Genomic DNA, 57,671 nt, shown 5'->3' with positions numbered 1-57,671 from the left:
ATTCAAGAAGTTGAAATTTTAATTAACAGCCAGCCTACCGACTTTTTTCAACTGCTCTCTCCCGCCAAACCCGACCCACACATTGGGGTTGGTTTAGATAACGAAATGTATGTTTTTACCAAAGCCGACGGAAAACTTTATCAAGTAGTAGGTTTTTCGCGAAAGGCCAAATAAGAAGAAAGGGGTGTTGCTGCAAAAAACTGCTCACAACACCCCTTCTGTATTTTATCAGACGCTATTTTTTGGTCGCAAATGGAAACGTGACAGGATATAAAATAGCTCCGTCAAATTCTCGAATATAGGTCGAAAACTGCTTTTTACCTTCTTTTAATTCAATGATGCGAGCGCCATTTTTGGTACGCAAATAGGTATTTTCACTTCCTGAGAAACAACCGTACGTCAAGGCGATACCGTAATACTCTACTAAATAGTCGTTTACGTGGTCGTGCCCTACAAACGTACCCAACACGTCTCCCGATTGTACCATCGCGGCAAACATCCCTGAATTGATACTTGGCGGACACTCATTTTCGTAACGGACGCCACGGCGACGATTTTTGATGTTATCAAACGCCATTCGGTATTCAGGCAACGGAATATGAAAAAAGGCCAAGGCAGGCAGGGTGTCTTTTTGGGTTTCTTTGAACTTGGCACTGGTTTTTTGAAACCAATCAACTTGATTATGATTAAACCAGCCGTAGCCATCGACTTTCTTTATTTTTGAATAAGCGTGCGAATCCATCGCGTAAAGAATCGCCGCGTTGGCTCCCGATTTTCCCTTGACAGTAATCGCTGCATTCAAGTAACCATCTACCCCTGGAATCGACGGTATTTTGTTCAAAAGATAAGGTTTCGTGGCTACATAAGCAGCTACTTCGGCCCGCTTCATTTCGCTTTCGTCGTCGTGATTTCCCAGCGTAACGATGTATGGAATCTTGCGCGAAATCACAACTTCCAACACTTCGTCCCAGCCTTGTTTTGTAGGAGCACTGACGACCACATCGCCCGTAAAAACCACCAAATCAGGTTTTTGTTCGTCGAGTGTGGTGCGCATCATCGAAATGGATTTTTTGGATGGTTCTGCCCCTGCTTTGTAGTGTAAATCGGTAAACTGAACAATGCGGAAAGTGCTGTCGGAGCGGAATTTTAATTCTTGGGCCTGAACGGCAGAGAGGATAAATAAAAGAACGACAGAGAGAGAAATAAATCTGTTTTTCATATAAATGGTTAAGTTAGACAAAAAATTACGGTTGTGGATTTAATACGTTTTAATGGTGAAAGTGTCCTATTGAACACGTTTTTATTTGTGCCAAAAATAAAACAAGGGAAATTAAGGGAATGTTATCAATTAGCCGTACTATCTTTACTCTCATTAACGAAGTTGTTTCATCAAACCGTCATTCCTCTTGAATTTCACCGACGAGATTATAGACGCCCTGTCTATTGATTGCCTTATTTTTGGATTTAAGGATGCCCAGCTTTCTATTCTTTTGGTCAAACACGGAATCGGGCCTACTTTGGGTCAATGGGCTTTGCCAGGAAGTTGGATAAAATACAATGAAAGTATCGACGAAGCCGCAGGCCGAATTTTGTCGTCGCAGACTTCCGTGGAGAATATCTATTTAGAGCAGTTTAAAACCTTTGGTGAAGTTCGTCGATTTTCTCCTCGGAGGGTCATCACGATTGCCTATTATGCTTTGGTCAATATCGAAAAATTTGAGTTGCATCCAGGACCCACCGAAGCCGACGTATCTTGGTTTAACATCCAAGAAGTTCCGACCATGCCTTTTGACCACAACAAAATCTTTGAGGATTGCCTCGATTTTTTGAAACATAAAATCCAGCATGAACCCATCGGATTCAACCTGCTCCCTGCCAAATTCACGCTTTTACAATTGCTCGAACTCTACGAGGCGATTCTGGGACAAAAACTCGACAAATCGAATTTTAGAAAGAAGTTTTTGAAAATGAACCTATTGGTGGACACCCAAGAACGCCAACAAGACGTATCGCACCGCGCCGCCACCTTGTATCGGTTCGATGAAAATGTGTATAATAAACTCCTAGAAAAAGGATTTACGTTTGAAGTGTAGCCCTCGGTTTGACTATCGTCTGACCAAGGGCTACAGTATAGTTTTCGGTCAGACGATAGTCAGACCGAAAGCCTTGCGGGTATATCGTCTGACTATCGTCTGACTATCGTCTGACTTAGTACACGGTCAGACGATAGTCAGACCGAAAACCAAACTCTTGAGCACCAACGTGCCTGACTGTTGAGTCATCGTCAGACGATAGTCAGACGATGTAGGGCTTAATCGGTTGAATTTTTCCCTCGGCATCGTAAAAAATCTCCGTCATTTTGATGCTTCGGAGGTGCGTAACGCCTTCTGATAAGCTCGAATCATGGTAAAAAAGATACCATTTACCAGCTACTTCACAAATCGAGTGGTGCGTTGTCCATCCCACCACGGGTTGAAGAATTTGGCCTTGGTACGTAAAAGGCCCGTAAGGCGAATCACCCGTGGCGTAGCAAATGTAGTGCGAATCGCCCGTCGAATACGAAAAATAATACTTGCCATTGTAGCGATGGAGCCAAGGCGCTTCAAAAAAACGACGCTCATTGTCCCCAGCCAACAACAAATTTCCTGCTTCATCCAGAATTTCTACGTCCAGCGGGCTTTCGGCTAACTCCAACAAATCATCGGTTAGCTTGGCAATTTTTGGACAAAGTGCCGTTTCGTGAGCCAATGGTTCTTGATTTTCAGCGTCATAGACGTTGTCGCGGTACTTTTGTAATTGTCCACCCCAAATGCCACCAAAGTACAAATAATAACTTCCGTCAGTGTCTTCAAATACCGCAGGGTCAATGCTGTAACTACCTTTTATTGGTGATTTTTCGGCGACAAACGGCCCTGTTGGTGATGTTGAAACGGCCACCCCAATTTGAAAAATTCCTTCGTGATTTTTGGCAGGGAAATAAAGGTAATATTTACCGTCTTTGTGCGCGGCATCGGGCGCCCACAACTGCCGTTCGGCCCACGGAACATCGTTTACGTGCAGCGCCACTCCGTGGTCAACGACTTCACTATTCACTGATTCCATCGAAAAAACGTGGTAGTCTTCCATACCAAAATGGTCGCCGTTGTCATTAAACGGAATGCCTGCGTCAATGTCGTGGGAAGGATAAATGTAAATTTTCCCGTCAAAAACGTGTGCCGATGGGTCGGCCGTAAACAAATGCGAAACCAACGGTTGCGAAATGGCTCGTTCGTTAAGTTTTTCAAAATCAATGTGCTCGATGCTATCTTCTGGCATTTTATTATTTTTTATTAATTGCTGTAATTAACCTTTGTCACTTCGACGAAATCTTTGTCACTTCGACGAAGGAGAAGTCTATTTTCGGAGAAGCCTAAACCTCATCGCTGACGTTTTTCCTTCAAATCAGCCTCAATTTGTACTTCCATCGTTTTGTTGATTTCGTACCAAAACAACAAAGCGACGCTTACGAGAAAAATCAATCCAGGGTAAATACTCACGGCCATTTTAATGCCATTGACAGCACCTGCCGTTTGTTCGGTTTGTTCGGCTACATATCCATAATTTGATAAAATTCCTGCGCCAAGCGATCCTCCAATACTGAGTCCCGCTTTCAGACCAAAAATCATGGCAGAAAAAATAATAGCAGTAGCGCGTCGGTTGTTTTTCCACTCCGAATAGTCAGCCACGTCGGCAATCATGGCCCAAAGCAACGGAATCGTCACGCCATAGGTAAAGCCGTGGAGAATTTGAGTAAAAAAAACGAGGCCAATACTGTCTTTGGAATAAAAATTAAACATCAATAAACACAGCGCCGACAGCGCCAAGAAAATTCCAAAGATGTTTCTTTTTCCAAAACGGTCGGCCAGTGGTTTAGAGAACATGATTCCGACAATCATAAAAATAATTCCTCCCGCATTAAAAACGCTGTTGGCTGAAGTGGGGGCGTCTTCGGGCCACTCAAACTTCCCTAAGCCTAAACCCGTAATGGTGGCGTTTAAGCCCCGAATAAAATCGTTAAAACCAATGGAATCGAGGTAAGCTGCTTGGGCGGCGTGGTCGAGGTAGTAGTTAAAATAATAAATGTACATACCGCCTTTGAGGGCTAAGGTGACAAAAATGAGAATGGTCACCAACAGCATAATAACCCAAGGCTTGTTCTTAATAAGGTCAGTTAAATCTTGCTTAATGGAATTTTTCTCTTCAAAGGGCGGTACTATACGCTCTTTGGTGGTTAAAAAAGTTATCCAAAAACAAATCACGCCTACAATGGCAAAAAAGAGCATCACTTTTTCAAACCCAACGGCTTTGTTTCCGTGCCCCAACGATAACGCCAAAGGAAGAAGCAGCGATTGAATGATAAATTGGGCAACCATCACGGCCACAAAACGATAGGACGAAAGGCTATTTCGCTCTTTCATATCACCCGTAATGACGCCACTCAGCGCCGAATAGGGCAGGTTATTGGCCGAATACACAATCACGAGCAATAGATAGGTGGTGAGGGCGTAGATCACTTTGCCCGTGTCGCCAAAATTGGGCGTAGAGAAAGCCAACAAAGAAATGATTCCAAAAGGTAAGGAAGTCCAGATAATCCACGGACGAAATTTCCCCCAGCGCGTGTTGGTGCGGTCGGCAATGAGACCCATCAAGACATTAAAGAAGGCACCCAACAAACCTCCTACAAAAATGATGATACTGGCTGTACCCGCAGGGATTTTGTAAACATCGGTGTAGAAATACGCCAAAAAGGTCATTAAAGTCTGAAAAATGAGGTTGGCAGCCAAATCTCCGAGACTGTAACCGATTTTTTCAATGACCGAAAGTTGCTGATTACTGGAATTCATTGGTAGTGTCCGTTAAAGGTTAATTGGAAGCATAAGCGGACTTATGGTATTTTTTACTATATTGTATTGGTAATTTTTTTAGCCTCAAAAAAATAAATTACATCTTATTGTAAATATTACCATAAGATTACAAAACTTTATTACTTTTGTTAGACTATTCACAAAAAATCTTTGTTTGATTATATTAGCTCGATTTCACTATGGCTTCTTCAGTTCAAGACCATGTTCTATGGAAATCATATCGAGAAGGCGATAAGCAGGCGCTTGGCATGATTGTCGAGCGTTATTATCGTACGTTGCGGCGCTATGGTCTAAAGTTTATGATTGATGAAGCGGCGGTCGAGGATTGTATTCAGGATTTATTTTTGCAACTGTGGCAAAATCGGCTTCAAATCAATGACACCTGTTCGGTCAAACATTATCTGCTGAAATCGTTGCGGAGCCATATTATTCAGTTTTTACGGATTGAAAAACATTTTACCCACCAAGAACCCGATTGGGATACGGCTTTGCCGAAAGAAATAGATGTTGAAACGCTTCTTATTCAGGAAGAAGTGGCTCTGTTTCAAATCAATGAACTCAAACGACAACTAGATACGCTTCCTGCCCGCGAACGCGAAGCGCTATACTTAAAGTATTACGAAAACCTGTCGGTGGCAGAAATTGCCGAAACAATGAATGTCAACCGTCAGTCGGTTTCTAATTTTCTACAAAAAGCACTGACCAAATTGCGTAGCCGTTGGTTGGTTGCTCCCCTTTATTGGCTCATTTGCCTTTTCTTCTAAAAAAAATTAAACTTAATTAGGGTATCTCGTTTAGGTATCTTCATACTATCATTAAAAATAGTAGAAAAGTACCAAATGAAATCATTTCCCAATCTACATTCTGTTACCGAACTGCTCGACAATGAGGTCTTCCAACGATGGATGAAGGAGAGACGTCGGGAAGACCGTTGGTTTTGGGAAGAATGGCTTCAAGTGTATCCCGAAAAAAGAGATTTGTACGAACAGGCCGTTGCGGCTTTCTTACTGATTGAAGGTAAAGAGGATAATCTCACGGACGACGAAGTAGCCCTAAAAACAGACCAAATTTTGGCCTCAATTCCCGATGAACCTTTCAGTAATATCAAACCGCTATTGGGTTGGACATGGGTACGCTGGGTAGCGGCAGCGATTGTTATTGGCCTTGCCACTTGGTACCAATTCTTGCCTAAGCCGCAAGAGGTTACCTTAACGTCCAGAAGTGAAGAAAAGGCATTGGAGGAAGGAAAGTGGACGTTGGTAAATAATACGAGTCAGCAGCCAATGGTGGTTTTATTGCCCGATAATTCTTCAGTCGTATTGTCGCAGGGAAGTAGTGTGCGTTTTCGGAAAGTAATAAGTAAAACCAAACGAGAAGTGTTTTTGCAAGGCGAAGGCTTTTTTGAAGTAGCCAAAGATGCCCAAAAACCATTTTTTGTTTATACCAATAGTCTCACTACCAAAGTGTTAGGGACGAGTTTTCAAGTTCGTTCTTTTGAAAGCGAAACCGTGGCGTTGGTAAAAGTAAAATCGGGTAAAGTGGCGGTTACGTCGGTGGCAGCACCCAATAAACCGACTTTTTTGACCGAACACCAGCAACTGAGTATTGGCACCAAAACCAACGAAGTAATTCAAAAAACGAGCGACAATTTAGCCGAAAACCCCGCTGCCATCGTCAATCAACAGTTTACTTATGAGTTTGCGCCTGTTTCGGAAATTTTTAGCCAATTGCAAGAAGCATATTACCTCCCGATTCAGTACGACCACGAAAAACTACGATCATGTACGTTTACGGGGCAACTTAATGATGTACCATTTCTTGAAAAAATCCGATTAATCTGTCTTACCATTGAAGCAACCTATGAAGTCGTTGATGATAAAGTGATTATTCACAGCCAAGGCTGTAATTAGTTGTTGTTCATTCTTTCTTTAACCTATCTATTAAAAAGTATGAGTTAGATTTTATCGCTTCCCTTTTTCCCAAAAAAAGAAAAGCGATAGTGCTCCCAACACTATCGCTAGTACTACTCTGCAATGTGTTTACCAGACACATTTAGCCATTACGGCGAGCAATTGTTTTTGTCATTTCTACCAAAAAACAACAAAACGAACAAATGTATGGATTCCCATTTATTTAAACACAACGTTTGGATTAAGATTATGAAAATTTCAGGTCTGCAATTCTTGCTTGTGCTCTTATTTGTCAAAATAAGCTTAGCGCACGATAGCAAAGCGCAAGAGTTTTTGAACCGCCGCATTAGTTTTTCAGCCCAGAATCAAGACGCTGAAGTGATTATCAAACGCATTGAGAAACTCGCAAAAGTGCAATTTTTGTTTAGTCGAGAAGTTGTACAATCGAAGCGTAAAATTACGTATCAAGCCAATAATGAAGAACTTTTTGGCGTGTTAGAGCACATTTTGACCCCGCTCAACCTTACTTACGAAGTAGTAGGACAACAAATTTTAATCAAACGGCTGCCTGCACCATCCACACCCGCCCAAGAAAAATCTGCGGAAGCAGCGAGTGTCTCCGACATCAAGCTGATTGACATTGCAGGTCGTGTCACAGGAGATGATGGGCAAGGATTGCCAGGCGTAAGTATTCAGGTAAAAGGGACGGTGAAAGGAACCAGTACCGATGCCAACGGCGACTATAAACTGTCACTTTCTGATGCCAACGGCGTGGTGTTGGTTTTTTCGTACGTCGGCTATGTTAGCAAAGAGGTAGCAGTAGGTGCGCAAAAAATCATCAATATTCGCTTAGAGGCCGACAACAAGACCCTCAACGAAGTGGTGGTGGTAGGTTACGGAACGCAGCGTAAAAGAGACATTACTGGCTCGGTGGTGTCCGTAAACGAAGCAACCTTGAAAGAAGTACCTGCTCCCAACCTTTTGAACCAACTCAAAGGCCGTGCCGCAGGGGTTTCTATTGTGAGCAACGGTTCTACACCTGGTAGTCAAGCGTCCATTCGTATTCGTGGAAACCGCTCGATTACGACAGGTAATGGCGATGGCCTTGACGGCCCGCTGGTGGTGGTTGACGGAATCCCGTTTGGGGGGCTCAATGACATCAACCCTGACGATATTGCCAACCTAGAAATCTTAAAAGATGCTTCGGCCACTGCCATTTTTGGTTCGAGAGGGGCGGGAGGAGTTATTTTGATTACTACCAAAAGAGGAAAAACGGGTAAGCCTGTACTGACTTACGACGGCTACCATGGCGTGACAAGCATCATGGGAAAATATAACGTGATGAACGGAGAGCAGTACGCCAGGTTCAAAGAGCAATCGGCGGCACTGAACACCCAAGGAGCAGGGACAACGGCCTATCCGCTGACGGAAGAAGAAAAGGCAAACCTTGCCGCTGGTGTTTCAACTGACTGGCAGGACTTGTTGTACAAGCCAGGCTTTAACACCAGTCATCAACTTGGGCTACAAGGTGGGGTAGAAAATACGCAATACGGCTTGGGAATTGGGTATTTTAACGAAACGGGTATTATGCCTAACCAAGATTTTCAGCGGATGAATATCCGCGCTACCATTGACCAGAAAATCGGTAAACGCGTAAAAATTGGCCTAAATACTATCAATACCCTCACTTACCGAAACGATCCTGCGGGGGGGGGCGTACCTACAGAATTGGTACGACTGTCTCCGTTGATTAGACCTTATAATGAGGATGGAACGGTCAATTTGAATCCGAAAAAAGGAACAATTGAAGCCCAAGCGGTAAGCCCGTTGACATTGATTTCGCGCGGGAACGACATTCTTTCCAACGAGCGCTCTATCCGTACTTTTAATAGTCTTTATGCCGAAGTAAACATCTTGGATGGCTTGAAATACCGTTTTAATGCGGGGTTGAACTTTAGCCAAGTGCATTTCAATGGCTATGGCCCGCCAAATACGTTTGTGAATACGGGTGTTGACCAAAGCGTATCCAACGCCGATGTTAGAAATACAGAATACTGGGATGTAAACATGCAGCACTTGTTATACTATGACAAGACGTTTGCCCAAAAACACAAAATTGGGTTGACGGCTCTTTATGAAATTACTAAAAACCATAACATCGGTAGTAGTTTTAACGTGAGAGGGGTTCCTGCTGATTATATTAAAACCGCTAATTTTGCACTGGCTTCTGGACAACCAACGGGTAGTGGTAGTTTTGCCCAAACGGGATTGCTATCGTACATGGCGCGGGTAAACTATACCTTCAATGACCGATATACCTTGACCGCTACTTTCCGCCGCGATGGCTCATCTACTTTGTCGCCTGGCAATCAGTATTTCAATTACCCCGCTGTCGGTTTGAGTTGGAATATCATCGACGAGCCATTTATGAAGGACTTGGCTGTTTTCTCTAATTTGAAACTACGAGGTGGATGGGGAATTTCGGGCAACCGAAATGTAGGTGCTTACGCTACCTTAGGAGCGCTTTCAACGGGTTATTACAACTTTGGAACAACAACGGCAGGTCAGGCACTTGCATACACCGTGACGAGCCTTCCTGCAAGCGACTTGGGCTGGCAGTCAACGTCTCAGTCGGACATTGGTTTAGAAATTGGCTTGTTTAATAACCGCATCACTGGTTCGTTTGATGTGTATTATCAAAAAACCAAAGACATCCTGCTTTCGGTGAATTTGCCTCAAAGTAACGGGGCTGGTTCGACCCTGAAAAACTTGGGAAGAACCGAAGGAAAAGGGTTTGAATCATCGTTGACGTTTGATATTTTCAGAAATAAAAGTGGTTTTAACTGGAGTGCTGACCTTACTTACTTCTTGAACCGTGAAAAAATTACGCAGCTCACTACCCCTACTGAGTTGGACAACAAAGGGAATTTCTGGTTTGTAGGACATCCGCTCACGGTTATTTATGATAACAACAAAATCGGTATTTGGCAACAAGCAGATTTAGATAACGGAACGCTCAAAAAACAAACTTCTCCAGTCCAACTTCCTGGCGAAATCCGCGTAGAAGACGTTGATAATAATGGAATTATTGATGCCAATGACCGTAAGATTATCGGGAATTTCCAACCAAAATGGGAGGGAGGTCTGACCAATAGATTCAATTACAAAGGCTTTGATTTGTCGATTGTCACTTTTGCGCGGATGGGCATGAAAGTCGTTGTACCGTACTTGTCAGGTACGTCGGGCGGTGGTTCGGGTTTTGGGTTCTTAAACCAGGGTCGCTCAAATCAGTTGGTAATGGATTATTGGACACCAGAAAACCCAACCAATGCTTTCCCGCGTCCAGATGCAGGCGGCGGTGTGCGCAACTTTACTTCAACAACCTCGTATCAGGATGGTTCCTTTATTAAAATGAGAAGTATCAACTTGGGTTATACCGTTAATGGTAAATTACTATCTAAGTTGGGGGTTTCTTCAGCGCGTATTTACCTAAACGCTACCAATCCGTTTATAATTTATTCTCCGTTGGTAAAAGCTAAGTTAGCAGTTGACCCCGAAGGAAACGGTTACGGTAATACTATTCAAGGAGGGAATTTTAACCGTTTTGTGACGGTCAACCTCAACAACCCTCCAGTGCGTCAATATACCTTAGGTTTGAATCTTAAATTTTAATTCAAGATGAAAAAGATACATAGTTTACTCATCGCATTTACACTACTTTTCTGCCTAAGCTGTGGAAAAATATTGGAAGAGCAACCTCAATCGCAAATTGTTCCTTCTTTTTTCAATAGCTCTTCGGGGGTATTAGGCGGAATTGCGGGGGTTTACAACGAAATTCGCGGCCAATGGGGAACCGAGGGATTTTCGTCCGAAATGCAAGCAGGTACCGATGAGTTTATCCAAGGAGCAAGTAGTGGAGGTGGCCCTGTTCACACCTTCAATGGGCTCAACAGTACGAACTTTGGCTCGGCTTGGGCATCTGCTTTTACCTCTATCAATACCATCAATGGTGTTTTGAAATTTGGTCAAAATATTGATTTGCCAGAAGCTACCAAAAAGCAATATCTAGCGCAAGCTAAGTTTTTGAGAGGGTTTTGGTATTTCTATTTGGTGCAGACTTGGGGGGATGTGCCTTTGCATACAGAGTTTATTACCTTGCCATCGCAAAGTGCCAAAAGAGACCCTGCTTTGGAAGTCTATAAATTGATTATTCAAGATTTTACCGATGCAGCAGCCAATTTGCCTGATAAACCAACTGCGCCATTTTTGGGAAAAGCGGCCACCAAACCTGCTGCTTTGTTTTTCTTAGCCAAAGCTTATTTGACGCGTGGTTGGTTGACAAACTCTCAAGCTGATTTTGCTGAAGCCGCAAAAATCTCCAATGATATTATCAACAATAAAGCTGCTTATGGTTTAGACTTATGGCAAGATTTTGGGGATGCTTTTGTTCCTGCTAATGACTATGGAAAAGAAACCCTATTTGTAAGCGACCACTCCAATGATGCGAAATACGGCTATTATCGACTAGGTGCGGGAGAAAGTGGAGGGTTTGCCAATAATCTTACTCCTTGGTTTACCAACTGGAATTACCCCAACAACAGTGGTATCAATTCGTTCGTAAATGCTTCAGGAGTATTGGTTAACTCTGGAACCTCTACTATGATACGAGATTCTTACTATGGCCGGCCGTATCAGCGTATTCGTCCCAATAGCGTGAAGCAAGCTTCTGGGCCGAATGCAGGTAAGAACTATTTTTTAGATCAAGCTTTTGTAAAAAGAGATATCGACTCACGTTTTGCTAATACCTTTTATACGGTATATATCTCAAACACGACTGTTAGCAACACGCCAACGGCGGCTAATAACAAACGTGGAATCGGATACACGATGCAAATGGGGGTGGACACGGCGGTTTGGATTACCGATTATGAGGTGGTAGGTGCCCCTCAATTTAATGGCACAAGACCGTTTAAAGGAATTATTGCGCCTCCAAGCTTGTGGAAATCAGATCTGTATCCTGCCATTAAGAAACACATGGATCCGAGCCGTGGCACTAATTTCAACGACCCTTCGACTCGCCCAGTGGTTATCACGCGTTTTTCTGAGGTGTATTTGGTGGGAGCTGAGGCGTATTTGATGTCGGGTAACAAAGCAAAAGCGGCTGAATTGCTCAACGTCGTTCGTCAAAGAGCAGCTTATCGAAAGACGAATACCGCAGCACAAAATGCCGCAGCAGCTACTGCCATGACAATCACTGCCGATGACGTAACGGTTGATTTTATTTTGGATGAAAGAAGCCGAGAATTGTTTGGCGAATGGATGCGTTACCAAGACTTAGTGAGAACCAAATCGCTGGTAAGACGGATTCAAGCTTGGAATAACGAGGCAGGGCCTTACGTCAAAGATTTTCACGTACTACGGCCAATCCCTCAATCGCAGATTGATCGTACGGTGGAAGGGCCTAAGTTTCCGCAAAATCCTGGTTATTAAACCAATAGCCGTTATGTTTATAGATAGATAGAGAGAGCGTTAGAGATGTAAGCGGCATTTGCCACTTACATCTTTTAATGTCAATTATTTTCTGTGTTTTTTATTAGAAAAATATAGCATTTTGTCTTTAGTAGTTATGTTGCAGGTTAAACGCATTAAAAAAGTAGCCTCAGCGAGGCTAAATCTTAGTAGAAAAAAAGGGTAAAGGCCATCCAAAAGCCCCATAGGGGTGACATCTTTCACCGAACGTCGGCCGCCCCGATGGGGCTTTGTGGTGGATTTGATTCATTTTTCTACGAAGATTTAGCTCCTCTGGAGCAATAAACAGCCACTCTATATTTTAATGCGTTCAACCTGTTCTGAATAAATAAAATCGGTAGTGGGAACAGCACTATCTTTTTTGTAACTATAAATGTGTCATATTTACACATTCTTTTTGTGTTATCAACTTATTATCAATGAAACAGTTAGTATTGTTTTTCTTATTGGTTTTATCATCATTGGGTTTTGCCCAAACATCCCAAAACTTCAAACTCTGGTACAATAAACCTGCTGGTAGCGTCTGGGAAAATGCCCTGCCGATTGGTAATGGGCGTTTGGGAGGAATGGTCTATGGGAACGTTGGCAAAGAAACGATTCAACTGAATGAACACACCGTTTGGTCGGGAAGCCCCAACCGCAATGATAACCTTGACGCGTGGGCTTCGCTGCCCGAAATCCGTCAGCTGATTTTTGACGGAAAACAAAAAGACGCCGAGAAACTGGCCAATAAAACCATTATTACCAAAAAATCGCACGGGCAGATGTTTCAGCCCGTTGGTAGTTTGCAACTGACCTTTGACGGCCACGATAACTACACCGATTACTACCGTGACCTCGACATTGAGCGGGCCGTCGCAAAAACGAGCTATACCGCCAACGGGGTGACATATACCCGCGAAATCTTTGCGTCGTTGCCAGAGCGTGTATTGGTCGTGCAGCTTACGGCCAGCAAACCAAGTGCGCTTTCGTTCCGCGCTTCCTATACTACCCCGCAGGCCAAACCTGTTATCAGCGCCAATGGCAACGAGCTGACCATCGCGGGAAATACCTCTGACCACGAAGGGGTGAAAGGTTTGGTGAAGTACATGGGGATTGCAAAACTCAAAACCAACGGCGGTACAGTAGCGGCCAACGATACCAGCCTAACCGTAAAAGGTGCTACGTCGGCCACGATTTATATTTCGATTGCGACCAATTTTGTCAACTATAAAGACGTTTCGGGCGATGAAAAAGCCCGTGCGTACAGTTATTTAAACAAAGCCTATCCCAAACCTTACGCTAGTTTGCTGGCACAGCACGTTGCGGCTTATCAGCGTTATTTTAATCGGGTAAAACTTGACCTCAGCACCACGGAAGCCGCAAAGCTACCGACCGATGAACGGCTTAAAAATTTCCGTTCAGTGAATGATCCTCAGTTGGTTACGCTGTATTACCAATATGGTCGCTACCTGTTGATTTCGTCTTCACAGCCATCGGGCAACGGCGAATCGGGGCAGCCCGCCAACTTGCAGGGCATCTGGAACCACCGTATGAAACCGCCGTGGGACAGCAAATATACCATCAACATCAACGCCCAGATGAACTACTGGCCTGCTGAGAAAACCAACCTGTCAGAGCTGCACGAACCGTTCTTAAAAATGGTGACGGAACTTTCGGAAACAGGGCAGCAAACAGCGCGCGAAATGTACCATACCCGTGGCTGGATGGCGCACCACAATACTGACATCTGGCGGGCAACGGGGGCTATCGACGGCGCTTTCTGGGGAATGTGGCTCGGTGGCGGCGGCTGGACAGCGCAGCATTTGTGGGAGCATTATCTGTACAATGGTGACAAAGCATATTTGACAAAAATTTATCCTATTCTAAAAGGAGCAGCGCTTTTTTACGCTGATTTCCTGATTGAGCATCCTAAATACAAATGGCTGGTTATCAACCCTGGAAGTTCCCCTGAAAATGCGCCGAAAGCCCACGATGGTTCGTCGCTGGATGCAAGCACGACGATGGACAACCAGATTGTGTTTGATGCCTTCAGTACGGTTATTCGGGCGTCAGAAATCCTTAAAAAAGATGCCGCCTTTGCCGATACCCTCAAGCAGTTACGGAATAAACTGGCACCGATGCACGTAGGTCAGTACGGTCAGTTGCAGGAGTGGCTTGACGACGTGGACGACCCCAACGACCACCACCGCCACGTATCGCATCTGTACGGTTTGTTTCCGTCCAACCAGATTTCTGCTTACCGCACGCCCGAGTTGTTCAATGCCTCCCGCACAACGCTTATTCACCGTGGCGACGTCTCGACGGGCTGGAGCATGGGCTGGAAAGTAAACTGGTGGGCTAAATTACAAGACGGTAATCATGCCTACGCCCTCATTCAGAATCAGTTAACTCCGCTCGGCGTCACCAAAGACGGTGGAGGGACGTACAACAACTTGTTTGACGCTCACCCGCCGTTTCAGATTGACGGGAATTTTGGCTGCACGTCGGGCATTACCGAAATGTTCATGCAAAGTACTGACGGTGCAGTACACCTGTTGCCTGCCCTGCCTGATGTCTGGCCTGCGGGGAGCGTGGGCGGTTTGCGGGCCATCGGCGGTTTTGAGGTGCAGAACATGGAGTGGAAAAACGGCAAACTGACCAAACTAACCATAAAATCGGTGCTGGGCGGCAACCTGCGCGTTCGTACACCAAACGCCCTCAAACTCACCAATGGGAGCGGGCTCAAACCTGCTGCTGGCGAGAATCCGAATATGTTTTATGTCACCCAAAAAACTGCAACGCCTGTTATTTCGGCCAAAGCCAACGTGGTACCAATTTCGTTGAAAGAAACGGTGCTATATGATTTGCCAACGCAGGTAGGAAAAACGTATGTTTTTGTTGCCCAATAAATTAGCGAACAGAATACTTAAATCATAACCATGTTGAAAACTGCACTCACCACATTTTGTCTTGCTTGCTTAATGGCATTGAGCCCCCTTACACAGGCCCAGAAAGTTACCCTGAATAACCCTATTTTGACAGGCTTTTATCCCGACCCCAGTATCGTCAAAGTAGGGCCTGATTACTACACGGTTCATTCCACGTTTTCTTACTTTCCAGGTCTGCCCATCATGCACAGCCGCGACCTGAAAAACTGGAAACAAATCGGGAACGTCATCAGCCGCCCGTCGCAAATGGACTTTATGGGCGAGCGCATGACGCGCGGGTTGTTTGCTCCCGCCATTAGTTATTACAAAGGCGTCTATTACGTTACCTGTACGGATATTGACCACGATGGCAACTTTGTCGTAACGGCGACCAATCCAGCGGGACCGTACAGCAACCCTGTGAAACTTCCGCAAGTCAGGGGCATCGACCCATCCATTTATTTTGACGAAGCTACCGATAAAGCCTATATCGTTTACAACAGCGATGCTCCTGATAATAAGCCACTTTACCCTGGTCATCGTACCGTGCGAATGTATGAGTTTGATTACAAAAATTTAAAAACCATCGGAGAACAAAAGCAATTGATAAACGGTGGGGTGGACATTACCAAAAAACCCGTTTGGATTGAAGGTCCGCACATTTTGAAACGCAACGATTGGTATATTCTTTACTGTGCCGAGGGAGGAACGTCCGTTAATCACTCCCAAGTAGCCTTGCGTAGCAAAGATATTTGGGGGCCGTATGTGCCGTTTGAAGGCAATCCTGTATTGACGCAACGCGGCTTACCTGCCAACCGTCCGAATCCGATTACGTCGGCAGGGCACGCGCAGTTTATCGAAGGCCCCGACGGAAACTGGTACTCAATCTTTCTCGCGGTTCGTCCCTACGAAGGTGATTTTTACAACACAGGCCGCGAAATGTTCATTGCACCGCTCACGTGGGTGAACGATTGGCCGATGATTGAGCACGGCGAAAAAGCCATTGAATACAAATACGCTACCAACATAAAAGAGGTAAAACAGAAAGGCGCGTTACCCCAAAACGGCAACTTTACCTACACCATGACCTTTGATAAAGGGCTGGATTTGTCGATGCTTTTTTTGAGAACGGTGGACAGCAGTTCGTTCAAAACGTCCAAAGCTAACGGCTTGACGTTCAAACTAAAACCCGAAACCATTTCGGAAGCAGGTAACCCGTCGTTTGTCGGCAAACGCCAGCAACACCTGACGAGTTCTGCTGAAACGGAGGTTTCTTTTTCACCCAAAACCGACAAGGAAAAAGCGGGATTGGTGACGTTTCAGGATGAACGCCATTTTTACTTTTTAGCCAAATCAACAAGCAACGGCAAAGACGTCGTTCAGCTATTCAAGAGCAAAGACAAGACCGTTGAGTTAGTGAATGAACTGCCTTTGGATGCCCCTGCTGCCAAGGTACATTTCAAAATACAGTCTGAAGGCGTGCTTTACAGCTTTCACTACTCGACTGACGGGAAAAACTGGAAACTGGTAAAAGATCAGGTGGATGGTAAGTTCCTGAGTACGAAAGTGGCCAATAGTTTTATTGGCTGTGTGTATGGCTTGTATGCTACGTCGTCGGGCGAAAAATCTGACAACTCAGCATCGTTTAAATTCCTGAAATACAGCGGTAATGATGCCGTATTGAAATAAAGCTTCTGTTTTGAAACCTTTCCTTGCACATATTGCCGCCCTTTTTCTCTACAGCGTTCCAGTGCTGGGGCAGATGCAACCGTTTACCCTTCAGGAGGTAAAGGTGACCAACGGTGCTTTCAAAAACGCGCAGGACGTTGACCTCAGGTACATTCTGTCGCTGAACCCTGACAAACTGCTGGCGCCGTACCTCATTGACGCGGGCTTGCCCTTGAAAGCCGAACGCTACGGCAACTGGGAAAGCTCTGGGCTGGATGGCCACATCGGCGGGCATTACCTGTCGGCGCTGGCCATGATGTATGCCTCGACGGGCAATGCCGAACTGAAAAAGCGGCTCGACTACATGGTTGACCAACTGGCTCAGTGTCAGGTGAAAAACGGGAATGGGTACGTAGGCGGAATTCCGCAGGGAAAAGTATTTTGGGAACGGATTCACAAAGGAGACATCGACGGCAGCAGTTTTGGACTGAACAACACGTGGGTGCCGCTCTACAACATTCATAAGTTGTTTGCAGGCTTGCGGGATGCCTACGAATTTGTAGGTAATCAGCAAGCCAAACAGGTATTGGTTGGTTTAGGGGATTGGTTCATCGAACTCATACAGCCACTTTCCGATGAACAAGTGCAACAGATTCTCCGCACCGAACACGGGGGAATGAACGAGGTTTTTGCTGACTTGTATATCTTGACAAAGGACAAAAAATACCTTGAAACGGCCCAACGCATTTCACACCGCGCAATTCTGAATCCATTATTGCAAAAACAGGATAAATTGACTGGTTTACACGCTAATACGCAGATTCCGAAGGTAATTGGTTTTGAGAAAATTGCGCAGTTGACGGGCAATGCCGATTGGTCGGAAGCGGCGCGTTTTTTCTGGCAAAATGTAGCCCAAACCCGCAGTGTAGCTTTTGGTGGAAACAGCGTGCGTGAACATTTTAATCCGACAAGTGATTTCAGCTCGATGCTAAAATCGAATCAGGGCCCCGAAACCTGCAATTCTTTTAACATGCTGCGGCTGAGTAAAGCCCTGTTTCTGGACAAAAACGACCCGACTTACCTTGACTTTTACGAACGGGTTTTGTACAACCACATCCTGTCGAGTCAGCATCCACAAAAGGGTGGTTTTGTGTATTTTACCCCCATTCGCCCCAATCACTACCGCGTCTATTCGCAGCCCGAAACCAGCATGTGGTGTTGCGTAGGTTCGGGCATCGAAAATCATACAAAATACGGAGAACTGATTTACAGCCATTCGGCCAATGACCTGTTTGTTAACCTGTTTATTCCTTCCACGTTAGACTGGAAAGAAAAGAACATTCAGCTAACCCAAACAACTGAGTTTCCTCACAAAAACCAGACAGAACTGCTGCTCAAAATTGCTAAATCACAGACGTTTACCTTGCAAATCCGTTCTCCGAAATGGGCTGAAAATGTAGAAGTACTGGTCAACGGAAAAACGCAGCCCATTAGCGCGCAGCCTTCACATTACATCGGTATCCAGCGAAAATGGCAATCGGGTGATAAAGTGACGGTGCGTTTTACGACTTCCACGCATCTGGAATACCTGCCCGATCAGTCTAACTGGGCGGCGTTTGTGCATGGTCCGATTGTATTGGCAGCACAAACCGCTAAAACCGATTTGGTGGGATTGTTTGCCGACGACAGCCGCATGGGGCACGAAACCAAGGGAAAATTGTACCCTATCGACAAAGCATATACGTTGATTGGTAATGCCGATTCCTATCTTTCAAAGATAAAACCAGCTGGTAATCTGACCTTTACCCTCGACTCATTGACGCTGCAACCGTTCTACGAAATCCACGATGCGCGTTACCAGATGTATTTCCAGACGTTTACGCAGGCGGCTTTCGACGCCCAAAAAGAAACCCGGCGGCAGCAGGAAGCGGAGGCGCTTTCCCTCGAAGCCCGCACGGTTGACAAGGTGAATTGCGGCGAACAACAACCCGAAGTGGATCATGCGTACAAAGGTGAAAAAAGCGATTCGGGCTACGACGACGACGGTCGTTTCTGGAGAAATACCCGTTCGTACATTTTCTATCAATTACAGAACAAGGGCTTGGCGGCTAAAACGCTCGAAATCTCCTTTTCGGGAAATTTGAAAACGGAGGATGTGGGTATTTTTATCAATGATCGGGCCGCGGAATTGCTCGTAGTAAAAGACAAGGTAATTACAGTAAAAACCGATGATAAAGAGCTTGTTAAGTTAAAAATTACGTCCGAAAACGGCAGGCCGACGCCACGGTTTTTTCAGATTAGATTGGTGAAGTAGAGGTTTGAATTCGTGAGCTTTATTTGACATTTTTTTAACCTCACCCCCTAAATCCCCCTCTCCTTTCTGGAGAGGAGGACTTTTGAAAGCCCTTCTCCAGAAAGGAGAAGGGTTGGGATGAGGTTAAACAAGCGAGTACTTGGTAAAATGATTCTTGTGCAACTCTGTTTTATCATAACCCAAATTGTGTCACATTAACACGGACTATTGTTATAAGCGTATGTTAAAATGTAATTTTTATAGTCTTTTTAAGGTAATTCTCGGGCTTTTGCTGACCACACAGGCATTTGCTCAGAAAGCCCGCAACCCCATCATTTTTGCCGACGTGCCAGATTTGGCCATGATTCGGGTTGGGAATACGTACTACATGAGCAGCACCACCATGCACATGAGTCCAGGGCTGCCCATCATGAAATCGAGCGATTTGGTCAACTGGCAGATGGTTGGCTATGTGTATGACACGCTGGCGAATGTCCCTTCCCTGAACCTGACCGATGGAAAGGGAACGTACGGACGCGGCTCGTGGGCAAGTAGTTTGCGCTATCACAAAGGCACGTACTATGTCACAACCTTTGCCCAGACGACGGGTAAAACCTACATCTGGTCAACAAAAAACATAGAAAAAGGGCCGTGGCAAATGGCTTCGTTTACGCCTTCCTATCACGACCATACGCTGTTTTTTGACGAAAACGATAAGGCGTATTTGATTTACGGCGCGGGAAAACTCAAGCTGGTCGAACTGAACGACGACCTTACGGGAGTTCGGAAAGGTACGACCGAAACGGTAGTGATTGAGAATGCAAGCCTGCCCGCAGGCAGCAACATCATGCTGGGGGCGGAAGGGTCGCAGTTGTTTAAACACAACGGCAAATACTACCTCTTCAATATCTGCTGGCCACGGGGCGGGATGCGGACGGTGATTATCCACCGCGCCGACAAAATCACGGGGCCGTGGGAAGGCCGTGTCGGGTTGCAGGACTTGGGGGTGGCGCAGGGCGGCCTGATTGATACCCCCGACGGCCGTTGGTTTGCGTACCTCTTTCGCGATTTTGGCGGTGTCGGACGGATTCCGTATTGGGTGCCTGTGAAATGGGAAGATGGCTGGCCTGTGTTGGGCGAAAACGGCAAAGTCCCCGAAACACTTGATTTGCCTGCCAATAAGTCATTGATTCCCAATATTGTTGCTTCCGACGACTTTACCCGCAAAAAAGGCGAAGCGGCCTTGCCGTTGGTTTGGCAATGGAACCACAACCCCGATAATGCTCTTTGGTCGGTGACCGAGCGTAAGGGTTTTTTACGCTTGAAAACGGGACGGATTGATACGTCGTTTGTACTCGCCCGCAATACCCTGACGCAGCGCACTTTCGGTCCTGAGTCGGCGGGGTCGGCTGTGCTGGACGTCTCCAACATGAAGGAGGGCGATTTTGCGGGACTGGGTTTGTTACAAAAGAATTTTGGTTTGGTGGGGGTGAAGGTAGCCAATGGCAGCAAATCCATTGTGATGGTCAGTGCCAACACGGGTAAACCCATTGAAATCGAGCGCGTTCCGTTGGCCAAAACGACAGTATATCTCAAGGCCGAATGCGATTTCAAAAACCGCGCCGACATTGCCCATTTCTTTTACAGCCTCGACGGTAAAACGTGGACCAAAATCGGGGAGCCGCTGAAAATGCCTTATACCATTCCGCATTTTATGGGCTACCGTTTCGGACTGTTCAACTACGCCACCCAAACCACGGGCGGTTTTGCCGATTTTGATTATTTCCGAATGGAAGACAAGATTTCTCCGAAATAGCTCCATTCCACCACCAATTCAAACATAGTTTCTATGAAATACACCATTTGGCTTCTACTGTTCAGTGCTTTTTGGGCCAATGCGCAAAACAGCCCGTCCACCATCAGCAGTCCTGACGGAAAACTGGTCGTAAAGGTATCACTCGACAACGGGAAACCTGTGTATAGCCTTTCATTAAACGGAAAAACATTTCTGGAAAAATCGCCGCTTGGCCTGAAAACAAACGTAGGTGATTTTACGGAGGGGCTGGCGCTGGTTGATGCAAAAACAACCACTCAGAAGATTGACAATACGTATGAACTACCCAACATAAAGCAACGAAATGTGCATTATGTGGCCAATGAAGGGGGATTTATCTTTTCAAAAAACAGCGCGGATGCCTTTCAGGTGACGTTCAGGGTGAGCAACAACGACGTGGCATTCCGCTACAAAGTGTATCCCCAGAAACGAGCCCTTTCCTGCGTTGTCAACGAAGAAGCATCGGGTTTTGCCTTTCCGAAAGGAACCACCACCTTTTTGTCGGCCCAAAGTAAAGCCATGGTCGGTTTTGCCCGCACCATGCCAAGCTACGAAATCCCATATACGGTGGACGACACCCTCGGTGAAAACGGCAGAGGCAACGGATACACCTTTCCGTGCCTTTTCAAGGTAAACTCCAACGGTTGGGTGTTGATTTCTGAAACAGGGGTGGACAGTCGCTATTGCGGAAGTCGCCTGATGGGTCATTCAGAAGGTGTTTATACCATCGGTTTTCCGATGCCCGACGAAAATAACGGCAACGGAACCTCTGCGCCGGGTATTCCGCTTCCTACCGAAACACCGTGGCGTACCATTACGGTGGGCGAAACGCTGGCTCCGATTATCGAAACAACCATCCCCTTCGACGTAGTAGAACCCCGTTATGCGGCGTCGCAACCTTACAAATATACCAAAGGCTCATGGAGCTGGATCATCGGTATGGATGGTAAAACGGTGTATGACGAACAAAAACGATACATTGATTTCAGCGCCGCCATGGGCTACGAAACCATTCTGATTGATGCCCTTTGGGACACGCAAATCGGGCGGGATAAAATAGCCGAACTGGCGAAATATGGGGCAAGCAAAGGCATAAGCCTGTATTTGTGGTACAACTCTAACGGTTACTGGAACGACGCTCCCCAAGGCCCGAGAGGCATCATGGACAACACCATTGCCCGCCGCAAAGAAATGGCGTGGATGAAAAGCATTGGTGTGAAAGGCATAAAAGTTGACTTTTTCGGCGGCGACAAGCAGGAGACGATGAAGTTATACGAAGATATTCTGTACGATGCCAACGACTATGGCATCCTGTGCATCTTCCATGGCTGTACTTTGCCGCGCGGATGGGAACGCATGTACCCCAATTATGCTGCCAGTGAGGCCGTTCTGGCCAGCGAAAACCTTGCCTTTTCTCAACGGAGCTGTGATTATGAAGCGTTTAACGCCACGCTCCATCCGTTTATCCGCAACACCGTCGGCAGCATGGATTTTGGCGGGAGCGCCCTGAACAAGTTTTACAATGCCAACAACACTCCCAACCGTGGCTCAAAGCGGGTAACGTCTGATGTGTATGCACTGGCAACGGCGGTGTTGTTTCAAAGTGCTGTGCAGCATTTTGCGCTGGCTCCCAACAACTTAACCGATGCGCCCGAATGGGCCATCAATTTTATGAAAACCGTGCCGACAACGTGGGACGAGGTTCGCTTTATTGACGGCTATCCGGGTAAGTATGTGGTGTTGGCGCGTCGTCATGGTAGCCATTGGTATGTCACAGGGATAAATGCCCAAAAAGAAATCCTGAAGCTGAAAGTCAAACTACCCATGATAACAGCGGGTGCCGAGCTGCGGCAATATACCGATGACGAACAGCTGAACGGGAAGGTCAGCACGACGAAACTCTCGAAAAATCAGGAAGTTGAGCTGACGATTCCGACAAATGGCGGTGTCTTGATTGTGAATTAATTGATTTGCATAACCCCTTAACCAGAAAAGATGAAACATAGTATCTCAATCCTGTTTTTAGCGCTGCTGCTTTCCCTTCTGGGGTTTAGCGCCCATGCCCAAGACCCCAACTTCCACATTTACCTCTGCATCGGGCAGTCGAACATGGAAGGCCCTGCCAAAATTGAGTCGCAGGATACGATTGTTGACAATCGACTGCGCTTACTGGCCGCTGTCGATTGCCCTGAACTGGGTCGAACCAAAGGCAACTGGTACACCGCCAAACCGCCGCTTTGTCGCTGCAATACCCGTCTTTCACCCGCCGATTATTTTGGTAGAACATTGGTGGCCAATCTGCCGCAAAACGTCAAAGTAGGCTTGGTTCACGTCGCTGTGGCGGGGAGTAAAATTGAGATTTTTGATAAAAAAGATTATAAAATGTACCTTGATACCTCGGCCAAAGAAAGGCCGTGGATGATCAATATGGCCAACCAATACGGCGGAAATCCGTACGAACGATTGGTTGAAATGGCGCGTTTGGCGCAAAAAGTGGGCGTTATCAAAGGCATTCTGCTGCATCAGGGCGAATCCAACACGGGTGATAAAGCATGGCCAATGAAGGTCAAAAAAATCTACGATGATTTGTTGACCGACCTGAATTTACCCGCCAATTCTATCCCGTTGCTGGCGGGAGAACTGGTCAATGCCGATCAGGGAGGCAAATGTGCGAGCATGAACCCTATCATCGCTACCTTGCCGCAGGTGATTCCGAAAGCCCTCGTGGTTTCGTCCAAAGGACTACCCGCCGTTCCCGATAAACTACATTTCAGCAGCGAAGGCATCCGCATTTTTGGCAAGCGCTACGCAGCAGCACTGTTAGCCTCACAAGGCAAAAAAATCGACATCGACGAAAGCAGCATTGCGCCACCCGCTCCCGTAAAAGTACAGAAAGGTTTGCTCCAAGGAAGTACTGAAAACGGACTTTCTGTTTATAAAGGCATCCCTTTCGCCGCTCCGCCAGTAGGCAATCTGCGCTGGAAAGCGCCCCAACCCGCCGCCAAGTGGGAAGGCGTTAAACAAGCGACCCAATTTGCCCCAGCCCCCTATCAGGGAGGAAATCCGCCTTCGGGCAAGAGCGAAGATTGTTTGTATTTGAACATCTGGTCACCCGCCAAATCGGCCAATGAAAACCTGCCCGTCATGGTTTATATCTATGGAGGAGGCTTTGCAGGAGGTTCCACATCAGACCCATATACCAATGGAGAAAACATAGCCCAAAAAGGAGTGATTTTAGTAGGAATTGCCTATCGGGTTGGTCAATTAGGCTTTTTGGCTCACCCCGAACTCAGTGCCGAAACTGCCCAGAAAACGTCTGGCAATTATGGGCTTCTTGACATGATTGCTGGCTTGAAATGGGTTAAGGAAAACATAAAACAATTTGGAGGCAATCCCGACAAAGTGACCATTTTCGGCGAGTCGGCAGGGGCAATTGCCGTCAGTATGCTTTGCGCCTCTCCTTTGGCCAAAGGTCTTTTTCATGGTGCGATTTCTCAAAGTGGTGGCTCGTTTGGCCCCCACCGAATCACCACTTATCCTGGTGAAAACATGAAACTGCTTTCTTTTGCCGAAAGCAAAGGTGTAGAATATATGGAAAAGGCAGGGGCAAAATCACTTGCTGAGTTGAGGGCTGTCCCTGCCGAAAAACTACCAACAGGTTTCGGAATGCCAGGGGGCTGGCCAATTGTAGATGGGTATGTAATTCCAGATGACCAACATGTTTTGTACGAAAAAGGCAAATACAACCATGTACCTGTCTTAATCGGTTACAACTCCGACGAAGGGGCGAGTTTCCAGCCGCCCAAAACACCAAAAGACTACATTGAAAGCACGAATAAACGTTACGGGCCGTTTGCCGAAAAACTAATAGAAGCTTATCCCGTTGCCGAAAACAGCGTTCCTAAAACAGCGCGGGATTTGGCGCGTGATGCGGCCTTTGGCTGGCAAACCTGGGCATGGGCTAACCTCCAAGCAAAAACATCGAAACAGAAAGTATTTTACTATTATTTCGACCAGCATAAGGATTTTCCAAGTGATTCGCCAAAATATGGGTATGGCTCACCTCATGCACAAGATGTAGCTTTTGTGTTCGGTACCTTCAGAACGACCGACCAATTTGCGTCTTCAACTGACCCCCAAATATCCGAAACCATTATGACGTACTGGACAAATTTTGCCAAAAACGGTAATCCCAACGGCGGAAATTTGCCGCAATGGGAATCATTTTCTGCCAAAAAACCTGCGGTCATGTATTTTCAGCAAAAGGCGTTTATGGGGCCTGTTCCGAGCGAAGATGCCATGAAAGTACTGAACTCTTATTTTGAATGGCGACGGACGCCCGAAGGGAAAGAATGGGCTAAGTAGAATAAGAAGAACCAATAGTACAATGAAACAAACACTGATTGCTCTATTTTTTTCCTGCCTCGTATTTTATACGGGTTACGCGCAGGATGAACCAAAACCGTTGGGGCCGCTGCCCAGTGAAAACCAGTTGCGGTGGCAAAAAATGGAGTATTATGCCTTTGTACATTTCTCCGTGAATACGTACACCGATATGGCGTGGGGTTTTGGGAATGAAGACCCCCAAATTTTTAATCCCGAAAAACTGGATTGTCGCCAATGGGCCAGAATCTGTAAAGAGGCAGGAATGAAGGGCATTATTATCACGGCCAAACATCATAGCGGGTTTTGTTTATGGCCGTCGAAATATACCGAATACTCCGTCAAAAATTCGCCGTGGAAAAACGGTAAAGGGGACATTGTCCGAGACATGGCAAATGCCTGTAAAGAATACGGACTGAAATTCGGGGTGTATTTGTCGCCCTGGGATAGAAATCACCCTCAATATGGCAAACCTGAATACATTACCTATTTCCGAAACCAGCTGGAAGAGCTTCTGACAAACTATGGAGAGGTTTTCGAGGTATGGTTTGACGGAGCAAACGGAGGTTCGGGCTACTACGGCGGAGCCAACGAAACCCGTAAAATTGACGCAAAAACGTACTACGACTGGCCCGATACCTACAAACTGGTTCGTAAGCTTCAGCCGAAAATCGTTATCTGGAACGATGGTGGTGACCGTGCCGATCTGCGGTGGGTGGGAACCGAATCGGGCTATGTCGGTGAGACAAACTGGAGTTTATTGAATTCAACGGGCGATGTGCCCGAGCAAATGCTGCGGCACGGCCTTGAAAACGGAAACGCATGGGTACCCGGAGAGGTAAATACGTCCATTCGGCCAGAGTGGTTTTACCATGAACGGGAAGACAGAAAGGTAAAGACATTGCCCCAATTACTGGACATTTATTACCATTCAATCGGGCGAAACGGCACTTTGCTCCTCAATTTTCCTATTATGCCCAACGGGCTTATTCACGAAAAGGATGAAAAAGCGATTCAGTCATTGACCAAAACAATTAAAGAAACGTTTGCCGATAATCTTGCTAAAAATGCAGTGGCTTCTTCGGAGCAGGTACGTGGCAAAAACGCCCGCTATGGAGCCAATAAGGTGATTGACGGAGATACAGACTCGTATTGGGCAACGGATGACAACACACTTACAGGCTCGCTGACGTTAGATTTCAAAAAGCCGACTTCATTCAATCGTTTTCTGGTTCAGGAGCCGATCAGGTTGGGACAACGGGTCAAATCGTTTAGTCTCGAAGCATTTGTGGACGGGAAATGGATTGCCATTGCCAAAGAAACCACCATTGGTTACAAACGCATCCTGAGATTTCCGACTGTAGAGGCTACTAAGCTGCGGTTTACTGTGTTAGATGCCAAAAGTTGTCCGCTTATTTCAAATATCGAAATTTATAAAGCTCCCATCGTTCTGACTCCCCCAACCATTCTTAGGGATAAAGACGGTCTGCTACATTTGGTAGCGGGCGATAAAGAATCGGAGATTTATTACACCACAGATGGTAGTACTCCTACCGCAAAATCTGCAAAATATACCTCGCCAGTACAGACTCCTGAGGGGAAAGCAGACATAAAAGCCATTACGTTTAACCCCTTCACCAATCAGACCAGTATTGTCAGTGAAGAAAAATTTGATGTTTCCCGTAAAAACTGGAAAGTACTTAGTACCGAAGATGCAGGGGTGAATAAGCTGCTGGACGGCAATGCAGGGACATCATGGCACCAGAAAAGAAATCAGGCCATGCCTGCGGAGGTAGTGGTGGATTTAGGGAAAGAGGAACGACTGGAAGGTTTTCGCTATCTGCCCGCCCAAAACTGGTGGGAAGAAGGAAGCATTATTACCAATTATCAATTTGAACTATCTCAGGATAACATCAACTGGAAAGTCGTCAGTGAAGGCGAGTTTTCAAATATTAAAAACAATCCTTTTTGGCAAGTCAAAACGTTTGCTCCTGCTTCTGCGCGGTACATTAAGTTTCGGGCGTTGAAAAACACGCAGGAAAAAACAGCCTCAGGTTATGCCGAACTGGACATAATTACGGCAAATTAACTCAATACCAACATTCCTATGTACCCCAAAAGCACTTTCTTAACCCTTATTTTACTTGGTATATGGCAGATTTGTACTGCCCAGCCCACGTCAAGACCCGTCATTGTTTCGCCCGAAGTGCATCCTGATCACTCGGTGACGTTTCGGTTTTATGCCCCTGCCGCCAAAGAAGTGAAACTCAGTGCGCAGTTTGAAAAATCGCCTTTGGCTATGACCAAAGATGACAAAGGGGTTTGGAGCGTTACTACTGCTCCCGTGAAGCCCGATATGTATCCTTACGCGTTCAATGTTGATGGGATTTCGGTGGCCGATCCAGCCAATTCAGCACTTTTTCCCAATGAGGGTTTTCAGAATAGTGTGGTCGAAATTACAGGAAATACGCCTTTGGTACATACCCTGCAAAACGTCCCCCATGGCACGGTGTCGTACCGATATTACCAGTCGGCGGAGTTAGGAACGCGTCCCGTGGTGGTTTATACGCCTGCTGGCTACGAATCAAGCCCAAAGGCTTCTTATCCAGTGCTTTATTTGTTGCACGGCACCACCGATACCGAAGAAACGTGGACAAAAGTAGGCCGTGCCAATGTCATTCTCGATAACCTGATTGCGCAGGGTAAGGCCAAACCCATGATTATTGTGATGCCCTACGGACGGGCTTATCCCGTCATCAGCAAATCGTCGGGCAGTTTGCGAAACTGGGACAATTTGCAGGAATTCAAAAAGGATTTTTTCGGCAATCTGATGCCGTTTATTGAGAAAAATTACCGCACCCTCAACGACAAAAATAGCCGCGCCATTGCAGGTTTTTCGGGTGGCGGAGGAACCACACTGTACTTTGGCCTGAACAACAGTGACCAATTTGCCTATGTCTGTGGCTTTGCTCCGGGTATGCTCAAAAATGAGTTTGACCGCAACAACGAAGCAGCCTTTAAAAACATCGAACAGACCAACAAAAACCTCAAACTATTCTGGATTGGTGTGGGTAAAGAAGACGGCCTATATACTGTCAATCAGGAATATATGCAGGTACTTGACCAGAAAAAGATTAAGTACGAAAGCCTCATTACCGACGGTGGACATACGTGGATGAATGTAAAACACTATTTGAGTGTGATTGCTCCTAAGCTTTTTAAATAGTAAACCAATACACCCTTAACCAATCAGATGAACAATGAAAACCTTTGCTTTCTTTACAAAAATCGGCTTGCTGTTGCTGATTCTTATTCCGTTTGCGGGATTGGCACAACCTCCGCGTGCTCCCTATGTGGTCTCTCCCAAAGTCAATGCTGATAAAACTGTAACATTTTCCTACCTCGCTCCCAACGCTAAAACAGTGCTTCTGGGGGGAGGACAATTTGGCGCAGTTGATGTTCCCATGACTAAAAATGCAGAAGGAGTCTGGTCGGTAACCGTCGGCCCAATCAAACCCGATATTTATCCGTACAGCTTCAAAGTGGATGGCGTAACCATCAATGACCCTGCCAATACCTACTTGTTTCCGAATGAACGGTTTAAGGGAAGTTTGGTAGAGATCCCTTCGGATGAACCCGCCATTTATGCACTGAAAAACGTACCCCACGGCGCTATTACCTACGAATATTATCCTTCGGTTGAAGGCTCAACGGGGACGGTTGTCGTCTATACACCAGCGGGTTATACCAAAGAGACAGCCAAAAAGTATCCCGTCTATTACCTTATCAGCGGCACGACCGATACCGAAGAAACTTTCTGGAAAGTGGGAAAAGTGAACTTGATGCTCGACAACATGATTGCGGCTGGCACGGCCAAGCCCATGATTGTGGTGATGCCTTACGGAAATCCGCTGGCAAAAATTGCTGAGCAAACGGGCAAAGACAAACCCGCCGATGTCATGTCCCGCGACGGAGACGATGCCCTGCGTCGAATGAAACTGTTTGAAACCGACTTGGTTTCGCACGTCATTCCGTATATCGAAAAAAACTACCGAACCATCAACAATCGCGATAACCGCGCCATTGGCGGCTTCTCACGCGGGGGCGGACAAACGTTGCGGACGGCGTTCAACAACGTCGATAAGTTTGCGTACGTGTGTAGCTACGCTTCTTACATTTCGCCCACTGAGATGGACAAAAGCTTTACAAACATCATTTCCAATCCTGCCAAAACCAACAAGGATTTCAAGCTGCTTTGGTCAGGCATTGGAACCGACGACTTCCTGTACAAAGGCACGGTCGAGTTTGAAGATTACCTGAAAACCAAGAAGATAAACTTCAAAAGTTACGTCACCGACGGCGGTCACACGTGGATGAATGTGAAGAAGTACCTCAATGAGACATTGCCTGTTTTGTTCAAATAAAGCCTATCTAAACCTTTAACATGATGAAAAACCACATTTTACAAACTCTCATGGCTTCGGCACTGTCCATTGGACTCTGTCATGCTCAAATTGCCGAAGACTTCAAACCGTCCAGTCTCAACCAACCGGGTCAGGAATACCCGATGGTTAATTCTCAGGGTTTCGCCCGTTTCAAAATCGTAGCTCCTGCCGCCGACAGCGTGCGGGTAAGTTTGGGGTTGGGGGGCAAAGGAGGTACAAAACTCGCCAAAACCGAAGATGGTTCGTGGATGGGCACTACCGAAGGCCCGATGGATGAAGGCTTTCACTACTATAACGTCAAGATTGACGGCGGGAAATTCAACGACCCAGGCACCCTCAACTTTTACGGTTCGGTGCGCTGGGAAAGCGGCATTGAGATTCCTGCCAAAGATCAGGATTTTTATGCCCTCAAAAATGTCCCCCACGGAAATGTGCAACAAATCCTTTTCCCGTCGCCCAGCACGGGCACTTCCCGTCGGGCTTTTGTCTATACGCCTCCGGGGTATGAAAAAGGGAAAGGCAAATACCCTGTGTTGTATTTGCAGCACGGCTGGGGCGAAGACGAGACGGCATGGATGAATCAGGGACGGGCTAATCTGATTATGGACAACCTCATTGCGGAAGGAAAAATCAAGCCGTTTATCATTGTCAACACCTATGGTATGACCAATGAGGTGAAGTTTGGCAAAATCCGTGAGTTTAAGATAGAGCCTTTCCAGACGGTGTTAATCAACGAGTTGATTCCGTACGTTGATGCCAATTTTCGCACGTTGGCCAACAAAGACAACCGCGCCATGGCAGGCTTGTCGATGGGTGGCATGGAAACCAAAACTATTACCCTCAACAACCCCGAGGTGTTTGCGTATTATGGCCTGCTGAGTGGTGGTTTGTACGCCCCCGCCGACATCAAAGACAAGTCGAAAGTGAAGCTTATCTTTCTGAGCTGTGGCAGCAAAGAACGCCCCGAAGGTGTCAAAAAATCGACCGAAGAACTCAAGGCGGCAGGGTTCAACGCCGTAGGCTATGTATCAGAAGGTACTGCCCACGAGTTTCAGACGTGGCGTAGGAGTTTGTACCAATTAGCGCCGTTGTTGTTTAAATAATAGACCATTGCCTCGTGATGAAACCATTTTTAACAACGCTATTGCTGGCTATGTTGTCCGTCGTGGCTGTGGCGCAGCAATCACGCCGTACGCCCGAACAGGATAGTCTGATGGCGCGGATGCAGCGAAAGACTACGGCCGACCATCAACAAATGTTGAAGCAACTCGGAATCAGTGCACTGCGGCCTGGGCCGTCGGGTAATCCGTCGGCGCCCAATGCCGCCAATCGGGACGAAGCGAAGGTGCCGCCTTATACATTGCCCGATCCGTTGGTGCTCAAAAACGGCAAAAAAGTAAAGTCGGCCAAAGAATGGGTCGCTGCCAAACGTCCTGAATTAGTGGAAGATTTTGAACGGGAAATGTACGGTCGATTGCCCGCCAACCTCCCGAAAGTGAGCTGGCAGGTGGTTTCGGTGAAAGACACGACCGTGGGAAATCAACCCATTAAAGAAAAAACGCTGCGGGGTGTGGTGGACAATTCTGCCTATCCATCCATTAGTGTCAACATTGAACTGGTACTGGCAACCCCCAAAACTGCATCGGGGTCTGTACCCGTGGTGATGGAATTTGGTTTTATCCGTTCTCCTTTTGGCAATAATGCACCCGTTCAACCCATTGGATTAGGGTCAGCGGGTGAACCGACGTGGAAAGAACAGTTGATTTCCAGAGGTTGGGGGTACGCCATTATTGTTCCTTCCAGCATTCAGGCCGACAACGGTGCGGGTTTGACAGAAGGCATCATTGGCTTATGCAACAAAGGGCAATTCCGCAAACCAGACGATTGGGGAGCATTACGGGCGTGGGCGTGGGGAGCAAGCCGCGCCGTTGACTATTTCGAAACGGACAAGGACGTTGATACCAAACGCATTGCCATCGAAGGGCTTTCGCGGTACGGAAAAGCCACTGCCGTAGCTATGGCGTTTGAGCCCCGTTTTTCACTGGCGTTTATTGGCTCATCAGGGGCGGGCGGTGCCAAAATCTTACGCCGAATCTTTGGCGAGCAAGCCGAAAATCTGGCTGGTTCGGGCGAATACCATTGGTTTTGTGGCAATTTCCTGAAATATGCTGGCCCGCTTACCCCGCAGGATATGCCCGTCGATGGTCATTCGCTTGTGGCCTTGTGTGCACCTCGCCCTGTTTTTATCAGCTCGGGCTCTCCGCAGGTGGAAGGGCAGTGGGTGGATGCCAAAGGTATGTTTCTGGCGGGCGTTCATGCGGGGCCTGTTTACAAATTATTTGGTAAAAAAGACCTTAGCACCTCCGAATTTCCGTCGCTCGGTACTCCGCTGATTGACGGCGAAATTGCCTTTCGTCAACACGCTGGCGGTCACAGTACAGGCCCCAACTGGAGTACGTGGATAGCTTGGGCCTGTCGCTATTGGGGCGACTGTAAATACTACGAATAAAATTATTTACTTAATAATGTATTCAATATGAGGCATTTATCATATTTTATTTTTTCACTCTTCGGTCTTGTAGGCAGCTTGTGTGCCCAACCCACCGACAAGGAAATGCCCAAAGGTTTTGATCAGGTCAGAACGGGCATTGCCATGGGTAAATTGGATACGGTAAAGTACGAATCCAAAACGGTCGGCAGTACCCGTAAAGCGCTCATTTACACACCACCCAATTTTAACAAAAAAACAAAGTATCCAGTGTTGTACCTCCTTCACGGCATTGGCGGGGACGAAAAAGAATGGTTCAAAGGCGGCAATCCGCAGGTGATTCTGGACAATCTGTACGCCGACGGCAAACTCGCGCCCATGATTGTGGTGATGCCCAACGGCCGTGCCATGAAAGACGACCGCGCGGTGGGAAATATCTTTGATAAGGAAAAAGTAGAAGCCTTCGCAACCTTTGAAAAAGACCTGCTCAACGACCTGATTCCGTTTGTCGAAAAGAAATATCCGACACTTACCGACCGCGAAAACCGTGCCATTGCGGGCTTGTCGATGGGCGGCGGGCAATCGCTGAACTTTGGGTTGGGCAATCTGGATAAATTCGCTTGGGTGGGCGGATTTTCTTCGGCGCCCAACACCAAAGTTCCGCAAGAATTAGTCCCGAATCCTGATGACGCCAAACAGAAACTGAAGTTGCTCTGGATTTCGTGCGGTGACGCCGACGGCTTGATTACTTTCAGCAAACGTACCCACGATTATTTATACCAAAACAGCGTGCCGCACATCTACTACCTCGAAGCGGGCGGGCATGACTTTAAGGTATGGAAAAACGGGTTGTTTATGTTCTCGCAGTTCCTGTTTAAACCTGTCGATACGGCGTCGCTGCCTTCGTATTCGGTATTGGGAACGCCTGCGACCACCAACATCCGCAACGGAAAATACCCGCAGATTCTGCCTGATAACCGCGTTGTTTTTCATGTGAAAGCCCCTCAAGCCCAGAAAGTTCAGGTGGATTTGGGTAAAAAGTACGACATGGTGAAAGATACGGCAGGTTTCTGGAACGTTACGACCGACGTCATCAGTCGTGGTTTTCACTACTACTCGCTCATCATCGACGGGGTAGCGCTCGCCGACCCTGCCAGCGAAACCTTTTACGGCATGGGACGCATGGCGAGCGGCATCGAAATCCCGTACGAAGGCAGCGGATTTTATACGCTCAAAGACGTACCACACGGTGACATTCGTATCAAAAAATACTTCTCGAAAGCCTCTAATGCGTGGCGCGAAATGTACGTGTATGCACCTCCAGGTTACGACAAGTCTTCCGAAAAATACCCCGTTATGTACCTCCTTCACGGCGGTGGCGAAGACCAGCGCGGTTGGGCTACGCAGGGTCGTACGGACATCATTCTCGACAACCTCATCGCCGAAAACAAAGCCAAGCCCATGCTGATTGTGATGGTGGACGGCAACTTTTACGGCAACGGCGGTGGTGTGGCTGGCTTTGGGATGCAGCAGTTAAACCAGTTTGAAAACGAGCTCAAAAACGCCGTCATCCCGTTTGTGGAAGCTAATTTTCGCACCCTGACCGACGCCAAAAACCGTGCATTAGCTGGTCTGTCGATGGGTGGTTTACAAACGCTTCACGCTGGTGTTCGTAACTCTGATATGTTCGGTTACCTCGGGGTATTTAGTTCAGGCTGGTGGTCAAACAACGCCAAACTGTCTGATCCTCAGTACGAATTCATGCAGGCCAATAAGGACAAAATCAACGCCAACATCAAACAATTCTGGATTTCGCAGGGAGGGAAAGAAGACATCGCCCACGCCAACTGCCAGATTATGATGAAGAAGTTTGATGACATGGGTATCAAGTACCAGTACAGCGAATACGCGGGTGGGCATACCTGGCCCGTCTGGCGACATGATTTGTTCGGATTTTCTCAATTACTTTTTAAATAAATGTTCCATTCAAAACCCCCAATCAGTACAATGAAAACCTTATTCTTTTCTCTAATTTTATCAATCGCCAGCCTTGTAGCCATGGCGCAAAACCCGATTGACGGCAACTGGAAAGGCAGCCGCGAAACGCCCAACGGCACGTTTGAAGTAAACTACACCTTTAAAGTAGAAGGCGACAAATTGACTGGTACGTGGAAAACGCAATTTGGCGAAGCCAAAATTGAAGAAGGCAAAGTAGAAGGCAAAAAAATCTCTTATTCCATCTCATTCAACGACCGTAAAATGAGCTACACAGGCGAGTTGGTCTCTGAAAAAGAGCTGGTTGTAAAAAGTGAGCGCGGTGAGATGAAGCTTGCCAAGCAGTAGATATTTATTCATTAACCCAATAATCAAATGTTTTCAAAAAAAAGCGTGAAGGCTGTAAGTACGGCCATTCTGATGGCGGGAGCGACCACTGGTTTTGCCCAATCCATTCCGTCGTTGAAAGATACCTTTAAAAACGATTTTGGCATCGGGACGGCCTTGAACAATGGCCAGATTGAGGAGCGTGACCCTGCGATGACCCAATTGATTGTGAGCCAATTTAACATGGCAACCCCCGAAAACGTGATGAAATCGGCGTTGATTCATCCAAAATGGGATACCTACGATTTTGTCGTGCCCGATAAACTGGTTGCTTTTGGGAAAAAACACAACATCAAAATCAATGGACACACGCTCATCTGGCACAGTCAACTGCCGTCGTTCATTCGTGGTATTCACAGCAAAGACTCAATTCAAACGTTTTTTAACGACCACATCAAGACCGTGGCAGGTCGCTACAAAGACAATATCTTTTCGTGGGATGTGGTGAACGAAGCCCTGAACGAAGACGGAACTTTGCGCAAAACTGTTTTCCTAGATTATCTGGGTGAAGGCTACATTGCCGAAGCTTTCCGCCTCACGCAGCAGGCCGCGCCGAATGTGGAATTGTACTACAACGATTACAACAACGAACAACCTGCCAAGCGCGCGGGCTGTATTGAGCTTATCAAGAAAGTACAAGCTTCGGGCGCGCGTATCGATGGCGTGGGGATTCAGGGGCACTGGCACGTTGGAAAAGTGCCGTTTAAAGACATCGAAGAAAGCATTTTGCAGTATTCGGCGCTGGGGCTGAAAGTGATGTTTACTGAACTGGACATTGAGGTGCTTCCCCGTAATTTTCAGGGAGCCGATGTCAACCAGCGCATGGCCAGCAATCCCAGTCTAAATCCTTACACGGCTGGTTTGCCAGACGAAGTTCAGAAACAGTTGGCGGCTGACTATGAAGCCTTATTCAAATTGTTTTTGAAGCATAAAGGCAAAGTAACCCGCGTGACGTTGTGGGGTGTTAACGACGCCAACAGCTGGCTCAACGGCTGGCCTGTGCGTGGTCGTACCAATTACCCGTTACTTTTTGACCGTAATAACCAGCCCAAACCTGCGTTTTACTCGGTCGTAGCGTTGAAAAAGTAGGTGAAAGTTTTACAATAGGTGGTTTTGGGTTTGTATTTAAAACCTAAACCATCTATTGTAATAAGACATATTTAGGGCTAGTTTTATGGGCTATAAGATTGGTTTTAGGTAGATTTAGGTATATTTGACTCTTTTCTCAAATGAGGTGAGATGAAAATGAAAAACTATATAAAACTACTTTTCTTTTTTGTAATTACGTTTTATGGCTTTCCTAAGCAGGGAATTTCTCAAGAAATTGTTTTGTCGGAAGACCAAAAGATTCCTAAGAACATTACTTCTTCCATTGAAATTTTAAAGGATTCGACGGGCAAACTGACGTTGGAACAAGTGGCTGCGATGAACTTCAAAAAGTCGCCCAAAGACCACATTGTTTTTCCCTATTCTGATGATGTATTCTGGGTGCGGTTTTTCCTAAAAAATACCAATGCAACCAATAAAGACTGGATTTTGGTATGGACAAACCCTTTGGTGGAGCAGTTGGATATTTATATTTCGGATACGACGGGGCAAAAATTTTCGCACAAACAACAGAAAATTTTGACGGTTGAGAAAGAGAAAAAACTCATCGACCAAGATCCGACCTTTGCCGTTGACCTTCGCCCCAACCAACGCAAAAACATTTATGTCAAAGTCACCAGCAAACGTGGCCACTACATGACTTTGCGGTTGCATTCAGAAAAAACATACTATAAATCAAAATTGGAGAGTTATGCAGGGCAAAGTTTCTTCAACGGTTTGGTTATTTTTCGTTTGTTTTTGGTACTTACGCTTAGTTTGGTCATCATCAACAATTTTGCCTTTAGGCTATATTCGCTGCATACCGTTATTAAAACATTTGCCTTTTGGGGATACCTCAATATCGCTGGCCCGTGGTTTACAGACGACCCCGACGTTGCTAAAAAAATTGATTTTTTGTTCTATAATTCCGTGACTTTAGGCGGTGGGATTTTTGTCTATTTTACTCAAATCAAGGGGAAGTTTTCAAAAATTCACACCATCATTGCCATGACCATTATTGGGCTGACTATCTTCGAGAGTATCATTGTTTTTGTTGATTATCAGTGGTATTGGCTCAAATTGGGAGTGTATAGTATCATCATTTCGGCAATCTATTTTTCGGCTTTGTACCTCTATTCCATCGTCAAGAAAATCGCCATTGAAAAATACTACGCCATTCCTTTTATTTTGGGGATGATCAGCTACGCCCTGCTTTACATTCGGTTGCTGGGCTGGATTGAATACGAACCCGTGTATTCGATTGCGTATTTGTTGTTTTTGGGGGAAATATTCGTTTTTGTCATTTTCCTAGGAGGAATTTTTCGTTCTGCGGAGCAAAAACTCAATTTCAGCATCGAGCAAAATAGCCGTTTGAAAGAACTAGACAACCTCAAAACCAGCTTCTTCGCCAACATTTCCCACGAATTTCGGACGCCCCTGACGCTGATTTTGTCGCCCCTCAAAGACCTGCGGCGAGAGTTTCCAGAACGGGATATTTTCCGAGTAATGCAGCAAAATGCCGAACGATTGTTAGCGCTTATCAATCAATTGTTGGATTTGAGTAAACTGGAGGCTGGAAAAATGGAGATGCAGTTGCAAAGAAGCGATCTAGCCCAGTTCCTCAACTATTTGTTTGCTTCCTTTGAATCGCTCGGGCAAAACAAGAAAATTCTTTTTCAGTACGAGCAAAGTCGGATGAGTTATATGGCTGATTTTGACCAAGATAAGGTTGAGAAAATTGTAACTAACCTCCTTTCGAATGCGTTTAAGTTCACGCCTCCCAATGGACGTGTACAGGTACGGGTTGATTACCAAAAAACGCAGCTTCTCCTGAAAGTGCAAGACTTTGGTATCGGGATTGACCCACAGCGTTTGCCACGCATATTCGACCGTTTTTACCAAGCCGACAGTGGCGATAACCGTACGTACGAAGGAACGGGCATTGGACTGGCCTTGGTGAAGGAGTTGGTACAAGTGATGAAAGGAAGCATCCATGTAGAAAGTAAAGTAGGTGAAGGCTCTGTTTTTACGGTGATGTTGCCGATCTTGGAAGAGAGTTCAGCAGCCAAAGGGCAGGTGGTTTCACCCATAAATATGCCAAAGGAACAAACGTTTTTGGTAGAAGAATTACCGATAGAAACTCCCATAAATGAAGGCAAAGAGGTGCTGTTGATTGTGGAAGATAACCCCGAACTGCGGGCATATATGCGGGAAATTTTTGCCCCCCATTACTATTTATTGGAAGCAAGCGATGGACAAGAAGGGCTGGAAAAAGCGATTGAAGAACTTCCTGACGTTGTCATCTGTGATTTGATGATGCCCCGACTCGACGGTTTTGGGTTTTGTAAAGCCATGAAACAAAATGAACTTACGAACCATATTCCGATTGTGATGCTGACGGCCAAAGCGACCCTAACCGATCGCTTAGAAGGCTTGGAACTTGGTGCTGACGATTATTTGTCAAAGCCCTTTGATCGGGAAGAGTTGCAGGTGAGGGTACGGAATTTGATAAAACAACGTCAGATTTTACTTCAAAAATATACGAAAAACAAGGCGTCCGAACTGGCTCAGAAAAGCCAAATGGAGGAAGAAACAGCGCTTAAAAATCGCATCAACGATGAGCAATTTATGCAGCGCTGCCACGAAGTACTCATGCAGCATTTGGGAGAAAGTGACTTTGATGTGGAGCGTTTTGCAGAGGCAATGAACGTTTCTGCCGTGCAACTTCGCCGCAAGCTGAAAGCCAGTACGGGACAGGGAGTGATTGAATATTTGCGAAATTTTAGACTTGAAAAAGCCGCCGAAATGCTCGCCAATAAGACCGAAACTGTGTCGGAAGTTGCCTACAAAGTGGGCTTTGAAAGCCTGTCGTATTTCTCGAAAGTATTTTTTGAAAAATACGAAAAAAGTCCTTCTGAATGGCCATAAACGGCATTTTGTCAAAAATGAGTTAAAGAAAGTCAAAAATGAGTTAATAAAAATTGAAAGCCCCGCTGAGGGGCTTTTTTTTATTATCAAAAATGAGCTAAAGAAAGTCCATTTTGTGATAACACTTGCATCCAGCAAATCACCAATTTTGGGTATCACTTTTAGCTCATTTTAATACCCTACTCATAATCTTTCATGGTAGAAAGGGAAGGAGGTCTCTGGGAGCATTTGACGAAATGTTTCTACCTCCTTTTTCTACTACCGACTCATGTTAAACTCATTCAAACTTTTCTACCAATGAAAAAATTCGTTTATCGCTTCATGGCTTTATTGATAAGCTATAATGTGTTTGCCGTTGATAAAACTTGGACTGGGACAACCAGCCCCAATTGGGTAACTGCTTCCAGCTGGTCACCCAGCGGTGGTACTCTCAATATGTTAAATATGGAAAATTTTACTGATTTTAAAATATTCTATTTCAATTAAAAATCGTTTCAAAATGACCACTTTTCTACATACTTCGCTCAATCGAAAATTAGGTTTGTTTTTGATTGAAAAAACTTTTGTTCTGTGTTTATTACTTGTCCTTGGCAGTGGTTTTATGGCTAAATCCCAAACCCTGGGCACGTATCCCGCTACTTCCGTGGTTGCGGGGCAAAATGCCGCCATCACCCCTTCGGCTGTCCCCACCAATGCCACCTCTATTGTGGCTTATACCAATAACAATGTCAATACGCCTTTCACGGGTGTATTGGCGGTCAACCCCACGACGGGGGTATTGACGGTGACCAAAGCCATGCAGGCGGGGGTGTACGCCGTTACGGTGAAAGCATTTAATGGGGCAGCATCCACGACCGCTACTTTTACCCTTACGGTAACCAACCCCACTTTTAGCCAGGGTGCTTTCAGCGGTACGACCGACGTGAGTGTTGGAACTAGTCCATACAGTGTAGCCGTTGGCGACTTCAACAGCGATGGCAAGCAGGATATTGCCGCGACAAATTATAGTGACGGTACGGTTTCGATTCGTTTGGGTGATGGCGCGGGCGGCTTCAGCGGTACGACTAACGTGGGTGTTGGGTCGAGCCCAGCCAGTGTAGCCGTTGGTGACTTCAACGGCGATGGCAAGCAGGATATTGCCGTGGCAAATTTTGGTGCGAGTGCCAGTTCGGTTTCAATTCGTTTGGGCGATGGTGCGGGCGGCTTCAGTGGCACGACCAACGTGAGTGTTGGGTCGGCGCCAATTAGTGTAGCCGTTGGTGACTTCAACGGCGATGGTAAGCAGGATTTTGCCGTCGTAAATTATGTTAGCGGTTCGGTTTCAATTCGTTTGGGTGATGGTCTGGGCGGGTTTAGCGGCACGACCAACGTGAGTGTTGGAACAGGTCCACGCAGTGTAGCTATTGGTGACTTCAACGGCGATGGCAAGCAGGATATTGCCGTGGCAAATATTGGTGCGAGTGCCAGTACGGTTTCAATTCGTTTGGGCGATGGTCTGGGCGGGTTCAGCGGCACGACCGAAGTGAGTGTTGGATCAAATCCACTCAGTGTAGCCATTGGCGACTTCAACGGCGATAATAAGCAGGATTTAGCCGTCGCAAATAGTTTTAGCAATTCGGTTTCAATTCGTTTGGGTGATGGCGCAGGCGGCTTCAGCGGCACGACTAACGTGGGTGTTGGAGAGAGTCCATACAGTGTAGCCATTGGCGACTTCAATGGCGATGGCAAGCAGGATATTGCCGCGGCAAATAATTATGACGGTACGGTTTCGATTCGTTTGGGGGATGGCGCGGGCGGCTTCAGCGGTACGACTAACGTGAGTGTTGGGGCAGGGCCAAATAGTGTAGCCGTTGGTGACTTCAACGGTGATGGCAAGCAGGACTTTGCCGTGGCAAATAATGGTACGGGTGCTAATTCGGTTTCCATTCGTTTGGGGGGCGTGGCTGAAATCAATCTCCAAGGCGGTGTTAACCCTACGACCTGTGGCGGAACGGGCAGCATTGCTTTTACGAGCACAGGTATTGCGGAGGGTAGCCAAACGCTTTCCTACAAAAAGAACACCGTAGCCGCTACCGCCACTGTAACCATCGCTGCCAATGGTAGCTTTACGCTCTCAGGTTTAGGGGCGGGTGAATATTCTGATTTTGCCATTGGCGCTACCACAGCCACGGGCAGCCGAAGCCTCAATTTGCCCGCTTCGTGTTCGTTTGTCACCACTTGGAAAACCGACAATGTAGGTACATCCAACAGTACTTCGATTAGGATTCCGACTACAGGCACGGGCTACAACTACGACGTGGACTGGAACAACGATGGTACGTTTGATGAGTTTGGTTTAACGGGTAACGTCACGCACGACTACGGAACGGCGGGTACTTATACGGTAGCCATCCGAGGAAGTTTTCCACGGATATACTTTAACAATGGAAGTGATAGACGTAAGTTGCTATCAATCAACCAATGGGGTAGTATCGTTTGGACAAGCATGGCGGGGGCCTTTGAGGGCTGTGAAAATATGGTACTCAACGCTACGGATGTGCCTAATACAGCGGCAGTCACCGACATGAGCAGGATGTTTTCTGGGTGTAGTTCCTTTAACCAAGCCTTACCTGAAGGTTTTAATACGTCTGCTGTTACGAATATGAGCTTTATGTTTGCTTTTTGTAGTTCGTATAATAAAGCTTTGCCAAGTACTTTTAACACCTCTATGGTGGTAGATATGACTGCTATGTTTACTAGCTGCCGGGCTTACAACCAACTCCTACCTAACAGTTTCAATACAGAGCGTGTAACAACTATGCGTGGTATGTTTTCTAGCTGTAGTTCGTATAATCAAGCTCTGCCGAGTAGCTTCAATACATCGCTTGTGACGGATATGTATTCAATGTTTTCTGGCTGTATAGCCTATGACAAAGCCTTACCAAATAGTTTTAATACGTCGCTTGTGACAAATATGTATTCAATGTTTTATGGCTGTAGCTTGTATAATAAAGCCTTACCTAGCAGTTTTAATACGGAGCGTGTGACAAATATGGCTTATATGTTTAGCCTCTGTAGTTCGTACAATCAACTCCTACCTGGTAGCTTTAACACGGAGCGTGTGACAGATATGAATGCTATGTTTCAAAACTGTTTTGCCTATAACAAAGTCTTGCCCAGTAGTTTTAATACTGTTGCTGTCATGAGTATGAATAGGATGTTTTCTGGTTGTAGTTCGTATAATCAAGCTTTGCCAAGTAGCTTTAATACAGTTGCGGTAATAGATATGGTGGATATGTTCGCTGATTGTAGGCTTTTCAACCAAGACCTGGGAGCGTTGAACCTCAGTTCAGTGACTAACATGGACGGTATGCTCACAAACTCGGGCTTATCAGTAGCTAACTACGACGCCACGCTCACGGGTTGGGACAACGGGGGTTACTCAAATAAAAACCTTGGTAATGCTTCCCCACTCAAATACTGTGCTGCTCAAACGGCACGTAACAATCTGACCACCAAAGGTTGGACTATCACGGGTGATGCGTTGCAATGTCCTACTCTCACCTTTGGTACGGCCACCAATCCTACGACCTGTGGCGGAACGGGTAGTATTTCATTTACAAGTACAGGTATTGCGGCGGGAAGCCAAACCCTTACGTATAAAAAGAACACGGTTGCCGCTACTACCTCCGTGACCGTCGCTGCCAATGGTAGTTTTACGCTCTCTGGCTTAGGGGCGGGGGTATATTCTGATTTTGCCATTGGCGCTACCACGGCTACGGGTAGCCGAAGCCTCAATTTGCCCGCTTCGTGTTCGTTTGTCACCACTTGGAAAACCGACAATGCAGGTACATCCAACAGCACTTCCATCACAATTCCGACGACGGGCACGGGCTACAACTACGACGTGGACTGGAACAACGATGGTACGTTTGATGAGTTTGGTTTAACGGGTAACGTCACGCACAACTACGGAACGGCGGGCACTTACACGGTAGCTATTCGAGGAGATTTTCCGAGAATCTATTTTAATACGGAAGGAGATAGACTCAAGTTGCTATCGATTGTTCAATGGGGAAGTATTGCTTGGCAGAGCATGGGTAATGCTTTTCAGGGTTGTGAAAATATGGTGCTCAACGCCACGGATGTGCCTAATACAGCGGCAGTCACCGACATGAGCTGGATGTTTGCGGGTTGTAGTTCGTTTAACCAAGCCTTACCCGAAGGTTTTAATACCTCTGCCGTAACAACCATGAGCGGCATGTTTTCTAGGTGTATTTCTTATAACCGAACGCTGCCGAATAGCTTTAATACGGAACGTGTGACGGATATGAGTGGCATGTTTGATAACTGTAGTGCCTATAATCAAGCCTTGCCGAATAGCTTTAATACGGAACGTGTGACGGATATGAGTGGCATGTTTGAGGGCTGTAGTGCGTACGACCAAGCCTTGCCTAATAGTTTTAATACATCCGCTGTTACTAATATGCGTGCAATGTTTAGTTTTTGCAGTGCTTATAATAAAGCCTTGCCTAGTAGCTTTAATACGGCGCGGGTGACGGATATGAGTAGTATGTTTTTTGACTGTAGGTCGTACAACCAACCTTTGCCCGAAAACTTTACGACTGCGGCTGTCACCAACATGGGCGCTATGTTTTTTGGGTGTAGTTCTTATAACCAAGCTCTGCCGAGTAATTTTACTACCGCTGCTGTAACAAATATGAACGCTATGTTTACTGGCTGTACAGTGTATAACCAAGCCTTCCCAAGTAGCTTTACTGTATCGGCTGTTACGGATATGGATGGTATGTTCATGTTTGCTAGGGCCTTCGATCAAAGTTTGGCAGCTTGGGGACCCCAACTCAATGCGAATGTGAATTTGGCAAATATGCTTAGTTACTGTGGCATGAGTGTGGCCAATTATGACGCTACGCTTACGGGTTTCAATGCGGGTACGGTGACGGGCAGGTTTTTGGGGGCAGACGAGTTAAAATATTGTGCCTCAGCTACGGCAAGAACCAATTTAATGAATGTTAAAAATTGGACTATCTCGGGGGATGCGTTGTTGTGTCCTACTGCTACACTTACCCTCGGTACGGCTACCGATGCTACGACTTGTGGCGGAACGGGTAGCATTGCTTTTACGAGCACCAACATTGCGGCGGGAAGCCAAACCCTTACGTATAAAAAGAACACGGTTGCTGCTACTACCACCGTGACCGTCGCTGCCAATGGTAGCTTTACGCTCTCAGGTTTAGGGGCGGGAGTCTATTCTGATTTTGCCATTGGTGCTACCACGGCTACGGGCAGCCGAAGCCTCAATTTGCCCGCTTCGTGCTCTTTCATCACCACTTGGAAAACCGACAATGTAGGTACCTCCAACAGTAATTCCATCACAATTCCGACCACGGGCACGGGCTATAACTACGACGTGGACTGGAACAACGATGGTACGTTTGATGAGTTTGGTTTGACGGGCAACGTCACTCATAATTACGGTACGGCAGGTACTTATACCGTTGCCATCAGGGGTGATTTTCCAAGGATTTATTTTAATAGCGAAGGAGATAGACTCAAGTTGCTATCGATCGACCAATGGGGAAGTATTGCTTGGGCCAGTATGAATCGTGCTTTTCGGGGCTGCGCAAATATGGTACTCAACGCCACGGATGTGCCAAACCTGGGGGCAGTCACTGACATGAGTTTTATGTTTTACGGCTGTAGTTCGTTTGATCAGGCCTTACCTGAAGGTTTTAATACGTCTGCGGCTACGAATATGAGCTCTATGTTTGCTTATTGTAGTTTATATAATCAAGCCTTACCAAGTACTTTTAACACCTCTATGGTGGTGGATATGAGTGGTATGTTTAGGGACTGTCGGGCTTACAACAAAGACTTGCCGAGTAGCTTTAATACACAGCGTGTAACAAACATGAGTGAAATGTTTTATGGTTGTGTTTTGTATAATAAGGCCTTACCGAATGACTTTAATACGTCACTTGTGACGAATATGAATGCTATGTTTTATGGCTGTAGTTCCTTTAACCAACCCTTACTGAGTGGTTTTAATACGGAGCGTGTAACAGATATGGAATTAATGTTTCAAGGCTGTAGTAAATACAACCAAGTTTTGCCGAATAGTTTCAATACAGCTGCGGTAACTACCATGTTTGGCATGTTTTCTGGCTGTAGTATTTACAACCACGCGTTACCAAGTAGCTTTACTACGTCGCTTGTGACGGATATGAGCTATATGTTTTATGATTGTATAGCTTTTAACCAAAACTTAGGATCGTTGAACCTCGGGGAGGTCACCAACATGACGGGTATGCTCACAAATTCGGGTTTGTCGGTGGCTAACTACGATGCGACACTCATAGGCTGGAATAACGGTGGCTATACCAACAAAAGCCTCGGCGATGCCTCACCACTCAAATACTGCGCTGGCCAAACGGCTCGCACCAGTCTGATCACCAAAGGTTGGACTATCACGGGTGATGCAAGTGCCAGTCCAGCAACGCCAACGGCTTCGGTGACGGTACAGCCGACGTGTACGATTTCAAAAGGTACGATTGTAGTCACAGCGCCTTCGGGAACAGGGATTGAGTACAGTATCGGCGGTCTTTACCAAACCTCGGGAATGTTTAGTGGGTTGAATCCAGGCCCATACACAGTTACGGCCAAGAACACGACGACGGGTTGTATATCATCAGGTTTATCTTTGACGGTGAATCCAGTTCCGAATGCTCCCGCAACGCCAACAGCTTCGGTGACGGTACAGCCGACGTGTACGACGCCAACTGGAACGATTGCAGTCACTGCGCCTTCGGGAACAGGGATTGAGTACAGCATCGGCGGTCTTTACCAAACCTCGGGAACGTTTAGCGGCTTGAATCCAGGCCCATACACAGTTACGGCCAAGAACACGACAACGGGTTGTATATCATCAGGTTTATCGTTGACGGTGAATCCAGTTCCGAATGCTCCCGCAACGCCAACAGCTTCGGTGACGGTACAGCCGACGTGTACGACGCCAACTGGAACGATTGCAGTCACTGCGCCTTCGGGAACAGGGATTGAGTACAGCATTGGCGGTCTTTACCAAACTTCGGGAACGTTTAGTGGGTTGAATCCAGGCCCATACACAGTTACGGCCAAGAACACGACGACGGGTTGTATATCATCAGGTTTATCTTTGACGGTGAACTCGGTTCCAAGTGCGTTAATGATCACGACAGGAACGAGTTCGCCGATTTGCGCGGGCGCTACGTCTTTTACAATTCCTTATACGGTCGTGATGGGTACTCCAACTACTTACTCAATTTCGGGAGCAGGCATTACGACCGTTAGCAACGGCGTTTTAACAAACCCAATTGTGGTGAATTTGAGTGGTCCAGAGTCAGCAAATGCTATTTCTTACACCTTGACCGTCGGCAATGCTAGCGGATGTGTTTCTAGTAATATTACTGGAAGTGTAACAGTAGTAGGCCCGCCGACTATTTCGTTGACGACGCTCCAACAAACGCTCAACGAAGGCAACAATCCCGTTCTTTGCGACACGGATGCGAATTCTGTTAACAGTTTACAGTTTAATGTTTCGGGTTCGTGTGTTTCTGGTTCGCCTGTTTGGCGAGTACAAGTGGGTAGCGGCGCATGGAGTGCGTGGTCAGTAACTGCTCCAGTTTCCCAACCTTCTAATAACCAACTCCATCGTTACCAAGCGGCTTGTGATGCTAATTGCCCGAGTACATATACTTCACCGATTGAGTTAACGATTGGTGTACCTCCTGGCCCTCCCCAACAAGTAACTGTGAGTAAAACGACGGGTTGTCCAGGTGAAACCGTGACACTCTCCGCTCATTGTGGAGCTCATACCGTACGGTGGTATTCATCAGATTCACCTAATTCTGCCCTTCCAAGCTCTACCATAACGATTAGGCGCGAGATGCCTAGTTACTGGGTGAGTTGTGTAAGTTCACTTGGTTGTGAGAGTGTTAAAGTAGCAGCACCATCGATTGTTGCCAAGCCCTCCGCAGCGCCATTTGGTATCACAGGGGGAGGCTATCTGGGCTGTAATAACGTTTCTGCTATTTTAACCTCTGGTTCAGAATTGAACACCTTGTACCAGTTGTACTACAATTCGTTGGGGACTAGCCAGCAGGTGAATGGAAATGGAGGCGTTTTAAGTTTTGGTATTCCGAGTTTTGGGGGCACTTATCGTGTGATGGCCAAGGATAAGACGAGTGGATGTATTACGGAGTCGAGTGGAGAAGTGGTTTACTACAATGTTAGCAAGCCGAGCAAGTTTCAAGTGACGGGTGGGGGCAGTTTGTGTGGAAGCGGAAGTGTTTCTTTGGGGTTATCCAGTTCCCAAGTAGGTGTTAATTACCAGTTGAAGCGTAATGGAGGGTTATATGGTAGCAATGTATTATCAGGGACAGGTCAGAAGTTGAGTTTTGGTTCGACGCTTGAAACGGGGACATACACAGTAGAAGGCACATCGTCCTCGGGCTGTGTTTTGACGATGCAGAATGGGGTATTGGTGACGAATTTTCCGTGTGGTCTCCGAGTTGGGGTAGATGATTTGTTTGGGATATCTGTTGATTCATCTATTGACTCTTGGGTGAGTATCTTGGGTAATCCAGTGGGTAGTATTTTGTCCTTACGTTTCAACCAGTCGATTAAGGGGGAGGTTTTGTTGGTGTTGGTTGGATTGGGAGGCGAGGAGTTGTATCGGCGATCGTTGTTTGATTTGGAATCTGGTCATGTGGAGAGTATTTCCATGGAAGGCTATGCAGGGGGTAGTTATGTATTACGAGTTTTATCTTCTGAACATAGGCAAGATTTCAAGATTAGTAAATTGGGTAGATAGTGTGCGGATAATGATTGCTATACTTGTTGGGTATCCAGTCGAAAGACGGCGTAGGCGTAGGAGCAGCGAGGATAGCGGAGGGCAGTGTGCAAGGAGCAACTACTTTGTCATCCCGGAGGAATCTAAGTCCAAGTAGCTTCGCTACTGTCCTCCCCAACCCCGTGACGAACATCCTGCGCCTGCAAGTATCTGACAGCAAAGGCCAAGTGGTACAAACGGAGTTGACGGATGCTTCGGGTCGAAGTGTTTTACGTCGCCAATTCGTACCCGAAACCAACAGTCACCACGAGGAGTTTGGGGTGAGTGAGTTACCGACGGGGATGTACTTTTTGAAAGTAACTACGCCTGATAGACAAGCGACTTTGAAAGTGGTGAAGGTGGAGTAATTTGATTAACATACATTATTGGCCAAAGTGGATTTTTATTTCCATTTTTGGCCAATAATGTGAATAAATGACAGACGATATTAATGAGTTTCATTCAGGAAACCGTTCATCAAAATAACCCACAAACTGCCAAATTTCGAGTATTTCGTTGATACCAACAGGATAAGGAGCGTATCTTTCGTTGAGAGACTTTAAAACCAGTACGCCCTTGTCATCTAAGTAGTTAAACACTTTTTTTAGAACAACTCCTTCGTCAGAAGTGACAATAAGGCAAATTGTGCCATTTTTTATACTTCCCCAGTTGTCCATGTATTCTCCAAAAACAACGGAGCCGCTTCTGAGAGGTGGCATTGAGTCACCCACGTAAGGGAAAGCCCTATATTTACGGTCACGTGACAAAAATGGCATCTGAAAAACAGGAAGTTTTTGGACATAATCAACATCGCCGTAGCCTTGGGTATATCCACCTAAAGCCCTGACGGGCACAAATTCAATGTTTTCACGAGTAGTGCTATCTACGGTGGTAACCAAAACTCGATCAGTTGTTTTGTGCCGAGCCATCGGCTTGATTTTTTGACTACAATCTATTTGAAGAAAGTCATCAATGGAAACATTAAAATAGGAAGCTAGTTTTACCAAATCACCAAAATTGGGTTCTGAACGTCCTACTTCGTAAGCGGCGAGGGTAGATTTTTTAATGCCAATTTCGTCGGCCAAACGCTGTTGAGAAAGTTTAGGCGTCAATTGATTACGTAACCAAATTAAGTTTTGGGCAAAATAAGTAATTGATTTCATGTGATGCTGTTTAAAATATGTACGCAAAGTATAAATAAAATAGACAAAGTGCAAGTTTAAAGCTATTAGTAAAGTAGATGGATGATTTCTACGTTTCATAAGTCAGTTATCTTCATTATGTTTAGTAACTTTGGCCTCATAGAACACAAAAAATATACCACAAGTATGACAAAAAGGCTGCGCAGGGATGCTTTGTTTCAATAATGCACTTTGTTAAGGAGGTTACTTTTGGTAAAGATTGCTCTCGCTTTTATATATGCTACTAAATAGAGACCAGCGATGGTTGTTGATTTTTTTACTAACCCTTTTATATCTGCCCCTAAAGGCCCAGGTACTGGACTTCCCACAACCTGAATTGATTACCGATCGTCAGGGATTACCACAGGGATTTGTTTCAGGCATTGTGCAAGACAAACAAGGATTTATCTGGATGGCTACCCACGATGGCCTTTGCCGATACGACGGCAACCGCTTAAAAGTCTTCCGAGAACGGGAAGATACGACAGGGAAATCAGCCATGCCATTCTCCAGTATTGCCTCTTTATTTATTGATCATCAGGGTCGTATCTGGATTGCGTCAGAATTGGGCGAGTTGGTTATGTTTGATCCTCTTACTGAAATATTCACCAACATCTCGAAACAACTTACCAGCCTGACGGTTCCCCACACAGGTGCCTGGCATTATTACCCCGACCGCCAAAACAGGCTGTGGATGGCCTTTGACGGAAAAGGGTTAGTCTGTTATGATATGACGACTCGGCGTGCGCGCTGGTTTCAGCACCGCGATGACCAACCGCATTCCATAGGCTCAAATCGCATACGTACGATACTGCAGGATCAGCAGGGGACGATTTGGGTTGGCTCCATTGATGTGGGCTTAGAACGATTCGACGAGAAGACGGGGCATTTTCAGCATTATCGTCCAGACTCTCAAACACCCCTTGCGCTACCCGAACTGGCCATATTTGGAATGGCCCAACGCCCAACGGGTGAATTGCTAATTGGTACCCATCACTATGTCTGTCAATTTAATCCTAAAACGGGGTATTTCCAATCGCAACGATTGCCTAATGATGATAAAGCGTCGTTGGAAGATCATCACCTATGGGGTATCCACTTTTTGACCGATAGTCGGGGAGAAGTTTATTTTGATCAACGGAACAGCCTATTTCGCTTTACTGATTTGGCAAATATTCAGTTGGTGACTCATTTTACGCTACAAACCGGTTTTTGTACCAGCCTGCTAATTGATCGCTCAGATGTCCTCTGGGTGGGAACTAACGGCTCGGGCGTGCGCAAATACAATTTACGGGCAAACAGCTTCCACACGGCTCGTTATCAACGTGTTTTTCAGTTGGATATACTTACCAAATGGTTGCATTTACCAGCCGAGCAGGCTCGTCTTGTCCAAGATGCAGACCCATACAAGTTTCGCTATACGCTAGATCATCAGGGAAATGTTTGGGCTAATAGTGGTACATCGACTATCTACCATATCAATACAGCCACGCACCAGTGTCAGCGGGTTGACTTTCCCGTTCCCTTTGTCCAAACGATTACGCCTATGGCAACTGATGAGCAGGGGCGTGTTTGGTTGCTACAGTGGTACAAAAATGCCCACTACTTATGGTATTATGCACCTGACACACGTCAGTGGATTCGTTCAGCTTATCATTTTAAGGCGGATTTTCCCGTTGAGTTTATACAGATGGTCGCTGATAGAGAGGCATTTTGGTTGGCTACAAAGAACCAGGGTTTGTATCGACTTGACCGCCAAACGGGGCGGATGCGCCAGTATCTCCACCAGCCTAATCAGCCTACATCGCTCAGTAGCAATACGCTTTATTGTTTGACGGCTGATCCCGACGACTCGAATCTGCTGTGGATTGGTACGTTTGGCAAAGGATTATGTGCATTCGATAAGCAGTCAGGTAAGTGTCGGAGAATAACGGAACAGGACGGGTTGCCCAATGATGTGATTTATTCGGCCCTTCCTGACCGGTACGGAGATTTGTGGATTGGTACAAACAAAGGGCTGTGCCGAATGAATCGCAAAACATTTCAGACCCAAAATTACACCACTGAAGACGGGCTACTGGCCAATGAATTTAACCGCTTTCACTATCTTCACCTTCCCAATGGACAAATCATCATGGGGGGCGTGGAAGGTATAACAGCGTTTCGTCCAAGTCAATTAAGGAATGATTCATTTCAGCCCAAAGTAGAATTAACTGAATTGTACGTCAATAATCGGCTGACCGACCCTCACCCGCAGTCGTTTCTTCGGGCACCTATTCACGCCATTCATGAACTTATCCTTCCCTATAATCAAAATTTTTTGACGGTACATTTCACCGCTTTGCAATTCAACCTACCGGGTAAAAATCATTATCGCTACAAACTGGAAGGGGTGGACGAGGAGTGGGTGGAGACCAAGCAACCGCAGGCCATTTACACCATGCTGGCTCCCGGTCACTACACACTGCTGATCAATGCCTCCAATACATCGGGTACGTGGAGTCCCTACGTACGTCGATTGTCTGTGATCATCAATCCTCCTTTATGGGCTACTTGGTGGGCTTATGTGCTGTATGTGCTGGTGGTGGCGGGGAGTCTTTGGTACGGTATTCGTTTACGGATAAACCAATTGCAATTGCGGCAATCGGTAGCGCTCCGTCAGCAAGAAGCGCGGCAATTGCGTGAACTCGACGAAATGAGGTCTCGTTTTTTCACCAACGTAACGCATGACTTTCGCACTCCGTTGACCTTGATTCTTTCACCTATGCCTGATTTGATTCAAGAACTGGCGGGTACGCGTTACGTCAAGCGATTGGAGTCGATTAGTCGCAATGCGCGGCAATTATTATCCCTCATCAACCAATTGCTGGATTTTGCCAAACTCGATGCCAACGTGTTAAAGGTTCAGGAAGCACAGGGGGATATTAGTCAATTTTTGGAGCAGACCGTCGGATTGTTTCAGGAAGAAGTTATCCAAAAAAGCATCCTTTTGTCGGTGTCATCGTCGGTTAGTGATAACTACTGGTTTGATGAAGAAAAATTCGGGCGGATTATCACCAATTTGGTAGGAAATGCGTTGAAGTTTACGCCTAAAGGGGGGCAAATTACAGTGTCTTTGCATGCTTCTACCGATTTGGAATTGGTGGTTTCGGATACGGGGGTGGGTATTGCTGCCGACAAACTGTCGTTGGTGTTTGATCGTTTTTTTCAGCAGTCGGCAGACGGATTGAACTCACCCACCAACACTCAGATGGGGACGGGTATTGGGCTGGCGTTGGTGAAAGAATTGGTGCATTTGCAGCAGGGACATATTGAGGTGGAAAGCACGCTTGGCCAAGGTACTACCTTTCGGGTGACGCTGCCTTACCGACGCGCCGACCAAGCCAGCTTTACGACGAAAGTGCCTGAGCCTCTTGCCGAATTAGCATTGGCCGACTTGCCGATGCGACACGAGGGCGATAGTGAACCCCCGCATTTGCTGTTGGTTGAAGATAATACAGAACTGGCAGATTTCGTTGTGGATAGTTTGCCCGCCTCTTACCGCGTCAGTCGGGCAGTCAATGGCGCCGAAGGGTTGGAAAAAGCGTTGGCTGACTTGCCAGATTTAATCATTAGTGATGTGATGATGCCCGTGATGGATGGCTACACACTCTGCCAAAAACTCAAGGAGGATCAGCAAACCAATCACATTCCAGTCATTATGTTAACGGCCAAAGCCACCTTTGAGAGTCGTATGGAAGGACTCACGCGGGGAGCTGACGATTACCTAACCAAACCGTTCCACGTAAAAGAATTGACGTTACGAGTTCATAATCTGCTCGAACGTCAGCGTCGGTTTCGTGAGCGGATGCGGCAAGAATTGGCAAGACCTGTGTCTGCCAAACTCGATCAACCAACTGAAACGCTGGCGACGGAGCCAGTGCTGCTTGATCCGTTTTTGGAAAAACTATACGCCATCGTTGAAGAACAATTGGATGATTCGTCGTTGAGCGTGGAGCAATTGGCCGAACAACTCAATGTGAGTCGTAGCTCGATGCACCGTAAAGTGAAAGCACTAACAGGACTGGCTACGGGTGACCTTGTCCGCATTTACCGCCTCAAACGCGCCACTCAATTCCTCCAACAGGGGTATAATAGCTCCGAAACAGCCTATTGCGTAGGCTTTGATAGCCCCCAGTATTTTGCTAAGTGTTTTCGGGAGCAGTATCAGATGACCCCCAGCGAATTTGCTCGATTGGCCTAAATTGTTCCAAAAAAGCATATTTTGGAGTGTTCTGCAACCTAAATTACCACATTTGCAACCTGATTTACCATCCTTTTTTGGGCTTGGCCAGACCTTTGTGTCCGAAAAACGGGCCTTCCTTAATTGTTGGTAAATTCCATGTTGAAAACAAGTTCTACAGATCGTGTCGCCACGATTGATTTTATTCGGGGAATAGCCCTGCTGGGCATTCTGTTGGTTAACGTACAGACCTATTCGTTATTTGCTCTGCTGCGTCCTGAGCAGGTATATAAGCTGGGGTTAGACCAGCCAGCAACCTACGCGCCCACCCAATTTTTCGTTCATTTGTTGGTAAAAGGGCAGTTTTATACGATTTACAGTTTTCTTTTTGGCTTGGGCTTTTACCTAATGAGCAAAAAGAACAAACAGGCGGGGCTGGATTCCAATCGGTTTTTCAAACGACGTTTATGGATACTGTTAGCGCTGGGGTTGCTCCATGCCCTTGTGTTTTGGTTTGGGGACGTCCTGCACAAATATGCGTTGTTGGGTTTTACGTTGCTTTATTTTAGCAAAAAGTCGGTTGCGGTATTGGGTAAATGGGTTATCGGGCTGGTGGTTTTGGGGATTGTGATTCAAATCGTTCAAGCCTTAGCGTTTCCATCGACTCCCTCCGCACAGGCCGCCAGTCAGCAACAGTTCGATGCGGTCGTCATGCGGGTGGTTACCACTTGGCAACAGGGGGCGTTTTGGGAAGTAATGAGCCTGCAAAGTTTGGGAGTGGTGATGCTGCATGTCATGGCTTTTAAGCATGGTTTCGCGAGTTACTTGCATTACGAGGTGATGTTTTTGTTGGGGCTGATGGTGGGGAAATTACAACTGTTCAATCGATTGGCTGAGGTCAAAAACCAATTCCTGCGAATAGCTTTTTGGCTATTTCCCATGGGGCTCATATTAAAAGCAGTTGCCAGTTTGTCGGTGTTTGATATCCACCTATCGATTAGCAATCCATTGACCTTTGACCCATTACTTTTGTCACTGGCCGATTTTCTGGGAACGCCCTTGTTGACGGTGGTTTATCTGATTGAACTCTCTTTGCTTTTTAACCGATACCCCTCTCGAATCACTCATTGGATTGCCAATTCGGGTCGGCTGGGTCTGACCAACTATCTAATGCAGACGTTGCTGTGCATGGGGCTTTTTTACGGCTACGGCTTGGGTTTGTCGGGACGGTTGACCCTGCTGGAATCACTGGGCGTTGCGGGTAGTATCTATGTTTGTCAAGTTGGCTACAGCAACCTCTGGCTGATGTATTATCGAATGGGGCCTTTGGAATGGCTCTGGCGGAAACTTACTTATGGCAAACAACGGGCGGAAGTGATTCCCCAAACACACTTAATGAAGGGTTGAACGACGTATGCGATTATGATATACCAGAAATATTTTGCTCAAAATCAATTAATTATGAAAATAAGTGTCTTAATTTTCGCCTTGTGGGCGAGTCTGCTTGGAATTGCCCACGCGACTACTTTTACGGTAAGCAACACCAATGACAGTGGCGCAGGTTCTCTTCGCCAAGCCATTCTAAGTGCCAATGCAGATGCAACGGCAACGGCGGCGGCTCCCCACCAGATTATTTTTACCGTACCCAATGGGTCAACCATTACGGTTGTTAGTCCTTTTTTGGTGATTACTAACCATGTTAGCATCAATGGGTTGGGTGTGTCAAATTTGACAATTAGTGGTGGCGGCACCTCACGTATTTTTTGGATACAAAATGGCACGATTACCATTCAAAACCTCACCTTGGCCAATGGCTATGCCAAAGGGGGGAATGGTAATGGAGGAGGTATGGGTGCCGGTGGAGCTATCTTTATGCACGAAGGCAAAGAAGGGGGCACCGGTAGTATTAATTTACGCTTAATCAATATCAATTTGAATAATAATCAGGCTTTGGGTGGAACTGGTACTGTTAAGTCACCAGTAGGAGGGGGAGGAATGGGAGGAAATAGTGTGGTTGCTGGTGGTGGTGGCGTATTAGGAAGCAGCAGCGGAGGTGCTGGTGCAAGTGTAAGCAATGACTTTGGAGATACACCTGGAAACAATGGCGGCATTCCTATTTTTGGCGGTGGCGGTGGTTTTGGTGTTTCTGGTGGCCATGGAGGTTTTGGCGGTGGCGGTGGTGGTGGTAATTCTGGTGGCAATGGAGGTTTTGGTGGTGGCGGTGGTGGTGGTGCTAACGGTGGCCATGGAGGTTTTGGTGGTGGCGGTGGTGTGGGTAGTTCTGCTGGCAATGGGGGGTTTGGTGGTGGCGGTGGTGTGGGTGCTTTTTCTAGTAGTGGTGGTTTTGGTAGCGCTGGCAACGGCGGTGGCGGTATGGGTGCAGGTGGGGCTATTTTTGTCGCGAGTGGCAGCTTGAGTTTAAATGGAGTTACATTTAATAATAACAATGCTACCCGAGGAAATAATGGCGCCAAGGGCTACGGTGGAGCGCTTTTTGTGTTCAACAAAGCAGAAAACGGAGGTAATGCCGCCCCAGGCACGACGAATGACCCATCAGTCAGCATGTGCAATGTGACCTTTAATGGCAATACCGCAGATGACGACAATAATACACATATCAATAATGATAACTACTATGCCAGCAACCTACCCAGTCTTACTCCCAGAGGGTACATCACTAGCAATGGCAATGCAGGTAGCATGACCATGTGTCCTGGTTACAGTATTCAACTTATTTTTAACGGGGTGGGGACAGAGCCTTTTTACTTCGTAGTGAATGGTAAAAATTATAACACGTTATTTGGGTCAGGTTTTGGAAACCTTACTGAAGGCACTGATTTCACAGGTACGCAAAATTTCAACCTTACCCAAATTGCCGATGCCAATAACTGTGTAGTCACTAGCTCAATTGGATCGGTGACAATCAATGTTAATGAGGTAAATCCAGGAAGTATCGGAGGGACGCAGTCGGTTTGCTCAGGAGGAGATCCTCAAGCTTTTAACTCCGTAACTGCTGGGACTGGCGGTGTCATTACCTACCGCTGGGAGAAGAGTACTACTGATTGTAACAGTGGTTTTGTGACCATTATGGGAGCGACGGACGCAACCTACGATGCTCCTGCTGGTCTAACCCAAATGACTCATTACCGTCGAGTAGCCATTTCCAATTTAGATGGTGTAGTTTGTGAAGCGACTAGCAATTGTGTGACGGTTTCCATGCAGACGGTCAGTGGTGGTACGGTAAGTGGATCGCAGCTCATTTGTACCGATGGTGATGCTACAGCCTTTACTTCTGGTGAGGCTGGTTCTGGGCAGGGTACTATAACTTACCGTTGGGAGAGTAGCACCACGGATTGCGTCAGTGGATATAGTCCCATCATGGGCGCTACAGGTGAAACGTATGATCCCCCTGCTGGAAGTATTGGTGCGACCACTTTTTTCAGGCGTGTTACTATCTCTACATTGAATGGGACGGAATGCCAGGCAATTGCGCCCAATTGTATCGTTGTCATAGTACTCAATCCACAAGGAGGAGCTATTTCTGGGAATCAATCCTTGTGTTCAAACGCTGATCCTACAGCTATTGCCAGTACAAGTGCTGGTTCGAGTAATGCTGGAACAATTACCTACCGCTGGGAAAGTAGCACAACCGATTGTAACAGTGGTTTTAGTACAATCATAGGAGCAACGGATATGAGCTATGATCCGCCTGCTGGTTTAAGTACAACAACTTATTTTCGACGAGTAACGATTGCTACCTTCAACGGAGCGGGCAGTGGTGTGTGCGAGGCAATCAGCAATTGTGTGACCGTCTCGGTATCTTCGGTAACTGCAGGTAGTATTTCAGGTGATCAGACTATTTGCCTGGGTGGAGATCCAGCTAATTTTACCTCTACTACCAATGGGTCAGGTTCTGGAACTATCACCTATCGTTGGGAAAAGAGTACAACAAATTGTAACAGTGGTTTTTCGACCATCACGGATGCAACTGGTTCGACATACGATCCGCCTGCACCATTAAGCCAAACAACTTACTATCGGCGTGTGACTATTTCTACTTTAAATGAGGTTGCTTGTGAAGCCATTAGTAACTGTGTGACGGTGACCGTAGGGGACAATACGCCCCCAACCATTACTTGTCCCGACAATATCAGTGTGAACAACGAGGCAGGTAAATGCTCTGCGGTAGTGAACTATACTGCTCCCGTAGGAACGGATAATTGTTCAGGGGCGACGACGCAACAAATTGCGGGTTTAGCCTCAGGCGCAACTTTCCCCGTTGGGACAACGACGAATACATTTGAAGTGACGGCGAATGGCCAAAAGACGACTTGTTCTTTCACGGTGACGGTAGTTGACGCCGAACCCCCGACGATTACTTGTCCCGCCAATATAAGTGTGAACAACGACGCAGGTAAGTGCTCGGCGGTAGTGAACTACACGGCTCCCGTAGGAACGGATAATTGTTCAGGGGCGACGACGGCGCAAATTGCGGGACTGGCCTCAGGCGCAGCTTTCCCTGTTGGGACAACGACGAATACGTTTGAAGTGACGGCGAATGGCCAAAAGACGACTTGTTCTTTTACGGTGACGGTAGTGGATGCGGAAGCGCCTACGATTACATGTCCTGCTAATATCAG

The 57,671-nt window shown here is 46.5% G+C and carries 31 protein-coding genes (1 of these 31 cut by a window edge); 27 read left to right on the top strand and 4 right to left on the bottom strand.

All coding sequences use genetic code 11. From position 1 onward, the window contains the following. A protein-coding gene (locus AC23P2_RS23290) for a PQQ-dependent sugar dehydrogenase (RefSeq protein WP_487775428.1) crosses the window boundary here: on the top strand, positions 1-174 show its 3' end. 1,560 nt of this gene lie to the left of the window's left edge; the window shows 174 of its 1,734 coding nt (coding positions 1,561-1,734); the start codon falls outside the window, past its left edge; it ends in the stop codon at positions 172-174. A gap of 61 nt (positions 175-235) precedes the next feature. Here the strand turns inward: AC23P2_RS23290 and AC23P2_RS23285 are convergent, their stop codons facing one another. Next, positions 236-1,219 (bottom strand): metallophosphoesterase family protein, encoded by a 984-nt coding sequence (locus tag AC23P2_RS23285; RefSeq protein ID WP_487775427.1) that lies wholly within the window; start codon positions 1,217-1,219, stop codon positions 236-238. Positions 1,220-1,406: 187 nt separating this feature from the next. On the opposite strand from AC23P2_RS23285, the gene AC23P2_RS23280 reads away from it, so the two are divergent. Continuing rightward, a complete protein-coding gene (locus AC23P2_RS23280; RefSeq protein WP_472489384.1) occupies positions 1,407-2,093 on the top strand; it encodes an NUDIX hydrolase in 687 nt (228 codons plus the stop codon). A 202-nt stretch (positions 2,094-2,295) separates the two neighbouring features. On the opposite strand, the gene AC23P2_RS23275 is transcribed toward AC23P2_RS23280, so the two are convergent. Both AC23P2_RS23275 and AC23P2_RS23270 read right to left on the bottom strand, forming a co-directional pair. Further along, on the bottom strand, positions 2,296-3,315 hold the full coding sequence (locus AC23P2_RS23275) for a glycoside hydrolase family 43 protein (protein WP_487775426.1): 1,020 nt from the start codon (positions 3,313-3,315) through the stop codon (positions 2,296-2,298). A gap of 101 nt (positions 3,316-3,416) precedes the next feature. After that, positions 3,417-4,883 (bottom strand): MFS transporter, encoded by a 1,467-nt coding sequence (locus tag AC23P2_RS23270; protein WP_487775425.1) that lies wholly within the window; start codon positions 4,881-4,883, stop codon positions 3,417-3,419. Between the two features lie 200 nt (positions 4,884-5,083). Between AC23P2_RS23270 and AC23P2_RS23265 the strand changes: the two genes are divergently transcribed. The 22 genes from AC23P2_RS23265 (at position 5,084) to AC23P2_RS23160 (ending at position 47,996) form a co-directional block, all read left to right on the top strand. After that, positions 5,084-5,668 carry an RNA polymerase sigma factor gene (locus tag AC23P2_RS23265; protein WP_487775424.1) on the top strand — a complete coding sequence of 195 codons (585 nt, stop codon included), beginning with the start codon at positions 5,084-5,086 and terminating at the stop codon, positions 5,666-5,668. A gap of 75 nt (positions 5,669-5,743) precedes the next feature. Then, on the top strand, positions 5,744-6,814 hold the full coding sequence (locus AC23P2_RS23260; RefSeq protein WP_487775423.1) for a FecR family protein: 1,071 nt from the start codon (positions 5,744-5,746) through the stop codon (positions 6,812-6,814). A gap of 249 nt (positions 6,815-7,063) precedes the next feature. After that, positions 7,064-10,486 carry a TonB-dependent receptor gene (locus tag AC23P2_RS23255; protein WP_487775422.1) on the top strand — a complete coding sequence of 1,141 codons (3,423 nt, stop codon included), beginning with the start codon at positions 7,064-7,066 and terminating at the stop codon, positions 10,484-10,486. A gap of 6 nt (positions 10,487-10,492) precedes the next feature. After that, a complete protein-coding gene (locus tag AC23P2_RS23250; protein ID WP_487775421.1) occupies positions 10,493-12,304 on the top strand; it encodes a RagB/SusD family nutrient uptake outer membrane protein in 1,812 nt (603 codons plus the stop codon). Between the two features lie 458 nt (positions 12,305-12,762). After that, positions 12,763-15,234: a glycoside hydrolase family 95 protein gene (locus AC23P2_RS23245; protein WP_487775420.1), complete on the top strand. Its 2,472-nt coding sequence runs from the start codon at positions 12,763-12,765 to the stop codon at positions 15,232-15,234. Positions 15,235-15,306: 72 nt separating this feature from the next. Continuing rightward, the gene (locus tag AC23P2_RS23240) at positions 15,307-16,941 is read left to right on the top strand and encodes a glycoside hydrolase family 43 protein (RefSeq protein ID WP_487775467.1); all 1,635 of its coding nucleotides are present in this window, start codon (positions 15,307-15,309) and stop codon (positions 16,939-16,941) included. 10 nt (positions 16,942-16,951) lie between these two features. Continuing rightward, on the top strand, positions 16,952-19,234 hold the full coding sequence (locus AC23P2_RS23235; RefSeq protein WP_487775419.1) for a glycoside hydrolase family 127 protein: 2,283 nt from the start codon (positions 16,952-16,954) through the stop codon (positions 19,232-19,234). Positions 19,235-19,454: 220 nt separating this feature from the next. After that, positions 19,455-21,029, top strand: coding sequence for a glycoside hydrolase family 43 protein (locus AC23P2_RS23230; RefSeq protein WP_487775418.1), 1,575 nt, complete (start codon positions 19,455-19,457; stop codon positions 21,027-21,029). A 33-nt stretch (positions 21,030-21,062) separates the two neighbouring features. After that, positions 21,063-23,012, top strand: coding sequence for a glycoside hydrolase family 97 protein (locus tag AC23P2_RS23225; RefSeq protein WP_487775417.1), 1,950 nt, complete (start codon positions 21,063-21,065; stop codon positions 23,010-23,012). A gap of 30 nt (positions 23,013-23,042) precedes the next feature. Continuing rightward, positions 23,043-25,412, top strand: coding sequence for a carboxylesterase family protein (locus AC23P2_RS23220; protein WP_487775416.1), 2,370 nt, complete (start codon positions 23,043-23,045; stop codon positions 25,410-25,412). A 22-nt stretch (positions 25,413-25,434) separates the two neighbouring features. Continuing rightward, entirely contained in the window at positions 25,435-27,519 is a 2,085-nt protein-coding gene (locus AC23P2_RS23215; RefSeq protein WP_487775415.1) for an alpha-L-fucosidase, read from the top strand. An 18-nt stretch (positions 27,520-27,537) separates the two neighbouring features. Continuing rightward, positions 27,538-28,656: an esterase gene (locus AC23P2_RS23210; protein WP_487775414.1), complete on the top strand. Its 1,119-nt coding sequence runs from the start codon at positions 27,538-27,540 to the stop codon at positions 28,654-28,656. A gap of 34 nt (positions 28,657-28,690) precedes the next feature. Then, positions 28,691-29,854, top strand: coding sequence for an alpha/beta hydrolase-fold protein (locus AC23P2_RS23205; protein ID WP_487775413.1), 1,164 nt, complete (start codon positions 28,691-28,693; stop codon positions 29,852-29,854). Positions 29,855-29,877: 23 nt separating this feature from the next. Further along, positions 29,878-30,978: an alpha/beta hydrolase-fold protein gene (locus tag AC23P2_RS23200; protein ID WP_487775466.1), complete on the top strand. Its 1,101-nt coding sequence runs from the start codon at positions 29,878-29,880 to the stop codon at positions 30,976-30,978. A gap of 17 nt (positions 30,979-30,995) precedes the next feature. Next, complete coding sequence (locus AC23P2_RS23195; protein WP_487775412.1) at positions 30,996-32,384, top strand: glucuronyl esterase domain-containing protein; 1,389 nt, start codon at positions 30,996-30,998, stop codon at positions 32,382-32,384. Positions 32,385-32,411: 27 nt separating this feature from the next. Beyond that, a complete protein-coding gene (locus AC23P2_RS23190) occupies positions 32,412-34,340 on the top strand; it encodes an alpha/beta hydrolase-fold protein (RefSeq protein WP_487775411.1) in 1,929 nt (642 codons plus the stop codon). Between the two features lie 30 nt (positions 34,341-34,370). After that, positions 34,371-34,706 carry a hypothetical protein gene (locus tag AC23P2_RS23185; RefSeq protein WP_487451627.1) on the top strand — a complete coding sequence of 112 codons (336 nt, stop codon included), beginning with the start codon at positions 34,371-34,373 and terminating at the stop codon, positions 34,704-34,706. A 27-nt stretch (positions 34,707-34,733) separates the two neighbouring features. Further along, positions 34,734-35,834: an endo-1,4-beta-xylanase gene (locus AC23P2_RS23180; protein ID WP_487775410.1), complete on the top strand. Its 1,101-nt coding sequence runs from the start codon at positions 34,734-34,736 to the stop codon at positions 35,832-35,834. A gap of 156 nt (positions 35,835-35,990) precedes the next feature. Continuing rightward, positions 35,991-38,759, top strand: coding sequence for an ATP-binding protein (locus AC23P2_RS23175; protein WP_487775409.1), 2,769 nt, complete (start codon positions 35,991-35,993; stop codon positions 38,757-38,759). A gap of 297 nt (positions 38,760-39,056) precedes the next feature. Continuing rightward, positions 39,057-39,245 carry a hypothetical protein gene (locus AC23P2_RS23170; RefSeq protein WP_487775408.1) on the top strand — a complete coding sequence of 63 codons (189 nt, stop codon included), beginning with the start codon at positions 39,057-39,059 and terminating at the stop codon, positions 39,243-39,245. A 13-nt stretch (positions 39,246-39,258) separates the two neighbouring features. Continuing rightward, positions 39,259-47,610: a BspA family leucine-rich repeat surface protein gene (locus AC23P2_RS23165; RefSeq protein ID WP_487775407.1), complete on the top strand. Its 8,352-nt coding sequence runs from the start codon at positions 39,259-39,261 to the stop codon at positions 47,608-47,610. A gap of 14 nt (positions 47,611-47,624) precedes the next feature. After that, on the top strand, positions 47,625-47,996 hold the full coding sequence (locus AC23P2_RS23160) for a T9SS type A sorting domain-containing protein (RefSeq protein WP_487775406.1): 372 nt from the start codon (positions 47,625-47,627) through the stop codon (positions 47,994-47,996). Positions 47,997-48,086: 90 nt separating this feature from the next. Here AC23P2_RS23160 and AC23P2_RS23155 read toward each other — a convergent pair whose 3' ends face one another. Then, positions 48,087-48,791, bottom strand: a complete 705-nt coding sequence (locus AC23P2_RS23155; RefSeq protein WP_487775405.1) for a helix-turn-helix domain-containing protein — start codon at positions 48,789-48,791, stop codon at positions 48,087-48,089. A gap of 256 nt (positions 48,792-49,047) precedes the next feature. Here AC23P2_RS23155 and AC23P2_RS23150 point away from each other — a divergent pair, with 256 nt between their 5' ends. The 3 genes from AC23P2_RS23150 to AC23P2_RS23140 all read left to right on the top strand — a co-directional run. Then, entirely contained in the window at positions 49,048-53,052 is a 4,005-nt protein-coding gene (locus AC23P2_RS23150; protein WP_487775404.1) for a hybrid sensor histidine kinase/response regulator transcription factor, read from the top strand. Between the two features lie 138 nt (positions 53,053-53,190). Continuing rightward, the gene (locus tag AC23P2_RS23145) at positions 53,191-54,438 is read left to right on the top strand and encodes a DUF418 domain-containing protein (RefSeq protein WP_487775403.1); all 1,248 of its coding nucleotides are present in this window, start codon (positions 53,191-53,193) and stop codon (positions 54,436-54,438) included. 54 nt (positions 54,439-54,492) lie between these two features. After that, on the top strand, positions 54,493-57,671 hold a 3,179-nt coding region (locus AC23P2_RS23140), incomplete at its 3' end, for an HYR domain-containing protein (RefSeq protein WP_487775402.1).

The organism is Runella sp. R0.1_18, assembly GCF_057652155.1.
This window is presented reverse-complemented; position numbering and strand designations above follow the sequence as displayed.

Coding starts and splice junctions, on each gene's coding strand:
- AC23P2_RS23285 (WP_487775427.1), bottom strand. CDS start 1,219: ATGAAAAACAGATTTATTTCTCTCTCTGTCGTTCTTTTATTTATCCTC.
- AC23P2_RS23275 (WP_487775426.1), bottom strand. CDS start 3,315: ATGCCAGAAGATAGCATCGAGCACATTGATTTTGAAAAACTTAACGAA.
- AC23P2_RS23270 (WP_487775425.1), bottom strand. CDS start 4,883: ATGAATTCCAGTAATCAGCAACTTTCGGTCATTGAAAAAATCGGTTAC.
- AC23P2_RS23265 (WP_487775424.1), top strand. CDS start 5,084: ATGGCTTCTTCAGTTCAAGACCATGTTCTATGGAAATCATATCGAGAA.
- AC23P2_RS23260 (WP_487775423.1), top strand. CDS start 5,744: ATGAAATCATTTCCCAATCTACATTCTGTTACCGAACTGCTCGACAAT.
- AC23P2_RS23255 (WP_487775422.1), top strand. CDS start 7,064: ATGAAAATTTCAGGTCTGCAATTCTTGCTTGTGCTCTTATTTGTCAAA.
- AC23P2_RS23250 (WP_487775421.1), top strand. CDS start 10,493: ATGAAAAAGATACATAGTTTACTCATCGCATTTACACTACTTTTCTGC.
- AC23P2_RS23245 (WP_487775420.1), top strand. CDS start 12,763: ATGAAACAGTTAGTATTGTTTTTCTTATTGGTTTTATCATCATTGGGT.
- AC23P2_RS23240 (WP_487775467.1), top strand. CDS start 15,307: ATGGCATTGAGCCCCCTTACACAGGCCCAGAAAGTTACCCTGAATAAC.
- AC23P2_RS23230 (WP_487775418.1), top strand. CDS start 19,455: ATGTTAAAATGTAATTTTTATAGTCTTTTTAAGGTAATTCTCGGGCTT.
- AC23P2_RS23225 (WP_487775417.1), top strand. CDS start 21,063: ATGAAATACACCATTTGGCTTCTACTGTTCAGTGCTTTTTGGGCCAAT.
- AC23P2_RS23220 (WP_487775416.1), top strand. CDS start 23,043: ATGAAACATAGTATCTCAATCCTGTTTTTAGCGCTGCTGCTTTCCCTT.
- AC23P2_RS23215 (WP_487775415.1), top strand. CDS start 25,435: ATGAAACAAACACTGATTGCTCTATTTTTTTCCTGCCTCGTATTTTAT.
- AC23P2_RS23210 (WP_487775414.1), top strand. CDS start 27,538: ATGTACCCCAAAAGCACTTTCTTAACCCTTATTTTACTTGGTATATGG.
- AC23P2_RS23205 (WP_487775413.1), top strand. CDS start 28,691: ATGAAAACCTTTGCTTTCTTTACAAAAATCGGCTTGCTGTTGCTGATT.
- AC23P2_RS23200 (WP_487775466.1), top strand. CDS start 29,878: ATGAAAAACCACATTTTACAAACTCTCATGGCTTCGGCACTGTCCATT.
- AC23P2_RS23195 (WP_487775412.1), top strand. CDS start 30,996: ATGAAACCATTTTTAACAACGCTATTGCTGGCTATGTTGTCCGTCGTG.
- AC23P2_RS23190 (WP_487775411.1), top strand. CDS start 32,412: ATGAGGCATTTATCATATTTTATTTTTTCACTCTTCGGTCTTGTAGGC.
- AC23P2_RS23185 (WP_487451627.1), top strand. CDS start 34,371: ATGAAAACCTTATTCTTTTCTCTAATTTTATCAATCGCCAGCCTTGTA.
- AC23P2_RS23180 (WP_487775410.1), top strand. CDS start 34,734: ATGTTTTCAAAAAAAAGCGTGAAGGCTGTAAGTACGGCCATTCTGATG.
- AC23P2_RS23175 (WP_487775409.1), top strand. CDS start 35,991: ATGAAAAACTATATAAAACTACTTTTCTTTTTTGTAATTACGTTTTAT.
- AC23P2_RS23170 (WP_487775408.1), top strand. CDS start 39,057: ATGAAAAAATTCGTTTATCGCTTCATGGCTTTATTGATAAGCTATAAT.
- AC23P2_RS23165 (WP_487775407.1), top strand. CDS start 39,259: ATGACCACTTTTCTACATACTTCGCTCAATCGAAAATTAGGTTTGTTT.
- AC23P2_RS23155 (WP_487775405.1), bottom strand. CDS start 48,791: ATGAAATCAATTACTTATTTTGCCCAAAACTTAATTTGGTTACGTAAT.
- AC23P2_RS23150 (WP_487775404.1), top strand. CDS start 49,048: ATGCTACTAAATAGAGACCAGCGATGGTTGTTGATTTTTTTACTAACC.
- AC23P2_RS23145 (WP_487775403.1), top strand. CDS start 53,191: ATGTTGAAAACAAGTTCTACAGATCGTGTCGCCACGATTGATTTTATT.